We start from the raw sequence: 54448 nt of genomic DNA on the forward strand, positions 1-54448 counted from the left end.
ATGCACAGTGCCGCGAAGGCAAACAATCCGACTTCCACCGCATAGGTGCCGCCGATCGGCAGGCCCAGGCGCCACAATTCGCGCAGGTAATGGGTGTTCAGACGCAGCAGGCCGCTGCTCAGCGGGTAAGCCGCATACGCGCGATTGCTACGGATGTACCACATCAGTGCCAGCGCCATGCCATTGGCGACGATCGCGGTGACCAGACCAATGCCCATCAGGCCCAGTTTCGGCAAGCCGAACAGACCTTCAATCAGCGCGTGGTTTAGCAAGTAGTTAAGCACCGTGCCGCCAAGGCTGATCACCATGACCGGCGTGGCCTTGCCGATGGCGCTGGTGAAACCGCGCAACGCCATGAAGCTCAGGTAGCCGGGCAGGGCGAAGGGCAGGATCGTCAGGAATTGCCCCGCAGAATGCACATTGGTTTCGGTCTGGCCGAACAGCAGCAACACGGGCTTGAGGTTCCACAGCAGCAGGCCGGCTGCCAGGGCCATCAGCCAGGCGAGCCAGAGCCCGGCCTGGGTCAGGCGCGTGGCGCCTTCGATGTCGCCCGCGCCGTGGCGGATGGCTACCAGCGTACCCACGGCGGCGATCACGCCGATGCAGAAGATCGACACGAACGAATAGCTCGCCGCGCCCAGGCCGCCGCCGGCCAAGGCTTCGGGGCTCAGGCGCGCCATCATCAGCGTATCGGTCAGCACCATCAACATGTGGGCCAACTGCGAAGCGATCAGCGGCCCTGACAGCCGCAGGATGGCCCAGAGTTCGGTACGTGCCGGATGCTGCATGATCATCACGCTCGAAAAGTCATGGAATGGGGGGAGGGTTGATTCTCGGCGCTCCCGGCCTATTGCACAAAGGGATAAATGCGATCGTTCACATGATTAAAACTCATGCATCTGTGGATTCTGGTACGGTTCTCTTATTGCGTTGTCGGAGCTTTCCTTATGTCTCGTCGTCTTCCTCCGCTGTATGCCCTGAGGGCATTCGAGGCTGCCTCCCGGCATAACTCATTCACCCGGGCGGCGGATGAGCTGTCGATCACGCAAAGCGCCGTGAGCCGGCATATCCGCACCCTCGAAGAGCATTTTGCCTGTCGCCTGTTCCAGCGCAGCGGGCGCCATCTGCAACTCACCGAAGCCGCACGGCTGTTGCTGCCTGGCGTACGCGAAGGCTTTGCCGCGCTGGAGCGGGCCTGCCACACCCTGAACACCGATGACGACATCCTGCGCATGAAGGCGCCCTCGACCCTGACCATGCGTTGGTTGCTGGCGCGGCTCAGCCGCTTCCGGCATTTGCAGCCGGGCAACGAGGTGCAATTGACGAGCGCATGGATGAGCGTCGATGAAGTGGACTTCAATCAGGAACCGTTCGACTGCGCGGTGCTGCTGAGCAACGGCCATTTTCCGACGGACTGGGAGGCGTGCCACTTGTTTCCCGAGATGCTGATTCCGGTTGGCGCGCCGAACCTGCTGGACGATGGTCCCTGGGATGTGGCGCGCCTGGCCACGGCCGAGCTGCTGCACCCCACGCCCGATCGGCGTGACTGGCGCTATTGGCTGGAGCGCATGGGGCTGTCGTCTCAAGTGTCGCTCAAGGGCGGACAGGTCTTCGACACGTTGGAGTTGGGCATGATTGCCGCGGCGCGTGGGTATGGGGTTTCCATGGGGGACCTGCTTATGGTCGCCGAAGACGTCGCCCAGGGCCGGTTGAGCCTGCCGTGGCCGACCGCCGTGGCCAGTGGAGAAAACTATTACCTGGTTTGGCCAAAGACCCGTCCCGGTGGCGAACGCCTGCGACGCCTGGCGGATTTTCTTCAGAGTGAAGTTCAGGCCATGCTCCTGCCGACGGTGGAACGCCTGGATTGAAGCCCGCAGCGCCTGCTGCGCAACCGTTTGCGTGATACCCCTGCGATCTGCTCAAGTATTTGCTCATCCCGCCGAAGTAGCAGTATTGGAGCCACTGTGCGCCGACGTACCCCACTGGATAATTTGCCGAGCATCGCTAAGAGATCAGGATGATCCTGGCCTCGGCCAGGAGCTGTCATGTCTCAACCTCGCGCTCGGATCGCCTCACAACTGGGTATTGCCCTCGCCTTGATCCTGGCTGTCGCCATCGGCGGCAGCACTGTTTTTGCCTTGCGTTCCCTGGATGCCGCCAACCTTGATACCCGCGAGGAACACTTGGCCAGTGAGGCACGCTTGCTCGCCGATCAGCTCAACACGTTCCACAGCACGTTGCGTGAAAGCACCCAGCGCCTGACCGGGCTGTTCGAGCAGCGTTTCAGTGCCGGTTTGAGCGTGCGCGCGGACCAGCCGATTGCCGTCGCCGGTGTGCAGACCCCGAGCCTGTACCTGGGCAGCGATGTGTTGAACAACAACTTCAACGAAGTGGACGAGTTCAAACAGATGTCCGGCGGCGTCGCTACGGTGTTCGTGCGCAGTGGCGATGACTTTATCCGGGTCAGCACTTCCCTGACCAAGCAGGACGGCAGCCGCGCGATTGGCACCGTGCTGGACCGTCAGGGTCCGGCCTATGCGCGAGTATTCAGCGGACAGCCTTATATTGGTCGGGCAGTACTTTTCGATCGCTCCTACATGACGCAGTACAGCCCGGTGCGGGACGCCGGCGGTAAAGTCATCGCCGTGCTGTTCATCGGCTTCGACTACACGGACGCGCAGAGTGTCCAGTTCGAGAATCTCAAGCGCTTCCGTATCGGCCAGACCGGTTCGCTGGCCTTGCTGGATGAACAGAAACACTGGCTGGTGCCACCGGCCGGCGTACAGACCCCGGAGCAGGCGGTGCCGGTAATGCTGGACTTGGCCAAAACCCCGGGCAAGGGGCGGTTCTGGAGCGATAAGAGCGAAGATTTCTACAGTGTATCGGTGCCCTTCGACGGTGGCCCCTGGGCGGTCGTTGCCAGCATGCCCAAGGCGGAAATTCGTGCGGTTACCTGGGCCGTCGGCCTGCGCCTGGTCATCGGCAGTGTGTTGGCGATGTTGCTGGCGGTGGGCGCTACGGTCTGGTTGCTGCGCAGCAAGCTGGCGCCGCTGGGCGATCTGGTGCGCCAGGCTGAAGCCTTGGGTGCGGGGGACTTGAGTGCACGCCTGAACGTTTCCAGTCACGACGAAATCGGCCAACTGGCGCGCGCCTTCAACCAGATGGGTGAAGCGCTGTCGACCATGGTGTCGCATATCCGCAAGGCCGCAGAAGAAGTTAATGGCCGTGCACAGGCGCTGTCCGGTTTGTCCGGCGGCGCCTATGAAGGCATGGAGCAGCAGTCCGGCGAAATCACCAGCATGGCCGGCGCGGTGGAAGAGTTCAGTGCGACGTCGCTGAACATTGCCGACAACATGGGCAACACCGAACGCCTGGCTCAGGAGAACGCCCAGCAAACCCGCATCGGTCGCAACTCGATGCAGGAGGCCTCATCTTCGCTGGAGCATATCGCCACGGCGTTGAACAGCACCGCCACAGTGATCAACACCCTGGGCCAGCGCTCCCAGGAAATCGGTGGGATCGTCGGCGTGATCACGGCCATCGCCGAACAGACCAACCTGCTGGCGCTCAACGCAGCCATCGAGGCGGCACGTGCTGGTGAACAGGGGCGTGGTTTCGCCGTGGTGGCGGACGAAGTGCGCAACCTGGCTTCGCGTACCCGCGAAGCCACCGACGAAATTTCCGCAATGATTCAAAGCATCCAGAAGGAAACCGGTAACGCCATCAGCACCATGGAGCAGGGCAAGGTGCTGATGCAGGAAGGCCTGTCGCGCAATGCCGATGTGGCCTCGGCCCTGGCGCGAATCGACGAGCAAAGCCGCTCGGCCGGCCAGCAGTTCGCCGCAATTACCACCGCCACCCAGGAGCAGAGCAGCACCGCAACGCTGCTCAGCAGTAATCTGCAGAGCATTGCGCTGGCCAACAGCGAACAACGCGAAGTGGTGTCGAACCTGGCGATCACCGCCAAGGAGCTGGAGACCCTGGCGTCGGGCTTGCGGCATGAGGTGGACCGCTTCCGCTGAAGCGCTGGCGGGTAAAAACGAGGTTCAAGTGACCGCCGCAGGGCGGTATTGCAGTGCCTCCTGCAGATGCTCGCGAGTGATCGCCTCTGCCTGCTCCAGGTCGGCCAAGGTACGGGCGACCTTGAGCAGCCGGTGAGCCGCGCGCAAGGACAGTGTCAGCCGCTCGCAGGCATGTTCCAGCCAGCTTTCATCGGCCTTCGCCAGCCTGCAATGCTCACGCAGCCCTGGCAGATCCAGAAACGCGTTGGCGCAGCCCTGGCGTTTTTCCTGCCGTTCTCGAGCGTCGGCAACCTGTGCGGCCGCCGTCGCGGTGTTATCGCCGGGCGCTTGGGTGGGGTTCAGCGCCGTGGTTTCACGCGCGACCGTCAGGTGCAGATCGATCCGGTCCAGCAGCGGCCCGGACAGTTTGTTGCGATAGCGCTGGATCTGCTCCGGCGTACAGCGACAACGGCCGGTAGGATCGCCCAGATACCCACAGGGGCAGGGATTCATCGCTGCGACCAGTTGAAAGCGCGCCGGGAAGCTCACTCGGTCGCGCGCGCGGGAAATCACGATATGCCCTGACTCCAGCGGCTCACGCAAAACCTCCAGCACCTTGCGATCAAATTCCGGCAGTTCATCCAGAAACAACACGCCGTGATGCGCCAGGGTAATTTCCCCCGGCTGGGGTTTTGAGCCGCCGCCCACCAAGGCCGGCCCGGAGGCTGAGTGGTGCGGTTGGCGAAACGGTCGATGGGGCCAGTGGCTCAACGGCGCCAGGCTGACCACCGACTGGATCGCAGCGACTTCCAAGGCTTCCTGCTCACTCAGGGGCGGCAGCAGGCCGGGCAGGCGGCTGGCGAGCAAGGTCTTGCCGGTGCCCGGCGGGCCGCTCAGCAGCAGGTTGTGTGCGCCGGCCGCGGCGATCAGCAATGCCCGCTTGGCCGTCATCTGGCCCTGCACTTCGCTCAGGTCCGGGTACGGTTTGCTCAGGTACAGCAAACCGTCGGATGTGTAGGGCTCAATCGGCACGTGCCCATTGAGGTGCGCCACGACCTGCAGCAAGTGATCCACTGCAATCACTTTCAAGCCCGATGCCAGGCATGCTTCCTCCGCATTCGCGCGCGGCACTATCACAGTGCGCCCGGCCTTGCGCGCAGCCAGCGCCGCCGGCAACACGCCTTTGACGGCGCGTACCTCGCCGGACAGCGCCAATTCGCCCAGGCATTCCACGTCGTCGAGCATCAACGTCGGCACCTGCACACTCGCGGCCAGGATGCCTAGGGCAATCGCCAGATCAAAACGCCCGCCATCCTTGGGCAGGTCGGCGGGCGCGAGGTTGAGGGTGATGCGACGGGCCGGGTATTGCAGCGCGGAGTTGAGAATGGCGCTGCGCACGCGGTCCTTGCTTTCTTTGACTGCGGTTTCGGGCAAGCCCACCAGCGTCAGGGACGGCAGGCCGTTGGCCATGTGCACTTCGACGGTGACGGCGGGGGCTTCGACACCGATTTGGGCGCGGCTGTGGACGATGGCCAGTGACATGCTCGTTCCTTGAAAAATGAGGGCCGCTTCCTGCGGTTTTTCAAGGGTAGACGAGGCAAGTCAGCGCGGGGTGGGGAGGTTTTACAGAACGTATCTTGGGCGTGGCGACGTGAGCCTGCTCGCGAAGATCTGCGCGAACAAGCTCGCTTGTGCAAAGGAGTGTGGGTTATTTCTGGTCAGGCGTCAGCCGCGCTTCCAGCTCCGCCACCTTCGCCTCCAGGCTCTCCAGCCGTGCCCGCGTGCGGGCGAGCACGACCATCTGGCTGTCGAATTCTTCACGGCTGACCAGGTCGAGCTTGCTGAAACCGCTTTGCAGCAAGGCCTTGAACTGGCTTTCGATTTCATTGCGGGGCAGCGGAGTTTCGCCGCTGAACAGGCGAGAGGCGTGGCCGCTCAGGGCATCGAGGAAATCTTTGGGCGCGAGCATGGGAAATATTCCGGAAAACAGTTGGCGGGCAGTGTATCACGCACCGTCTATAGTCTTTTTCACGGCCTTGGGCGCACGCTTTTCGCGCAGGGCTCCGGCGGGCTGCGCACCGTTTTTGTGCGCATCAGGCTCGCCACATCGCCCCGCAGGTGGGCATAAGTGAGCAAAGGATTGATTTCAGTGAGTTTCACGGAGCTGGCAAGGTTTCTGCTTAGACGATCATGACCCATGCACTGATGCAGTCGCTGTGACGAATGCAGTGCGCCGATGGATCAGGGGTACAGGTTTGTCACCAGTGGTTAGCTGGCGTCGCAACGGCATGCCGAGGCGACGACGCGTTACAAAGCCAGGCACTGCGCTTAGACTTGAGACGGGTTTGTTTTCCTGGGGCAAGTCCACCAATTCGGGAGAGAGTTTTCATGAAGCTAGTCACTGCCATCATCAAGCCGTTCAAGTTGGACGATGTACGCGAGTCGTTGTCCGAGATCGGCGTGCAGGGCATTACCGTTACTGAGGTCAAAGGCTTCGGTCGGCAGAAGGGTCACACCGAGCTGTATCGCGGCGCGGAATATGTAGTGGATTTCCTGCCGAAGGTGAAGATTGATGTCGCCATTGACGACAAGGATCTTGACCGGGTTATCGAGGCGATAACCAAGGCTGCCAACACCGGCAAGATCGGTGACGGCAAGATCTTTGTGGTCAATCTGGAACAGGCTATTCGCATCCGTACCGGCGAAACCGATACCGACGCAATCTAAGCCGCCAAACCCCAACGCCCCAGGAGAAAACAATATGACTCTGCGTAAATTCGCAGGGCTCGGAGCCCTGTTGTCCATCGTAATGCCAAGCCTGGCCATGGCGGCAGACGAAGTGGCTGCTCCAGTCCTCAACTCCGGCGACACGGCGTGGATGCTCACATCCACCGCGCTGGTGCTGTTCATGACCATCCCTGGCCTGGCGCTGTTCTACGGCGGCATGGTTCGCTCCAAAAATATTCTTTCGGTGATGATGCAGTGCTTCGCCATCACTGGCCTGATCAGCATCCTGTGGGTTATCTACGGTTACAGCATCGCGTTCGATACCACCGGTATGGAACAGGGCGTGGTCAACTTCAATTCCTTCGTCGGCGGCATGGGCAAGGCGTTCCTGGCCGGTGTCACCCCAGCCAGCATTACCGGCCCGGCGGCACTGTTCCCTGAGGCGGTGTTCATCACCTTCCAGATGACCTTCGCGATCATCACACCGGCGCTGATCGTCGGCGCGTTTGCTGAGCGTATGAAGTTCTCCGCCATGCTGATCTTCATGGCCATCTGGTTCACTCTGGTCTACGCACCGATCGCACACATGGTGTGGAGCGGCAACGGCGGCCTGCTGTGGGACTGGGGCGTGCTGGACTTCGCCGGTGGCACCGTGGTGCACATCAACGCGGGTGTGGCTGGCCTGGTGGCGTGCATCGTGCTCGGCAAGCGTAAAGGTTACCCAACCACGCCGATGGCGCCGCACAACCTGGGTTACACCCTGATCGGCGCGGCCATGCTGTGGATTGGTTGGTTTGGTTTCAACGCAGGTTCCGCGGCGGCCGCCAACGGTACCGCCGGCATGGCGATGCTGGTCACTCAGATCGCTACCGCTGCCGCAGCACTGGGCTGGATGTTCGCCGAGTGGATCACCCACGGTAAACCGAGCGCACTGGGCATCGCCTCGGGCGTGGTAGCGGGCCTGGTTGCCGTCACCCCGGCCGCAGGCACCGTGGGCCCGATGGGCGCCCTGGTGATCGGCCTGGTGGCCGGTGTGATCTGCTTCTTCTGCGCCACCAGCCTCAAGCGCAAGCTGGGCTATGACGACTCCCTGGACGCGTTCGGGGTGCACGGTATCGGCGGTATCGTCGGCGCGATCCTTACCGGTGTGTTCGCAGCGCCTGCATGGGGCGGCTTCGGTACCGTGACGGACGTAGCGGCACAGGTCTGGATCCAGTGCAAAGGCGTGGGCTTCACCGTGATCTACACGGCGATCGTCACCTACGTCATCCTCAAGGTGCTGGATATGGTCATGGGGCTGCGCGTTACCGAAGAGGAAGAAGCGGTCGGCCTCGATCTGGCGCAACACAACGAGCGCGGCTACAACTTGTAAGTACGCGGAAAAAAAGATGCCCGGCTTGCCGGGCATTTTTTTGCCTGGCGTTTGTCAGTCATACAGGCTCCGGCGGTTTTTGCGTCATGTTTGCGTCGGGACGTATAGAGCATTTTTCAGCATGCGAATGTCTTACAGGCATGTAGGCGTATTCGACACTTTGTTTTTTCCCAGAGCGCGCTAGAATGCGCGCCGATGGGCGGAGAACTGTATGTGGCAACAGACCCTGATTACCCTGCGGGCCAAGCCCCGGGGCTTTCACCTGGTGACCGACGAGTTGCTTGCCGGCTTGCCTGAATTAAAGGCGTGTCGCGTAGGACTGTTGCACCTGTGGTTGCAGCACACTTCGGCCTCGTTGACCGTCAACGAGAACGCCGACCCGGCGGTTCGCCGTGACTTCGAACGGTTTTTCAACTTGCTGGTGCCGCAAGGCCGCGCAGGGTTTGAACACAACGACGAAGGTCCGGACGATCTGCCGGCGCACTTCAAGGCCAGTCTCCTGGGCTGTCAGCTGAGTTTGCCGGTGAAGGCCGGCCGTTTGGCGATCGGGACGTGGCAGGGCGTTTACCTGGGCGAGCACCGTGATCATGGCGGTGCTCGCAAAGTCCTCGCCACCCTGCAGGGTGATGAGGCGTAAGCCACTGGTAATCCAGTGGATGTGATTTTTTTCCGGCGAGCTCGACAGAGGGTGAAGCTGGGCTATAACTAATCTGCTTTTCGCAAGTCATGAGGTAGAACATGAGCGACGATGATCTGGAAAACGACGACCTTGAAGTCGGTGACGAAGACGAGGCTGATGATAGCCTCGAAGCGGCGGCGGTTGACGACGTGCCTGACGAGGCCGATGACAGTGTAGGCGATGACGCTGCTCCCAAGGCCAAAGGCAAAGCCAAGGCCGCAGTGTCGGTCGATGAGTTGCCGAGCGTTGAGGCCAAGAACAAAGAGCGTGATGCCCTGGCCCGTGCGATGGAAGAGTTTCTCGCGAAAGGCGGCAAAGTGGTCGAGGTCGAGCCCAACGTGGTAGCCGATCCACCCAAGAAACCGGATAACAAGTACGGCAGCCGTCCTATCTGAGGCCAGCCACCTGCTTGTAAGAAAGAGCCCGCCGTCGCTGCGGGCTTTTTCATGCCTGATGATTTATTGAGTCTTATGCGATTCAACTGTGGAAGGTGGGCTTGCCCCCGGTAGCGGTGTATCAGTCCCCGGCTCCCAAAGTTAAATCTCCACGGTTATTGCCAGTTACGGAGCAGTTCCGGCAACTCCGTCAGGCTGCGAATCTGCGCATCCGGGCGCGTATCCGCCGCCCAAGTCTTGCCCGTCGGGTTGAACCACACTGCACGCAGCCCCGCCTGTTGCGCGCCGGCAATGTCGTCCCCAGGATGATCGCCCACATGCACCGCCGCACTGGCATCCACTCCGCCCCGTTGCAATGCCTCTTGAAACAACCGCGCATCCGGTTTGGCGATGCCGATGTCTTCAGCGCGCAGCGCGAAGTGAAAGTAGTCCGCCAGGCCTACACGCTGCACGTCGGCGTTGCCGTTGGTGATGACCCCCAGCAGATATTGGCGACGCAGCGCCTGCAGCATAGGCTCGGCTTCTGGGAAGACCGTCAGTTGATGACGTGCATGGATGAACGCTTCAAAGCACACATCAGCCATTTCGGTGGCTTCGGGCTGTGGATAACCGGCCTCTTCGAATGCATGCATCAATACCCGATGGCGCAACAGGCTGATGCGGTGCTTTAGCTCCGGGTGGCGTTGCAGCACCTGTTGGCGCAGGCTGGCGAAGTGCTCCAGGGGCAGGTCGCCCACTTTGGATGCATGGGTCGCCAACCATTCGCGCATCGATGCTTCGGCGCTGATGATGACGGGCACGTTGTCCCAGAGTGTGTCATCCAGGTCGAAAGTGATCAGCTTGATACTCATGAGTCGCTGTCCTTGATGCGTTTGGCTCGTGGATGGGCGCTGTCGTACACCGTTGCCAGGTGTTGGAAATCCAGGTGGGTGTAGATCTGCGTGGTCTTGATGTCGGAGTGGCCGAGCAGTTCCTGCACGGCGCGCAGGTCCTGGGACGACTCCAGCAGGTGGCTGGCGAAGGAGTGTCGCAGCATGTGCGGGTGCAGGTTCTGCCCCAGCTCGCGTTCGCCCGCGGCCTTGACCCGGACCTGAATGGCCCGTGGGCCGAGGCGCAGACCTTTTTGGCTGATAAACACGGCGTCATCTACCGGGTTGGCCAGCGCACGCAGCGCCAGCCATTGCTGCAACGCTTGGCGAGCCTTGCTGCCCACAGGCAAAACGCGGGTCTTGCTGCCCTTGCCAAGCACTTGCACCAGGCCGTCCGCCAGGTCCAGTTGGTCGAGGTTCAGGCTGGTCAGCTCCGACAGGCGCAGGCCCGAGGAATAGAACAGCTCAAGGATGGCCTGGTCACGGTGAGCGAGGAAGTCATCTTCCACGGCGCCTTCCAGCAACTGCAGGGCGCGATCGGTATCCAGGGTTTTGGGCAGTCGTCGTTCACCCTTGGGCGGTGACAGGCCGGTGGCCGGGTCGTGATCGCACAGGCCCTCGCGATTGAGGTAATGGTAAAGCCCGCGCACCGCCGACAGCAGGCGAGCCAGGCTGCGCGAGGACTGCCCCTGCTGGTGCAGCCGCGCGATCAGGCTGCGCAGGTTTTGAATGTCCAAGGCTTTCCAGCTGGCAACCTGATGCTTTTCGCAGTAGGCCAGGACTTTATTCAAATCCCGCCGGTAGGCTTGCAGCGTATGGGGCGACACCTGGCGCTCGTTGCGCAGGTGAGCGCAGTAAGCGTCCAGTTGCCGTTCCATGGCTAGCGCACCGCGCGCAGGGCGGTGGTGAAGCGCGGCAGGACGCGGCCAAGCACTTCGGCGATGTAGGTCAGGAACAGCGTGCCCACCGAGCTTTTGTAATGCGCAGGGTCGCGGCTGCCGATGGCCAGTACGCCATGCAGGCCTTGATGGCTGAGGGCGACCACGGCGGTGGAGCCGATCTGTTTGCGCTGTTCGGCACCGAACAGAAAGTCGAGCTCGTGCTCGCGCAAGGTGCCGCTGATGGTCTTGCCTTCGGACAGCAGGCCGCCGATGGCAGTCTGGGCTTCGCTGCCGCTGACCCAGCGGCCCACCGGCATCGGGTTGTCGCTGAACAGGATCAGGCTGACAAAGGGCACCTGGAAATCCTGGCGCAGGCTGTCTTCCACGGCCATCACTGTTTCTTCCAGGCTGGCGGCGTCCAGGAGTGTGAGGATCAGGCGACGGGTCTTGTCGAACAGGCGGTCGTTATCGCGGGCCACGTCCATCAGGTGCGAGAGCTTGTGGCGCATTTCAATGTTGCGCTCACGCAGGATTTTCATCTGCCGCTCCACCAGCGACACGGTGTCGCCACGCTGGTGCGGGATGCGCAGGGCCGGCAGCAGTTCGTCGTGTTCGACGAAGAAATCCGGATGAGCCTCAAGGTACGCCGCGACGGCAGCGGCCTCCAGAGTTTCGCCCGGGGATGCTTGTGCGGGTACTTGAGGCTTATCGGTCATTGGATTGGCTCTCTCATAGACGGACCTGTCCTTCGTATACGCGCGTGGCCGGCCCGGTCATTATCACCGGGTGGCCCGGGCCTGCCCATTCGATGGACAAACGTCCGCCGGGCAGGTCGATCAGCAGCGGCGAATCCATCCACCCCTGGCTGATCGCGGCGACGGCAGCGGCGCAAGCACCGGTGCCGCACGCCTGGGTTTCGCCGGCGCCTCGTTCCCATACGCGCAGTTGCGCGCGGTTACGCTCGATCACCTGCAAAAAGCCCACATTGACCCGCGCCGGAAAGCGCGGATGGTGTTCTATTTTCGGCCCCAGATCGTGCACGGGCGCGTTGTTGATGTCGTTGACGCGCAGCACGGCGTGGGGATTGCCCATCGACACGGCCGCCAGGTCCAGCACGTTGCCATCGACGTCTACCGCATAGCTGGTCGCCTGCTCGCTGGCCTGGAACGGAATGTCCGCCGGTACCAGACGTGGCGCGCCCATGTTGACGCTGATCTGGCCGTCATTGCGTATGTCCAGTTCGATCACGCCGCTCTTGGTCTCGACGCGAATCTGTCGCTTGGCGGTCAGGCGCTTGTCCAGCACGAAGCGCGCGAAGCAGCGCGCGCCGTTGCCGCACTGTTCCACTTCGGAGCCGTCGGAGTTGAAGATCCGATAACGGAAATCCACCTCCGGATTGGTCGGGGCCTCGACAATCAGCAGTTGGTCGAAACCGATGCCGGTATGACGGTCGCCCCATTGTTTGGCGTGCTTGGGCAGGATGTGCGCGTGCTGGCTGACCAGGTCGAGAACCATGAAATCATTGCCCAGCCCGTGCATCTTGGTAAAACGCAGCAGCATGGCTTACTCCGGCAGCAGGCTTTCGCCAGCATACAACTCGGCTACCGTCTCGCGGCGACGCACTTCAAACGCTTGATCACCGTCCACCAGCACCTCGGCGGTACGGCCGCGGGTGTTGTAGTTGGAACTCATGACAAACCCGTAGGCACCGGCCGAATGCACGGCCAGCAGATCGCCTTCTTCCAGGGCGAGCTGACGATCCTTGGCCAGGAAGTCGCCGGTCTCACAGATCGGGCCGACGATGTCATAGGCGCGCGCAGCGCTGTTGCGAGGCGTTACCGCTGTGACATTCATCCAGGCCTGGTACAGCGCCGGGCGGATCAGGTCGTTCATCGCCGCATCGACGATGGCGAAATCCTTGTGTTCGGTGTGCTTGAGGTACTCGACCTGGGTCAGCAGCACGCCGGCGTTGGCGACAATGTAACGGCCCGGCTCGAACATCAGCGTCAGGTCGCGGCCTTCGATGCGCTCGCGCACGGCCTGGATGTAGTCGGCAATCAGCGGCGGCTCTTCGTCGCGGTAACGCACGCCGACACCACCACCCAGATCGATGTGGCGCAGGTAGATACCGCATTCGCCCAGGCGGTCGATCAGCGCCAGCAGGCGGTCGAGCGCATCGAGGAATGGTGGCAGTGTGGTCAGTTGCGAGCCGATATGGCAGTCGACGCCCAGCACTTCCAGGTTCGGCAACTGGGCGGCGCGGATGTACACATCCTCGGCGTCGGCAATCGCGATGCCGAACTTGTTCTCTTTGAGACCGGTGGAGATGTAGGGGTGGGTGCCGGCGTCGACGTCCGGGTTGACGCGCAGGGAGATCGGCGCGCGAACGCCCATCTCGGCGGCCACCTTTTGCAGGCGTTCCAGCTCTTCGGTGGACTCGACGTTAAAGCAATGCACGCCGACTTCCAGGGCGCGGCGCATGTCTTCACGGCTCTTGCCGACGCCGGAAAACACGATCTTGTCGGCCTGGCCGCCGGCGGCCAGCACCCGTTCCAGCTCGCCACGGGACACGATGTCGAAACCGGCGCCCAGACGCGCCAGGACATTGAGCACACCCAGGTTCGAGTTGGCCTTGACCGCGTAGCACACCAGATGCGGCACGCCATTCAACGGATCGGTAAACGAACGGTACTGCGCTTCGATGTGCGCACGCGAGTACACGTACGTCGGGGTGCCAAAGCGTTCGGCAACCGCGGACAGCGCCACGCCTTCCGCGAACAGCTCGCCGTCCCGGTAGTTAAAAGCGTCCATGGGGTTCCCTTATTCGAAGGTGTCGTGCTTATGCGCTTTGGCTGGCTTTTGCGACGATTGCGCCTGATCGTTAGGGTCTTTGCTGTCATCGGGCAGGTACAACGGGCCCTTCTGACCACAGGCACTAACGAGGCAGGCGACCGCGACGAGCGCAGCAAGGGAAGAGATCAGGCGCTTCATGGCGAAATCCTTGAATATGCATTAATTGCGCCCGAGTATACCGACCACCCGCCACCTTGCCTATGCGCTGGAATACCCGTCCGGCGGGGGTTTGCCGAGATGGTAGGGAAGCGGACTACGCTGGAAGGGGATATTTCATACCGCCATCTGCGATGAAATCGGTATCCTTTGCAATCGGCGAGGCTCGCCCGTATCGTGCGGCGCTTGAGCAAAACCAGACACTTTTGAGGTTGCCACAATGAGTTTGACCGAAGCCCGTTTTCACGACCTGGTGGATGCCACCCAGGAGAAGCTGGAAGATATTTTCGACGACAGCGACCTGGACGTGGATCTGGAACAATCGGCCGGTGTGTTGACTGTCAAGTTCGAGAGTGGCCAGCAATTGATCTTCAGTCGCCAGGAATCGCTGCGTCAGCTTTGGCTGGCGGCGCGCTCCGGTGGCATCCACTTTGACTACGACGAAGAAAGCCGCAAATGGCAGTGCGATAAGAGTGAAGAGTTGTTGGGCGAGATGCTCGCGCGCCTGGTCCAGGACTATACCGGCGAAGAGCTGGACTTCGACGAGATCTGATCGTGAGCCAGCCCGCCCCCGTACGCCCGCCCAAGCCGTTGTTCAGCAACGTCAGCCCGGCGGTGCCGTCACCTTGTATCAGTTTGTGTCGCCTGGATGAGCAAAAAGTCTGCCTCGGGTGCTTTCGCCATGTGGAAGACATCCGCGAATGGCGCTCGGCCGACGACGATCGACGCCGTGTGATCTGCGCCCAGGCCGAGCGACGCAAGGCCCACGCCTGAGGCTGTCTTGTTTATTTGTGACGCTGTGTTAGTGTCCGGTTACGCCTCCACTCATCGAGGCCCGTGAGAACCCCGCCTTTTTCTGGCGGGGTTTTGCTTTTTTGTGCAGAAAAAAGGAGTCTGCCTGAATCATGACCACCGCACCGTCCATCATCCTCACCCGCCTTGACGTGCAGCGTCTGGAGCAACTGATCGACCGTTTGGGCGACGAGTCTCCCGGCGTCGAAGCGTTGCAGGCCGAACTCGACCGCGCCGAAGAGGTGGTTGGCCACGATGAAGTGCCCGCGGGTGTCGTGACCATGAACTCCAGCGTGCATTGCCGCGAGCAAGGCAGCGGCAAGGACTACCACCTGACCCTGGTCTACCCGAAGCATGCGAATGCCGACGAAGGCAAGATTTCGATCATGGCGCCAGTGGGCAGCGCGTTGCTCGGCCTGCAAGTGGGCCAGCACATCGACTGGCCGGCACCCGGCGGCAAGACTCTCAAGCTTGAATTGCTCAGCGTTGAAGGCCAGCCCAAGGATGGGGGCGCCTTCCCGCTCTAAATCTGGCGCAGCGCCTCATTGAGCGACAGCTCCAGCTCGGCCTTATAGCGCAGGTACAGATTACTCGGGCTCTGCACATCGCCGAGCAGGCCCGACAAGTCCAGGTCGGTGATGTAGCAGCGGTAGCGCTCGGTTTCGCGGCGCTGCCCGACGATCTCCCGGGCGACCACGGTGAACAGTTGGTCGCCGAACTCCAGTTCGGAAAACTCGCGCTGATTGCAGTAGAGGGTGATGCCCACCTGACCGGGTGCCGCCTTGCTGATAATGGCCTGCACGTCATAGAACGGTTTGTTCTCCGAGGCCAAGGGCACAGGCCGAGGCTCGATGCCACGGGCGCGTCCGCTGCCGGATGGCAACAGCTGGTAATACAGCGTCTGTACGGCGCTCATCGGCTGTTGCGGGTCCAGCGGCGACAGCGCGTCGCGGCGGTAGATGATCGATTGTAAAAAGCGCTGCAACGGCACCAACAGGCTTTGCTCATCATGGAAAGGCAGGCGCTGTTGCCAGAGTGCGTTGAATTCATCCAGCACATACAGCTCCGCGAACCCTTCGTTGACCCGGTAGAACACCTGCACACAGTCCGCCATACCCATGGGTAACAGTAGCGCCAGGTCGTGGTCTTCCAAAGCCATGGCGTCCAGGTGCAACGGACTGTAGCTGGCCAGTTCCTCGCTGAGGTACGCGATCAACGCCTCTTGAGTGGCCAATGAAACGTGGACGGCCTGGCCCGGCGTCAACTCCATCACGTGGTAATGCTGCTGCACTTGCAACAGGTAGCGATGGTTGGAGCGGCCCAACAGCAGGTTCTGCGCGGTGTCGAAGACTTCTTCCACGCGCTGCGCGATAAATTGTGCACGGTTGTGACAGAAGCAGCGCACCCGCAGGCGCGGCAGGTGATTCGGCGGTAATTGGTTGAGGTAATCGCGCAGGCAGTCGAGCAGCGCGTGCGGCCCGTCGTAGCGGCTGACCATGACCTCGTTCCAGCTGTTGAGGGTCACCTGGTCCAATGTCAGCACCAGGTTGTCGCGCACCCCGGCATAGCTCAGGGAGTCGGTGCGCTCGGTGGTCATCAGGATATTCAGGTCGCGGTGGTGTTTGAGCGGGTCGACGCCGACGTTGATCAGCAACAGCACCTCTTCGGGCACCGCCGAGCGCAGCAGGCGCTCCTCATCAACGCTGGTCAGGGGCAGGGCGATGGTCTGCTGCAGGCTGCCCAGCAGGTTGAACAACTCGAACTCGGTCATGTCACTGACGCCAGGATGCAGGGCCAGGCGTGTACTGCTGTCGATGACCCCGTTGCGATGGCACCAGGTGAGCATTTCCAGCAGGTCGCGGCTGCGCTTGATCGGCGCGAAGTGCTCGCATTCGAGCGCGGTGAGGTTACCGTTATACAAGCCCCAATGGTGCTGGCCAGGCTCTTTGCGGACGGGCGACTGCACCAGCGTGAGGGTGTCTTCGGCCAAGTCCGGGGCGATGCCAGGGTTGATGAACTCGACTTTGCCGGCCTTGCGCTCGAACGCTGCATACAGCCGGCGGCCGAGCACGTTGAGGTCGCGCTTGTTGATCAGGCTGACGGTCTGCTCCGTGCGCGCGAATTGGGCCAGGAAGCGGTAGCTGTGGTTCAGCTCGTTGACCAGGGCACGGCGTTCAGAGGCCACCTGGCGTACTTTCCACTGGCTGCGGCTGTCCAGCAGGGCCAGTTGGCGATGGTCCCAGCCCCACTCATCGGCGAGACGTTCGAGCAGCAGGCGCTGCCAACTGGTCGTGCGCTGGCCGCTGCTGAGCTTGCGATTGACCTTCAGATACAGCGCGCGCCTTACCAGCTCCAGGCGTTCGGGCTCGTTGCGCTGCGTGAGGTATTCCTCGATGCGGCGGTACACCACGATGTAGGGGTCCAGCTCGTCAAGGTCAACCTGATTGGCGAACACGGCTCGCTTGAATCGCAGGCTCAGACAATGCACCTGTGGGTGCTCGCTGGCATAGACTTCGGTCAGCAGCAGTTTGAGCAGCGACTTGTAAGGTGACTCTATGCCTTTGAACAGTTGCCACAGCCCGGCTCCCATGAACTCGCCCGCCGGAATGTGTGCCAAGTGGCCCAGGTCCAGGGTCTCGTCGGCACGGATGAAGCGTTTGGACAGCAGCGTGTGAGTGAACTCGGCGTAGCGAGGTTCTTCATAGACCGGTACCAGCCACCAGATAGGCGTGCGCCCGGCCAGCCAGATGGCGGTGCGGTAGAACTCGTCGAGCAACAGGTAATGTTGGGTGGTGCCGCAATCATCGGAGCTGAGCTGCGTATCGCGCTCACCGAGTACGAAGCGGGTCGGCTCGATCAGGAAAAAGTGCGCCTCGGCACCCATGCTCAGGGCCCAGGTTTCCAGCAACTGGCATTTCCTGCGCAATTCGGCCAGTTCGCTCTCGCCCAGGTCAGCTGCGTGGCACACCCACACGTCCATATCGCTCTGGTCGGCCTGCGCCAGCGTGCCGAGACTGCCCATCAGGTACAGCCCGTGAATCGGCCTTGGCGGGTTGCCATGGCGTGGCTTATAGGAGAACGAGCGGGTCAGGCGCTGAGCTTCGGCCAGGGCCTGGGCGTCGGGCTCGAAATTCGACAGCCCGGCCGGCGTGCTGCCCGATACATAACCGGGCAGCAGCGGATGATTAACATGAAAAAACAGCGGTAGCAGCGTCAGCACGCTCTGCTGGCGTGGCGTCAGCCCCTCGACGGCTCGCGCCATGCGGCCTTCGTTCAGGGTCATGAACCGCGCACGCAACTGGGCCAGCACCTTGCGGTCGATGCCTTCGTCCAGGTCGGGGCGGATTTCGTGGGTGCGGGTCATGTAGAACTCGGCGGCTCGCAGGGCCCGGCATGGGCGGCCGTGTAGGAGTTTACAGCCAGAAACGTAGGAGGTTTAGAGGGAAATGGCTTTCGAGGTTAAAAATCGAGACGCTCCATAATGCGGCCCTCGGAATCCGCAGGAAGCGGACTCCATGGGCGGCGTACGCTCTCAGGCTGCTTCTTTAGTGCTGGCGGTGGTGAGGATGGTCAGCAGGGTTTGGGCCTGCTCTGCAGCGTCTCGGCCAAGGCTGGTCAGGTAGCCTCCATCCGCTTGATCGATCAGCCCTTTCGCGTGGAGGCGCTTGGCCGCGGCGATGGCAGCGGGAGCGGCGGTCTGATGGACTTTCAGGCCTTCCTGGGTGCTGTCCAAGGGGAAGAGTACAAGGATTTCCAGTTCGGCAACCAACTCAGGGGTATACGACATAAGGACTCCAGACTTTCTAAAATTTATTAGAGGCTAGCAGACCATAAGGTGAACGCACTTTGCCGAACTGTCCAGCAGCGTTGCTGCGTGTCGGGATTAATCCTTTTCAGGCGGCAGATCGGGCAGTGCGCGCAGCGCTGTTTCATACCATTGGGTATCGAACGCGCGGTCCTCATCCAACATGGCGTCGATTTCGAACGCCAGCACATGAGCCATCAGATTCAGAATCTCCTCGCGCTCGTAACCCACCAGCGTCAACTTGTTGAACGTGGCCTTGGCGGCAGGCGGGTTGTCGTTTTCGATCTGGTTTTCGATCGCTTCGATCAACGTATTTTCGGTGAATGTTTCTTCGTCGCTATCGATATCGGTGGGCTCGCTCATGGCGGGACTCCTTCAAGGAAAGGGCGCCAGTCTACCCCCATTCAGCCAGGTGATGCTGCTGGTCAGATGGCCCGGCGGCGTCTATAACGCTTGCAGCCAACCCCGCACACGGCCTGGAGGCTTTGCGATGCTCAAGCTTTACGGATTTTCGGTCAGCAACTACTACAACATGGTGAAACTGGCGCTGCTGGAGAAGGGCCTGCCCTTTGAAGAAGTGCCGTTTTATGCCGGGCAGACCCCTGACGTTCTGGCCGTCAGCCCGCGCGGCAAGGTGCCGGTATTGGGTGTGAAGCAGGGGTTTATCAATGAAACCAGCGTGATTCTGGAATATATCGAACAAACCCAGGAAGGGCCGTCGCTGCTCCCGGCCGACCCGTTCCAGCGCGCCCAGGTGCTGGCGTTGTGCAGGGAGATCGAACTGTACATCGAGTTGCCTGCGCGGGCGTGTTTTGGCGAGGCATTTTTTGGCATGCAAGTGCCGGAGGCGATCAAGGAAAAATCCAGGGCGGAATTGCTGCTGGGCATCGCTTCGCTGGGAAGGCACGGCAAGTTTGCGCCGTATGTGGCGGGAGACAGCTTCACGATCGCGGATCTGTACTTTATGTACAGCCTGAACCTGGCCTGCGGGGTGGGGGATAAATTGTTTGGCCTGGACCTGCTGGCGCAGCTGCCGGCTGCCAAGGCATTGCTGGAACGTCTGAATGACATGCCTAACGCCCGGAAGGTAGAGGCTGACAGGCAGGCCGCGATGCCGGGGTTCATGGCGATGGTTGCGGCCAAAAAGTAATCAAGTATGGGAGGGGCAAAACCCCTCCCATATGTCTTAGCGACTGGCGAGCAGTGCCTGGCCGCGCACGACGGCTGCCTTCACCTGTGCCGGCGCCGTGCCGCCCACATGGTTACGGGCGTTGACCGAACCTTCCAGGGTCAGCACGGCAAACACGTCCTGCTCGATCTGGTCGCTGAACTGGCGTAGTTCTTCCAGGCTCATTTCCGCCAGGTCTTTACCAGTGTCCACGCCGTATTTCACGGCGTGGCCGACGATTTCGTGGCAGTCGCGGAACGGCAGGCCACGGCGCACCAGGTAGTCCGCCAGGTCAGTCGCGGTGGAGAACCCGCGCAGGGCGGCTTCGCGCATCATGGCGTGCTTGGGCTTGATCGCAGGGATCATGTCGGCAAACGCGCGCAACGAGTCGCGCAGCGTGTCGGCGGCGTCGAACAGCGGTTCCTTGTCTTCCTGGTTGTCCTTGTTGTAGGCCAATGGCTGGCCTTTCATCAGGGTCAGCAGGCCCATCAGTGCGCCGAATACACGGCCGCTCTTGCCACGCACCAGCTCAGGCACGTCGGGGTTTTTCTTTTGCGGCATGATCGAGCTACCGGTGCAGAAGCGGTCCGGCAGGTCGATGAATTGGAGTTGCGCGCTGGTCCACAGCACCAGCTCTTCGGAGAAGCGCGACAGGTGCATCATCGCGATGCTGGCGGCGGCGCAGAATTCGATGGCGAAGTCGCGGTCCGACACGCCATCCAGAGAGTTGCCGCCCACGGCATCGAAGCCCAGCAATTGCGCGGTGTACTCACGGTCGATCGGGTAAGTCGTACCGGCCAGCGCGGCGCTGCCCAGGGGCATGCGATTGGCGCGCTTGCGGCAGTCCACCAGGCGCTCATAGTCGCGGCTGAGCATTTCGAACCAGGCCAGCAGATGGTGGCCGAATGTCACGGGTTGCGCAGTCTGCAGGTGGGTGAAGCCGGGCATGATGGTGTCCGATTCGCGCTCGGCCTGCTCCAGCAAACCTTTTTGCAGGCGGGTGATCTCGGCCAGGATCAGGTCGATTTCATCGCGCAGCCACAGGCGGATATCGGTGGCCACCTGGTCGTTACGGCTGCGCCCGGTGTGCAACTTCTTGCCGGTCACACCGATGCGGTCGGTGAGGCGCGCCTCGATATTCATGTGCACGTCTTCCAGGTCGACGCGCCAGTCGAAGGTGCCGGCTTCAATCTCACCGCGGATGGTGGTCAGACCGTCGATGATACTGTCGCGCTCGGCGTCGGTCAGCACGCCGACTTTGGCCAGCATCGTGGCGTGGGCGATGGAGCCCATGATGTCGTGGCGGTACAGGCGCTGGTCGAAGGTGACGGAGGCGGTGAAGCGCGCGACGAAGGCGTCGACGGGTTCACTGAAGCGGCCGCCCCAGGACTGGTTGGTCTTGTCGGTGCTCATGGATTCGCTCGTGATTTGCTGTAAGTAAAAGGCATGGACGTGTGACGCCGATCATAACAGGGTTGCTCGCGGAGGCGGTGGCGAGGGTCGTCGGCATTTTTATTTGTACAAAGGATGGCTAAGTGCCTTGCCGCCGATCACGTCCGGGACGAGACTGGAGAAAGACGCTTATTGAAACGATATTTGACGATTGAGCAATGTCGCCTCGGCGAGCGTCTACAGTTGGACTGAGAGTGTATGAATGCACCAAAGTCGGCTATTGCGGTCAGAGCCCAGACTAACCATTAAACAAGGGGGGTATTCGGATTGTGTATCAGCAAACCCTACGACGATGCCCGAAGGCTGCAGGTCTTGGGCACTCTTGAACAGATCCGGGTAAATATGGGTGCCACCGTCGGGGCACTTTTTGCCGCTCGCACTAGTCTTAGCGTGGATCGCTGTGACGCAAGTCACCGCACCTGTCTACGTTATCCATGTGCGAGACTCACGCAGGAATCCAGCGCAATATGAATGTCCTGATCGTTGATGACGAACCCCAAGCCCGCGACCGACTGAGCCGTCTGGTCGGTGAGCTCGAGGGTTATACAGTCCTAGAACCGAGCGCCACCAGCGGTGAGGAAGCGTTGACGCTGATCGACAGCCTCAAGCCGGATGTACTGCTGCTCGATATCCGCATGCCGGGCCTGGATGGTCTGCAGGTTGCCGCCCGCCTGAGTGAACGCGAATCACCGCCGGCCGTGGTGCTGTGTGCGGCCCAGGAAGAGTTTCCCGCGCAGACGCTGGAAGACAGCGGTGTGAGTTTCGTGACTAAACCGGTGACGGCCGAAGCGCTGCTCAAGGCCCTGAAAAAGGCCGAGCGCCCCAGCCGCGCCCAGCTCGCCGCCTTGACCCAGCCTGCCGCCCAAAGTGGCAACGGCCCCCGCAGTCATATCAGTGCGCGTACCCGCAAGGGCATCGAGTTGATTCCCCTGAATCAAGTGGTGTACTTCATTGCCGACCACAAGTACGTGACCTTGCGTCACGAAGCGGGAGAAGTCTTGCTCGACGAGCCGCTCAAGGCCCTGGAAGATGAGTTCGGCGACCGCTTCGTGCGGATCCACCGCAATGCACTGGTGGCCAGAGAGCGTATCGAACGCCTGCAACGCACGCCATTGGGGCACTTCCAGTTGTTCCTCAAAGGGCTCAATGGCGATGCCTTGATCGTCAGCCGACGGCATGTCGCCGGCGTACGCAAGATGATGCAGCAGCTTTAGTTCGAGGGCTGTGGCGCAATTTGCATTCCTTATCCCGGTGCGACGAGGCCAGGGAGGCCCCGCACTTGCTGATTCAAATCAAGGCGTATTTGCCTGAGCTGTTATTATCTGCCGTATCTATTCAGTACGGATTGATTCATGTCCTCTCGCGAAATCCGCATCGCCACCCGTAAAAGCGCCTTGGCCCTATGGCAGGCCGAATACGTCAAAGCACGCCTGGAGCTTGCCCATCCGGGCCTCAAGGTGTCCCTGGTGCCCATGGTCAGTCGTGGCGACAAGCTGCTCGACTCACCGCTGTCGAAGATCGGCGGCAAGGGCTTGTTCGTCAAGGAGCTGGAAACCGCGCTGCTGGAGAACGAAGCCGACATCGCCGTGCATTCGATGAAAGACGTGCCGATGGACTTCCCTGAAGGCTTGGGCCTGTTCTGCATCTGCGAGCGCGAAGACCCGCGCGATGCCTTCGTTTCCAATAACTACGCATCGCTGGATGACCTCCCTTTGGGCAGCATCGTCGGCACGTCGAGCCTGCGACGCCAGGCTCAGCTGCTGACCCGCCGCCCCGACCTGCAGATCCGCTTTCTGCGCGGAAACGTCAACACCCGCCTGGCCAAGCTGGACAGCGGTGAATATGACGCCATCATCCTCGCCGCCGCCGGTTTGATCCGTCTCGGTTTCGAGGACCGCATCACTTCGGCCATCAGTGTCGAAGACAGCCTGCCAGCGGGTGGGCAGGGCGCAGTGGGCATTGAGTGCCGCAGCGCGGACAGCGAAATTCACGCGCTTCTCAAGCCTCTGGATCACTACGACACTGAAGTGCGCGTCACGGCCGAGCGTGCCCTGAACAAGCACCTCAATGGCGGCTGCCAGGTGCCGATTGCCTGCTACGCGGTGCTCGAAGGCGATAACCTGTGGCTGCGTGGCCTGGTGGGCGACCCCGACGGCGGCACGTTGCTGACCGCCGAGGTGCGTGGTCCGCAACGCGATGCGACGGCACTGGGGGTCCAGGTGGCTGAAGAACTGCTGGCCAAGGGCGCCGGCGCCATCCTGCAAAAAGTCTATGGCGAGGCCGGGCCGCAGTGATCGGCTGGCGCTTGCTGCTGACGCGGCCCGCCGAGGAATCGGTGGCGCTGGCGGCGGCGTTATCCGCCGTCGGGATCTACAGCAGCAGCCTGCCTTTGCTGGACATCGAGCCGCTGCCTGTCAGCCCGGAACGGCAGGCGGTACTTCGTGATCTGGGCCGTTACTGCGCGGTAATCGTGGTCAGCAAGCCGGCCGCGCGCCTGGCCTTGCAATACCTGGACAGGCAATGGCCTCAGGTGCAGTGGTTCAGTGTCGGCGCGGCCACCGCGCAGGTGTTGGCCGCGCGTGGCTACAGGGTTGATTACCCGCAAACCGGCGACGACAGCGAGGCTTTGCTGCAACTGCCGGCGTTGCGCGAGGCGATTGCTCGCCCCGATGCGCGAGTGCTGATCGTGCGGGGTGAGGGCGGTCGCGAGTTGCTGGCGCAACAGTTGCGCGCCAGAGGTGTTAGTGTCGATTATCTGGAGTTGTACCGGCGGCTCCTGCCTGAGTACGACGTCGGTGAACTGACGCGGCGCATCCAGTTGGAACGCTTGAACGGCGTGGTGGTCAGCAGTGGGCAGGGTTTTTTGCATCTGCAAGCCCTGGCCGGTGCCGATTGGCCACAGGTGGCACAACTGCCATTGTTCGTACCCAGCCCGCGAGTCCAGCAGATGGCGCAGGCTGCCGGCGCAGAAAAAGTTGTGGATTGTCGCGGCGCGAGCGCTGCGGCGTTGTTAGTGGCGTTACGCGGCATTGTCTTATAAAAAGATCCCGCCCCACTCTCTGATACGCAAAGGACGGATACGTGAGCGAAACAGCCTTGCCTAAAGATGAAGCTCAACCCGCACTTCAAGCGCCGGTCGAGTCAACGGTCACCGCGCCGCGCCGTGGCAATGGCCTGGCAGTCGTCGCCTTGCTGCTCGGCGTTGCCGGGGTGGCAGCCGGCGGTTGGGGCATCTGGCAGGTCCGTGCCCTGCAAGCCAGCGGCCAGCAGCAGACCGGTCAGGTGCAGGCCCTGGACGACCAATCCCAGTCCCTCAAGCAGAACCAGCAGCAACTGGCCGCGCGTCTGGCCCAGTTGCCAGCTGCGGACGAGCTGGAAGAGCGCCGTCGCCTGGTGACGCAGTTGCAGGCCGATCAACAACACTTGAGCCAGCGGCTGGAGACCGTGCTGGGCGCCAGTCGTCAGGACTGGCGCCTGGCCGAGGCCGAGCACTTGATCCGCCTGGCGAGCCTGCGTCTGTCGGCGTTACAGGACATCAACAGCGCCCTGGCGCTGGTGCAGGGCGCCGACGAGATTCTTCGCGAGCAAAGCGACCCAGGTGCGTACGCCGCGCGTGAGCAATTGGCCAAGAGCCTGGTGGCGCTGCGCAGTACCGAACAACCGGATCGCACCGGGCTTTACCTGCAATTGGCCGCCCTGCGCGACCAAGTGGTGCAGCTGGCGGCGATTGCGCCGGAGTATCAGTTGACCGAGCCTTCCAGCGATGGGCGGCCGACCACTGACACACAAAGCCGTTGGAGCGAATGGTGGGAGCAGATTTCCCGCTACTTCCGTATCGATTTCAACCCGGACGACAACATTCGTCCGCTGCTCGCCGGCCAAGGCTTGAACCAGGTTCGCCTGGCCTTGAGTCTGGCTCTTGAGCAAGCACAATGGGCTGCGCTCAATGGCGAGTCGGCGGTGTACAGTCGCTCGCTCGCAGAAGCGCGCAGTGTGCTGCAGGACAACTTCAATCAGGATAATCCCCAGAGCAAAGCGATGCTGGCGCGTATTGCCGAGCTTGAGCCTAAAGCCGTTTCGGTGGTGACGCCCGATCTGGCCGCCAGCTTGGCGGCTGTGCAGGCGTATCTTGATCGTCGTCACTTGTCCGCCGATGAAGCCAAGGCGGCTGCCAAGCCGGCGACCCAGGAGTAGAGCCGATGAAGCGTTTCTATGTGATCCTGGTGCTGGCGATTGCCATCGCCCTTGCGCTGGCCGTGGGCATCTCGAAACATACCGGCTACGTGCTGATTACCTACCCCCATGTGTTGCATTACGAGTCGAGCCTTTGGGCGACCCTGATCGCGGTATGTGGCATCGCCCTGGCAATCTATCTGATCCGCGTGGCGCTGAGCCTGGTCACCACGTCGAGCGGTGTGGTCAACCCCTGGTCGCGGCGTAACCGCAGCCGTCGTGTGCAGATTGCTATCGAGCAGGGCCAGATGGACCTCGCCGAGGGACGTTGGGCCAGCGCTGAACGCCATTTGCATCGGGCTGCCGAAGCTGAGCGCCAACCGCTGCTCTACTATCTCGGCGCCGCGCGTGCGGCCAACGAGCAGGGGCGCTACGAAGAGGCCGACGGTTTGCTCGAGCGGGCCCTTGAGCGCCAGCCCCAGGCTGAGCTGGCGGTCGCCTTGAGCCACGCCCAACTGCAACTGGACCGTGGCGACACGGACGGGGCCCTGGTCACCCTGCAGGCGATGCATGAGCGCCACCCGCATAACGCGCAACTCCTGCGCCAATTGCAGCGCTTGCATCAGCAGCGTGGCGACTGGTCCTCAGTGATCCGGCTGCTGCCGGAACTGCGTAAGGACAAGGTGTTACCCGCCGCTGAACTGGCCGAATTGGAACGTCGCGCATGGGGTGAGAACCTGAGCCTGGCTGCCCAGCGCGAAGAGCAGGGCGAGGCGGGGTTGCAGTCGCTGGAGCGCGCCTGGCAACAACTCACCTCCGCCCAGCGCCAGGAACCGCAGTTGGTGCTGGCCTATGCCGAACAGTTGCGCCAGTTGGGCGCAGACGCCAAGGCCGAGGAGGCCCTGCGCGCAGCGATCAAACGCGACTACAACAGCCACCTGATGCGACTGTATGGCCTCCTGCGTGGCAGTGACCCGGCGCGGCAGTTGAAGTTTGCCGAAGGCCGGCTCAAGGAGCATCCAGGCGACGCCAGCCTGCTGCTGACCTTGGGTCGCTTGTGTCTGCAGAACAGCTTGTGGGGCAAGGCGCGCGACTACCTCGAACGCAGCCTGCAGGTGCAGCGCAACCCCGAGGCCTGCGCCGAACTGGCACGCTTGTTGGCGCAACTGGGGGATACCGAGCGCAGCAACCAACTGTTCCAGGAAGGCCTGGGCTTGCTGGATAGCCGTCTGCTGGCGTCCCCCTTGCCAGTTCCCGCGCGAGTTTGATGTAGGAACAGAGCCGAGGGCTGCCTCAGACGCGTCTGAGCGTCAGCCCTTTCTAGGAGGTCAAAACTCGGCCAGGCGTTGCTGGCGGCAGCCTCCTACACACAGTGGCTTAAAGTCTTCCAGGTTCTGGCGGGATCTCCTTAAGCGCTCACGGAATCGGCTGATCTGTCGCGTATTGAAAGGAGTCAGGCCTTTCCTCTACCGTAGCCACCTGTCTTTCGCGATGCGGATAAAGCATGTCTTTGGCCCCTTCACGTTCCTTGTTTTTTCTGGCGTTCATGGCGGGTACGCTGACGTTGGGCGCTTCCTATTACCTCGAATTCGGAGCCTCGCTGCGCCCGTGTTTTCTGTGCCAAATGCAGCGCGTATTTCTAGCGGCGTTCACGTTGGTCAATCTGGTGGCCGCGCTCCATAACCCCAGGCGTCCCATCATCTACGTGTACGGCGTGGCGAGCATGGGCTGTGCATTACTGGGGGCGGCCACCGCCGTGCGCCAGGTCTTGCTGCAAAATTCCGCACCTGGGCAGGCCGCCAATTGTTGGCCGAACGCCAGCCACATGCTCGAAGATATTTCGTGGTGGCAGGCGCTGCAGCTGGCGGTCAAAGGTACCGTTGACTGCATGGAAATCAGCTGGACGCTGTTTGATTTGAGCCTCCCTGAGTGGAGCCTGCTGTTTTTCGTGGGAATGCTGATCCTGGGCATCATGCAGTTTTCACGGCTGCTGCTCAGGCGAGGCCTGCACCCTGCGAGGCATTAAAACCCGGCGGTGGTTTGTAGGAGGGGATTAAACACTTGTATGAACTTTCTGTCCTGCGTACCTTGAAGCCACAGTCGTGCGGGCATAATCTGGCCCGCACGCGTTATTCAAACCGGTTGTCAGCCTTGTTCCGCCCCCGCTTATCCTTGAAGAGCGCGGGCATCAGGCGGCAGCGCCCCCTATTAGGGAAGAGAGATCATCATGTTGGAACGTTGCAAGAATGCTCGGGAACGCTGGGGTGGGGTGCACAAGCTGATCGACAGCTGGTTGAAGGCACGCCATGAACTGATTCGGGCTTTCGATGCGCTGGGTGCCGAGCCCGAGGCGTTGGCCGAGAAGCGCGAACCGTTGCAGGACTTCTGCGTTGTACTGGTGGATTACGTATCGGCTGGGCATTTGAGCATTTACACCCAACTCACCAAAGAGGCCGAAGCGTTCGATGACCGGCGTGGCCTGGATTTCGCAAAGACCCTTTACCCGCGTATCGATGTGATTACCGAGATGTTGCTGACGTTTACCGAACTCTGTGATCAAGGCAAATGCGTCGCTGAAAAATTCAAAGAATTGGGTGCGCTGCTTCACGAGCGCTTCGAGCTGGAAGACTGCCTGATCGAAGTGCTGCACAACGCGCACAAGGAACAAACCGTCGCCCAGGCCTGACCTGGGGGATGCGATAAAAACGGTGCGCGGGTCGCACCGTTTTTTTTTGGATTCAGGAACGCGTACCCAGCAGTTCGATCTCGAAAACCAGTGGCGTATAAGGCGGGATCAACTCGCCGGCACCGTCGGCGCCGTACGCCTGGGCCGATGGAATCACCAGGCGCCATTTCGCGCCCACCGGCATTTGTTGCAACGCGCTGCTCCAGCCGTTGATCACACTGTCCAGGCGAAACCACTGTGGTTGGTTGCTCTTGTCGAAGACTGTTCCATCGGGCAGTTGGCCGACGTATTTCACTTGAACCTGACTATTGGCCGACGGCGTGTTGCCCGTGCCGGGCGTGAGTTCGGTGAGCAGGATTCCATCCGCTAATTCACGAACGCCTTTTGAGGCTTTTTCCTTGGCGAGGAATTGTTGCTCGGCGGCCAATGCCTTTTCGCTTTGGGGGATCTGGGCAGCGGCTTCGATCTGCGCCTCGTGCTGCGCCAGGATCTGCTCGATGCGTGCAGCGTCCAGCGCCAGTGGCTTGCCTTGATAGGCCTGCTGGAGGCCGTCGATCAGGGCTTGTATCTGCAGGTCGGGAACCTCCTGACGCAGGCGTTCGCCGAGGCTGGCACCCACGCTGTAGGCGAGGTCGTGCCGATCCTGGTCGTTGGTCTTGGACGGCGATGATTCGCTCGCACCGGCCACTGGAATCGCCAGGCCAAGCACAAGAAAAAGGTAGCGCAACATGGGCATCCTCCAGCCGAAAGTGCGACGGATTATGCCAGTGTGGAAAGGTAAAAAGTGCTGGGTATTTTCGTCATCCCAATAAGAATTTTCGTACGGTGCAACGCAAGGCTATCGATACTGTCAACATGCGCTAGCGGCGGTAAGAGCAGAGGGCTAGTATGAGCCGCACCCACGTCAGCCAGGAGGTAAACCATGTCGGCCAAACAGAAGCCTGTTAATACCCCGTTGCACTTACTCCAACAACTCTCGGGCAGCTTGCTCGAACATCTGGAAAGCGCATGTTCCCAAGCGTTGGCTGATGCAGAAAAACTGCTCGCCAAGCTGGAGAAACAACGCGGTAAGGCGCAAGAAAAGCTGCACAAATCCCGTACCAAATTGCAAGATGCCGCCACTGCCGGCAAAGCCAAGGCACAAGCCAAGGCCAAAGACGCCGTCAAAGAACTTGAGGACCTGCTGGACGCCCTCAAGGATCGCCAGGCCGAAACCCGTGCCTACATTTCCCAACTGAAAAAAGATGCTCAGGAAAGCTTGAAGCTGGCGCAGGGCGTTGGTCGTGTGAAAGAAGCAGTGGCTAAGGCGTTGGGTGCTCGTACCCCCGTGAAAGCTGTTGCAGCAAGCACCGCTAAAAAGCCATCGGCCAAACCAACCGCCAAGCCTGCAGCCAAAACCGCTGCCGCTAAACCAGCAGCCAAGCCAGCAGCTAAAACCGCTGCCGCTAAACCAGCAGTCAAGCCTGCAGCTAAAACCGCTGCCGCTAAACCAGCAGCCAAGCCTGCAGCCAAAACCGTTGCCGCTAAACCAGCAGCCAAGCCTGCAGCCAAAACCGTTGCCGCTAAACCAGCAGCCAAGCCTGCAGCTAAAACCGCTGTCGCTAAACCAGCAGCCAAGCCAGCAGCCAAAACCGTTGCCGCTAAACCAGCAGCCAAGCCTGCAGCCAAAACCGCTGCCGCTAAACCAGCAGCCAAGCCTGCAGCCAAAACCGTTGCCGCTAAACCAGCAGCCAGGCCAGCAGCCAAAACCGCTGCCGCTAAACCAGCAGCCAAGCCAGCAGCTAAAACCGCTGCCGCTAAACCGGCTGCCAAGCCTGCGGCTAAAACGACTGCCGTCAAGCCAGCAGCCAAGCCAACGGCTAAACCCGCTGCCGCCAAACCGGCCGCTGCAAAGCCTTCGCCGGCCAAGCCCGCTACTCCAGCAGCGACCCCGGCAGCATCCACCGCTGCAACCGCACCGGCCAGCAGCACCCCTGCATCGGCGACGCCAACCGCTGCCCCAACCAGCGCCTCTTAAGTGCCGGTGGCCGCGACGCGCAGCTGCTGCAGCGCGTCGTGGTCAAGGTTGGCGGCATCCTCAGCCGCCAGTCTTTCCAGCCAGTGCTGTTGATCTGCCCGCTCGCCAGATGACCATGTTTCGATCAACTCTTCGAGACGCATCAACAAGTGCCGTTCGGCCTCCAACTCCATCGACTTGATCCGTTCCCGTAAGGCAGCCAACGGCTTGTCCTGCTGCGCGTTCGTTCGCCATTGCACACGCAACTGGCGTAACGGCTCGATCACCTGCGTCTGCCAAGGGCCGGCAATTTGCCTGAGCGCCTGTAATCGCTCGGCGGTCGGGATAACGCCGCGTTGTTCCAGCCATGCGCCGCAGAGCATCAGGCACACGTCCGCCCCTTGCGCCTGAAGGCGCAGGCAGGCGGCTTCTATGCCCGGGCGGGCATACATCGAAAGAGCAAAGCTCCACAGGTCAGCGCACATAGTCACACCCAAGCCAGCGGCGAACGAAGCTGGTAGACTCCGCCGCCATTATGATCCGACTTCAAAGCCTAACATTACAGCGTGGCCCGCAACGTCTTCTCGAAGACGCCGAGCTGACCCTGCACGCCGGTCACAAAGCCGGCCTGATCGGTGCCAATGGCGCCGGCAAATCCACGTTGTTCGCGCTGTTGCTGGGCGAGCTGACCCCGGACTCCGGCGACTGCCTGCTGCCGGCCGACTGGCGCATCGCTCATATGCGCCAGGAGATCGACACCCTGGACCGCATCGCGATCGACTATGTGCTCGATGGCGACCTGCGCCTGCGCCAGGTGCAGCACGACCTGGCCGAAGCCGAAAAAGCTCAGGACGGCGCCGCCCAGGCGCGCCTGCACTCGGAGCTGGACAGCGCCGATGGCTACACTGCCGACGCTCGTGCCCGCAAGATGCTCGCCGGTCTGGGGTTTACCAACGAACAGATGGACCGCCCTGTCGCCGACTTCTCCGGCGGCTGGCGCATGCGCCTGAACCTGGCCCAGGCGCTGATGTGCCCCTCGGACCTGTTGCTGCTCGACGAGCCGACCAACCACCTGGACCTCGATGCGATCCTGTGGCTGGAAGATTTCCTCAAGAGCTACCAGGGCACCTTGCTGCTGATTTCCCACGACCGGGACTTCCTTGACGCGGTGGTCGATAACATCGCCCATGTCGAACAGAAGAAAATCACCCTGTACCGCGGCGGCTACACTGCGTTCGAACGTGCACGTGCCGAACGCCTGGCCCAGCAGCAACAGGCCTACGAGAAACAGCAGGCGCAACGCGCGCACATGGAAAGCTACATCGCTCGGTTCAAGGCCCAGGCCACCAAGGCCCGTCAGGCCCAGAGCCGGATCAAGGCGTTGGAGCGCATGGAAGAGCTGTCGGCGGCCCACGTCGATTCGCCGTTCGACTTCGTGTTCCGCGAGTCGGTGAAAATCTCCAGTCCATTGCTGGATCTTTCTGACGCGCGCCTGGGCTATGGCGATAAAACCATCCTGGAGAAGGTCAAGCTGCAACTCACGCCGGGTGCGCGGATCGGTTTGCTCGGCCCTAACGGCGCGGGCAAGTCGACATTGATCAAGAACCTGTCAGGTGAACTGGAGCCTTTGGCCGGCCGCCTGACCCGTGGCGAAAACACCGTGGTGGGTTACTTCGCCCAGCATCAGTTGGACTCCCTCGACGCCAAGGCCAGCCCGTTGCTGCACCTGCAGCGCCTGGCACCGACCGAGCGCGAGCAGACCCTGCGCGACTTCCTGGGTGGCTTCGACTTCCGTGGCGCGCGCATCGATGAGCCGGTGCTGAATTTCTCCGGCGGCGAAAAAGCCCGTCTGGCCCTGGCCCTGATCGCCTGGGATCGCCCGAACCTGCTGCTGCTCGACGAGCCGACCAACCACCTGGACCTGGAAATGCGCCTGGCGCTGACCATGGCTTTGCAGGAGTTCAGCGGTGCGGTGTTGGTGGTCTCCCACGACCGCCATTTGCTCAAGAGCACCACGGATAATTTCCTGCTGGTGGCCGATGGCAAAGTCGAAGAGTTCGATGGCGACCTCGACGACTACGCCCGCTGGCTCACCGATTACCGCCTGCGCAATGCGCCGGCCAGCAACACGCCGGTCAACCCGGACAAGACCGACAAAAAGGCCCAGCGCCAGGCCGCCGCTGCGTTGCGCCAGCAATTGGCGCCGCACAAGCGCGAAGCCGATAAGTTGGAGGCCGAGCTGGGCAAGGTGCAGGAGCGGTTGGCCAAAATCGAAGCCAGCCTCGGTGACAGTGCCGTGTACGAAGCCGCACGCAAAGACGAACTGCGCGACCTGCTGGCCGAACAGGCCAAGCTCAAGGTGCGCGAAGGGCAATTGGAGGAAGCCTGGATGGAAGCCCTCGAACTGCTTGAAACCCTGCAGGCGGAGCTGGAGGCGCTGTCCTGATGGAGGCATTGCAACTGCCGGCAGAGTGGGTCGAGCCTGTGTGGATTGGCGCGCAGATCCTGTTGATCCTGCTGGCCGGTTACCTGGCGCAGCGCTTTGTGGGCAAGGGCCTCACGCGCCTAGGCGAGCGCTACCCATTCCCGCCGCAACTGCTGATGCCGCTGCGGGGCGGCCTGCGCTGGCTGATCATGGGCAGCGCGCTGATCTTCGTGCTCGGCCGCCTCGGTGTGTCCGCCACGGTGTTGTGGACCGCGTTGTCGGGGTTTGTGGCGGTCGCCGCCGTGGCGTTTTTTGCCATGTGGTCGGTGTTGTCCAACCTGCTCTGCGCGATTCTGATCTTTACGGTCGGACCGTTTCGTCTGGGTGACATTGTGGAATTGGTGGATACCGTCGACAAACCGGGCGTCAAGGGGCGGGTAGTGGCAATCAATCTGCTCTATACCACGCTGGTCGAAGTGGAGGCCGCAGGCACCGACAGCGCGATCGTGCAGGTGCCTAACAGTCTATTCTTCCAGCGCTCGGTGCGACGTTGGCCGGGCACCCATGTGTTCCCGGGCGACCGCTAGCGTTCATATCGAGTAAAAATTGATAGCCAGCCGTTGGTCGCTGGCGTTAGCTTTAGGCACAACCGCTAACTCTCTGCGAGGTGTGTCATGGCACTCGATACGTGGCTGGCCTTTTTCCTGGCCAGTTGGATCATCTCCCTTTCTCCCGGCGCCGGCGCCATCGCCTCGATGTCCAGTGGCCTGCAATACGGCTTTCTGCGCGGCTACTGGAATGCCATCGGCCTGCAACTGGGCCTGGCGATGCAGATTGCCGTGGTCGCGGGCGGGTTGGGTGCCATTCTCGCCGCATCGTCCACCGCGTTCTATGCGATCAAATGGTTCGGTGTGGCCTACCTTGTGTACCTGGCCATCAAGCAATGGCGTGCCTTGCCTCTGGACATGGCCAACGATGCGGCCGTGCGCCCCGTCGGCAAGCCGATGGCGATGATGTTCCGTGGTTTTCTGGTCAATGCCAGCAACCCCAAGGCCTTGGTGTTCATGCTCGCGGTGTTGCCGCAGTTCGTGAACCCGCAGGCGCCGTTGCTGGTTCAATATTTGATCATCGGCGCGACGATGATCAGCGTCGATATGATCGTGATGGCGGGCTACACCGGGCTGGCGTCGAAAGTGTTGCGCCTGTTGCGCACGCCCACGCAGCAAAAACGCGTGAATCGTACGTTTGCCGGGTTGTTCGTGGGAGCGGCGGGGTTTCTGGCCAGCCTGCATCGCGCAACGGCGTAACTGGCCAAACCGAGTCAAGAATGTGGGAGGAGGCTGGCCACTTCCCACATTGTGTTGCCTGGAGGATTAACGGTCAGCGCAGAATCTTCGGCGCTTCGTCCCTTGGCAGATTGCTACGCGGTGTCGGCTGGCCAGGTTCCTGATAGCCACCGCCCAATTGCTCTGCCAACTGCCTGGCCACATCCTCACCCAACGCTTTGGACACTTCCTTCACCACCCGTGGCCGGTTCAAGCTCACGCGGATGTCACGGCTGTTCACCAGTTTAGTGTCCTGGCCTTCGCCCATGGCGGTGAACGCCGACGTGATCTCGTAGGTGCGGGTGTTGATCAGGCTGAAATCCGCCACCAGCGTCAGGCCCAGCACAGCCGAATAACTGTTGGTGTGGTCCAGGGCGTTGATGTCCTGGGTGAAGTCGATATCCGACAAAGTGCCGAACAGCACGTAATCGGCCCCCTTGAAGTGGCCGGCCTTGATGCGCTTGATGACGTCGTAGACGTCACCCTTGGCATCGGCGGTATAGGGCGTGCCCTGCACCAGCTGAAACTGCCGCGACTTGAGGATCTCCCCCTTGATATCACCGCTGAATTTACGCAGCTCGGTCTGCTCGATATAGCTGGTACGGCTTTCGTACTCGCTGTAATTCGAGGCGCCACTGGCGTGGTAGGCGCTGGCCTGAAAGGTGTCGCTGGCCGAGACCTGGTGGATGTACTCCTCGACCCGCGCCTCGTAGGTCAGGTCGGTCACTGCGATCTTCGGCGCGGCCGAGGCGCCAAAGGCGCACAGCAGGCCGATCATGCCGATCCATGCACGCATTGTTCAGCGCTCCGTGGTTTTGCGGATTTCTTTTTCGTCCATCCATTCGGCCACGCCGCTCTCGACGTCGATCAACTGCAGGCTGAATTTGTAGAACACGTCCTTGTAGTCCGAGCTGCGCTTGACGATGGAACTGATGGAGCCTTCCAGACGGTACTGGGCAGCGACCATGTTGCCGGTCTTGCTGACCGTGGACTTCTTGTACAGGCCGCTCTGGTTCTGCAGCTTGAGCTGGTCGACCTGGCTCTGCATGTCGGTATTGTCGCTGGCGAAGCGCGCGGTGCCCGTCTTCATCAGTTGGGTCTTGATCGACGTGGTGATCTCGCGGGTATCGATGTACTCGCTGGTCTTGTTCTTCACGTCGTACACCTGCACCACCGGGCGACCTCGCAGCACGCCGGACTGCGCCAGGGAGCGGGTCATGCTTTCGGCGATCATCTGCAGGTCGGTGGAGCCGAACTCGTTGGTCACGGTTTCCACGGCCTTGGTGTCGCCGTAGTTGATGTGCTTGCTGCCGAGTACCGGCGAGGTATTGGCGCAACCGCTGGCCAGGACGGCGACCACGGCGAGCATCGAGAAGCGTGCAAACATGGGGAAATCTCTCAGAAAGGGTGAGCGGCTCAAGGGGTTTTCACTTCAAGACGAAAGTCCGCCGCCTGGGGCAGGTTGGCGATGGCCGGCAGGAAGGTGGCCTGGTTGGCGTACAGGTTGAGCACTTTCCAGGTCTCTTCGTCGCCTACCGGGAAGCCATCGGCGCCCAGCCAGGCGAAGCGGTAATACATCGTCTGGTTGCTGCTGGTGATGTTGCTCAGTTGCACTTTGGCAGTCAGGAAGCCGTTCTCGCGCGCGACGCGGATAGCGCCGACGGCGATGCCCTTGAACTTGCCCATCACTACGATTTTGCTGGCGGCGCTGCCGGGCGCCGGTGGCGGCGGGGTGGCGCAGCCGACGAGCAGGACCAGCGCCAAAGCGCCGAGGATGAAATGACGCATAGCGTGCTCCTTACGGTTGTTTAAGGGTGGCGATTGCCTGAGGCGTGCTGCTCGGCACGACATGGGCCGCGAGGCCACCGGCAAACACTTGGTTGCCGACCACGCGCAGAGTGATCACCTGATAGCGCTGATCGGCCTTGACCGTCACCAGCGTGCCGCCCAGCGCGTTGGGCAGGCTGACCTGGTGCTCGCCGTGCTTGAGGCGCAGGCGCGTCACTTGGGTCATGTCCGGTAAGGTGCGCCAGGTGCGGGTGTCGGCGCCCTCGGTCACGGCCGAAGCGATGCCCAGTACCAGGCCCGCCATGGGGTTGGTCTTGTTCAGGTTGTTCTGCGCCACGCCACGGCTGACTGCGCGTACGGTGGTGCGCAGGATGATCCCCGGCATGTCGTCACGCAGGGCGCGGCGGGACATGGCGGTGGTGCTGTTGAGCGCGGTGAGGTTCTGTTGCTGGCCGTCGACACCGATCTGAGCGAAGGTGACGGTGGAGGTGTCGGCCTTAATCACGGGGAACGACAGCGGGGTGATCACCAGGTTGCCGTTGATGGGGATCGGCAACGGCAGGCGGATCGAGTCGCGGGCCGGCGCCAGACCGCTCTGGACCACAATCAGCACGTCGGTTTCATTCGCGCCCACCTTGGATTTGTCCAGGTCTCGCAAGGCCTGCTCCAGCAGCGGGGTATTGGGGCGCAGCTCGGCCGCCTTGCGATAACCGGGCGCGGCCAGGTCTTTTTCGCCCAGGGCTTCGTAGACGAAGCCTGCCAGGTAGTGGCTGAACGCACTCTGGTAGCTGTTTTTCAGGCCGACCACTTCCGGCGCGTTCAGGGCCGCCACCGGGTAGCCATTGAGGTCTTTGAGCTGGGTGGTCACGCCCTGGCGCTCGGCCTCGTCTTCGCGCTTGAGGTATTCCTTGTCGCGCAGATCGGCGATCACGGCTTCGCGCTCGTGGGTTTTCTTGATCTCGGTGCGGGCGCCGTCGAAGTCGTTCACCGCCAGCAGGTTCAAAGCCATCTGGGTGGTCAGCATGACTTTTTCGTAGTCGTAGCCTTCGTAGCGGCGCACTTTGTCGTTGGCCAGGAAGCTACCGAACTGGGCGAGGTACCTGGCGCTGTCGAACTTGACCGACTCTTCCCATTTGTAGACTTGCAGGTCGGCGCTGCGCCAGGCGGTCTGGCTGCCGGTCAGGTCGCCCTTGGCGCGCAGCAGCTCACCTTTTTCGAAGAAATACAGCAGGTCTTTGTCTTCGCCGGTGTTGTTCTTCTCCAGCAGAGTCAATGCTGCATCGACGTTGCCGGTGGCCAGTTGCTGGTTAGTGGCTTGCAGCTCGGTGTCGTAGCTGCGCAACATCGAACAGCCGGACAGCAAGGTCACCGCCGCGAGCGCAAGCGGAGTTAAGGCGCGAAATGCCATGCAGATTTCTTCCCTGAAAGTAGTCAGCCAATGTGGTCATTGCGCATAAAAAACGGCAATGACATTCCCTTTCGCACTAACAGGGCGCGGCATTATAGGCGCCATAACTGGCAAAACAATGGCTTTTTGCTGCGATGTGCTCCACAGAATGCCACTACTGAACGCGTAAACCGATGCGCTCAGGTGTTCCAGGTCACGAACGGCTTGAGTCAAATCCCTTATCGTTAAACAATGTGTTACTTCGTATTTCCCTTTGAGATTCATTCATGACTGCCCCCCACCGTTTTCTCGCCTGGCTGGTGTTGCCGGCGTTGATGTCGTGCAGCTTCAACCTGTTGGCCGCGACGGCCGAGGGCGCGCCCCAAGCCCTGCATTTGCTGGACTACATCGGTGCTGATTACTCGCCGACCGTGGACGCGGGCAAGGTGGTGGACACCTCGGAATACCGCGAGCAGGTTGAGTTTCTTGGGGTGTTGCAAGGTTTGGTGGCGGACTTGCCGGCCAAGCCGGAACGCGCCGAGCTGGTAACGGGCGTCGAAGAACTGCGCGCGGCGGTGACCGCTCGTCAGGACGGTGCCACCGTTGCCCGTCAGGCCCGGCAGTTGGGCGCCAAGCTGGCGGTGGCCTATGAAGTGAGCCAGGCCCCGGCCATTACGCCTGACCCGACGCGTGGCGCACCGCTCTACGCCCAGCATTGCTCGGTATGCCACGGCACCGCCGGCGCCGGCGATGGCCCGGCGGGCGTGGGCCTTACACCGCCGCCGGCGAATCTACGGGATGCCGCGCGGCTGGATCGCCTGAGCCTCTACGCGATCTACAACACCTTGGGCCTGGGCGTCGAAGGTACCGACATGCCGGCGTTCGCCGATCAGTTGGACGACCGTCAGCGTTGGGACCTGGCCACCTACATCGCCGGGTTTACCGCCGACCCGGCGGCCGCCAAAAGCGAGCAGCCATTCAACCTCGCTGACCTGGCCCGGCGTACACCCAATGAAGTGCTGGCCGCCGACGGCGCCGTTGCTGCCGCGACCTTCCGCGCTCAGCGCGCGCAGCCGCCACAGGTCAAGCGCGGCCCGGCGCAGTTGCTCGACTACACCGCGACGACCTTGGACAAAAGCCTCGCCGCGTACCGCAATGGCGATCACGAACAAGCCTACGACCTGTCGGTAGCCGCCTACCTGGAAGGTTTCGAGCTGGTGGAAAGCTCTCTGGACAACGTCGACGCCAACGTGCGCAAGGACACCGAGAAGGCGTTGATGGCTTATCGACAGTCGTTGCAGGACGGGCTACCGATCGAGCAAGTGCAACAGCGCCTGGACGTCGCCAAGGCGAAGCTCACCGCGTCGGCCGATTTGCTCGGTGGCGATGGCCTGAGCTGGTCGTTGAGCTACATCTCCGGTTTGCTGATCCTGCTGCGGGAAGGCCTGGAGGCGATCCTAGTATTGGCGGCGATCCTGGCCTTCCTGCGTAATACCGGCCAGCAGTCGGCGGTGCGCAGCGTCAACGCGGGCTGGGGTTTGGCGCTGTTGGCCGGTCTGGCTACCTGGGCACTGGCCGCGTATGTGATCGACGTCAGCGGCGCCCAGCGTGAATTGCTGGAAGGGTGCACGGCGTTGTTCGCCAGCGTGATGGTGCTGTGGCTGGGGGTCTGGATGCACGACCGACGCCACGCAGCGGCCTGGCAGGACTACATCAAAAGCAGCCTGGTAGGCGGCGGTGGGCGTTTTGGTTTTGCGGTGCTGGCGTTTTTCTCGGTATACCGCGAGCTGTTCGAAGTGATCCTGTTCTACGAAACCCTATGGCTGCAAGCCGGTCCGGCCGGACATAACGCGGTGCTGGCGGGGGGCGCCACGGCGCTGGTGCTGCTGGTGGGCCTGGCCTGGGTGATCCTGCGCGGCTCGGCGAAGCTACCGCTGGCGCTGTTCTTCGGTATCAACGCGGCGCTGCTGTGCGCGCTGTCGGTGGTATTCGCCGGGCATGGCGTCAAGGCATTGCAGGAGGCCGGTGTCTTCGGCACGCGGCCGGTGGCGTTCTTTGACTTCGACTGGCTGGGCATCCACGCCGACGCCTACTCGCTGAGTGCGCAGGTGGTGGCGATCCTGGCGATTGTGGTGCTGTACGGCCGAAGCCGCCTGGCCGAAAGACGTCGAGTGGCGGTCTAGACGTGCGCGTGTGGATCGATGCCGACGCGTGCCCACGCGCGGCCAAGGACCTGGTGGTGAAGTTCGCCCTCAAGCGCCAGTTCGAAGTGGTGCTGGTAGCCGGGCAGAGCCAGATCAAGCCTGGCTTTTCCTGCGTGAAATTGATCGTGGTGCCGAGCGGCCCGGACGCCGCCGATGACTACCTGGTGGAACATGCGGTGCCCGGCGAACTGGTGATTTGCAGCGACGTACCGCTGGCTGATCGTTTGGTGAAAAAGGGCGTCACGGCGCTGGACCCGCGAGGCAAGGAGTTCAGCCCGGCAAACATGAGCGAACGGTTGGCGGTGCGCAACCTGTTCACCGACCTGCGTGAACAGGGCCAGATGGGCGGCGGACCACCGCCCCATGGAGAGAAGGACAAGCAGGCGTTTGCCAACGCGCTGGATCGTATCCTCACGCAGCTGATGCGTCAGGAGTGAGCAGGCCTGTACCGATCAGGCGCTCACTCATCGTTCTCGTGGGTCAACTCCAGCACGCGATCCACCAGTTTGTTGATGCCTGACGCCACCTCGCTGATGTTCTTGCCCAGCATATAGGCGGGCGTGCTCACCAGTTTGCGCGCTTTATCCTCGACGATGTCTTCTACCGAGCACTCCTGATGGGTAGCGCCCATTTTATTGAGGGCGGCCGATGTATCGGGATCGTTACCGATGGTGCATGTCACGCCCGGCCCATAGATCTTCGCGGCCAGGGCCGGCGAGATGCAGATCAGCCCGACGGGCTTGCTCGCCTCGGCAAAGGCCTCCGCCAACGCCAGTACCTGCGGGTTGACGCTGCAGGCGGTGCCTTCGCTGGCAAAATTCGACAGGTTCTTCGCCGCGCCAAACCCGCCGGGCACGATCAGTGCGTCGAAGTCGTCGACATTGGCCTGGCTGATGTCCTTCACCTCGCCACGGGCGATGCGCGCCGACTCCACCAGTACATTGCGTGATTCGGGCATTTCTTCGCCGGTCAGGTGATTGATCACATGGTGTTGGGCGATATCGGGTGCAAAGCATTGGACCTGAGCGCCGCGCTGATCCAGGCGCAGCAGGGTGATCACGCTTTCTTGGATCTCTGCGCCGTCATACACGCCGCAGCCGGAAAGGATCACTGCAATCTTTTTGCTCATGGGCGTTTCTCCTGAGTTCTTGGCGTTAAATGTCTACTAATTTGTAACCTGTTGCCAATGGGATCTCACAGCACTGCACCTAATCTTGATGTAACAAAAATAGACCGGACTTGCCCATGGACTTCGTGCCTTACGCGGTACCGTTTTTCATTGCCTTGATCGTGGTGGAATTGCTCGCCGACCGTTGGCGCGGCCAGCGCAATTACCGGGTGGCGGATGCCATCAACAGTCTGAGCACCGGTGTGCTGTCCACCACCACGGGCCTGTTGACCAAGGGTGTGGGCGTGTTGACCTATGCCTTTGCCCTTGAGCATCTGGCGCTGCTGGAGTTGCCGGCGCGGAGCCCATGGACGTGGCTGTTCGCGTTCGTGTTCTATGACTTCTGCTACTACTGGCTGCATCGGCTGGGGCATGAGCGCAACATCCTGTGGGCGGCACACTCGGTGCATCACCAGAGCGAGGACTACAACCTCACCACTGCCCTGCGCCAGACCAGCACGGGCTTTTTGCTGAGCTGGATCTTCTACCTGCCCCTGGCTGTGTTCGGTGTGCCGTTGGTGGTGTTTATCAGCGTGGCGTCGCTCAATCTGCTGTATCAATTCTGGGTGCATACGCGGCATGTGCCCAAGCTGGGTTGGTACGAGTGGTTCTTCGTCACGCCGTCCAATCATCGGGCCCATCATGCGCAGAATGCTCTCTACATGGATCGCAACTACGGCGGGGTGTTCATTATTTGGGACCGTCTGTTCGGCAGCTTCCAGGAAGAGGACGAAAACGAACCGGTGATCTTCGGCGTGACCACGCCGCTGGCCAGTTGGAACCCGCTGTGGGCCAACCTGCAGTTCTATGCCCAACTGTGCAGCGATGCGCGGCGCACGCACAGCCTATGGGACAAGCTACGCATCTGGTTCATGCGTACCGGCTGGCGCCCGGAGGACGTGAAGGCCAAGTACCCGTTGGCCAAGCCGGACCTGAGCCAGTTCAGCAAGTTCGAGGTGCCGCTGGATGTACGTCAGCAGGTGTACGTGGCCCTGCAATTTGTGGCCTACGCAGGCTTTGGCAGTTACTTGATGAACGTCGGCCAAGGCCTGCCCACGGCAGCGCTGATCCTGGGCTGGGGCGCGATGGCGCTGGGCTTGTTTGCCTTGGGCGTGGCCCTGGAGAATCGCCCCTGGGCATTGACGGCCGAGCTGGTGCGCCTGGCGCTGAACGTGCCGCTGGTATGGCTGGCGCCGTTGGTCGGGCTGTGGCCGGCAAGCCCGTTGGCCTGGCTGGGACTGGCCAGTTACAGCCTGCTCAGCGTGATCGGCCTTTACTGCTGCAGAAGCCGGCTTACTCGACTGGTGTCTTAGGTTGCTCGCTCGGCACCGGTTCGGCAGCGCGCTGGGCTTGCGCGTCGGCGCAGGCCTGACGGGCGATACGCGCATTTTTGAAGCGACGGCGCAGCCACAGACCGAAACCCAGCACCAGCAGCGCGCCCAGCACCCACAGCTCGTACTTCTTGACGCTGCCCAGCATGCCTTCGAGCACCGCGCCAAAATGGTACGCCGCTGCGCCCAGCGCGGCCGCCCAGATCGCGGCGCCGATGCCGTTGAGGATCAGGTAGCGCAGCGGCGGATAGCCGGACAGCCCGATCGCTACCGGCATCACGGTGCGCAGCCCGTAGACGAAGCGGAAGCTCAGCACCCAGATGTCCGGGTGCTTACGGATATGTTCGAGTGCCTTGTCACCCATCAATTGCCAGCGCGGTTTGCGCGCCAGCAGCTTGCGGCCATGCTTGCGCCCCATGTAGTACCAGAGCTGGTCGCCGGCGTAGCTGCCGAAGAAGGCAACGACCACCACCAGATTGATATCCATGTAACCACGGAACGCCAGAAAGCCTGCGAGCACCAGAATGGTTTCGCCTTCGAAGAAGGTGCCGAGGAAGAGGGCAAAGTAGCCGAAGTCATGCAGAAATTGTTGAAGCATGGTCTGGGTGCTGGCGAAATGAACGCGCAGCCTACGCCTTCGCGAACATTCATGAAAGTATCGAGATGTGTCACGAAGTGAACAATTCCTACGGAAACGACGAATGCGACTACAGGTCGCATCGATAAGCACAACTGTCATTCCTTCGTCATAATGGCCGCTTATAACTGCAACGCTCGCCCGTGAACCCGGGCTCAGGAGTCTGTCGTGAGCTTTACCCCTGCCCATCGCCTGTTCCCCGCCACCCGTCTGCGTCGCAATCGCCGTGATGACTTTTCTCGCCGCCTGGTTCGTGAAAACGTGCTGACGACCGGTGATCTAATTCTGCCGGTGTTTGTGCTGGACGGTGAGAACCGCCGCGAAGCGGTGGCGTCAATGCCTGGCGTAGAGCGACTGACCATCGACCTGCTGCTTGAAGAGGCGGCCGGTTGGGTTGAGCTGGGGATTCCGGCCCTGGCGTTGTTTCCCGTGACTCCCGCTGAACTCAAGTCCCTGGATGCTGCCGAAGCCTGGAACCCGGACGGGATAGCCCAGCGCGCCACCCGTGCACTGCGTGAACGCTTCCCGGAGCTGGGAGTGATCACCGACGTGGCGCTGGACCCGTTCACCACCCACGGCCAGGATGGCATCCTGGACGCTGACGGCTATGTCGAGAACGACATCACCGTCGATGCACTGGTCAAGCAGGCGTTGTCACATGCCGCGGCCGGCGCGCAGGTGGTGGCGCCGTCGGACATGATGGATGGCCGCATCCAGGCGATTCGAGAGGCCCTGGAGCTGGCCGGCCACGTCAACGTGCGGATCATGGCCTATTCGGCCAAGTACGCCAGCGCCTACTACGGCCCGTTCCGCGATGCGGTGGGCTCGGCGTTGAACCTGGGCAAGGCTGATAAAGCCTCGTACCAGATGGACCCGGCCAACAGCCACGAGGCCTTGCACGAAGTGGCCGCCGATCTGGCCGAAGGGGCCGATATGGTGATGGTCAAGCCTGGGATGCCGTACTTGGACATCCTTTACCGGGTCAAAGAGGAATTCAAGGTGCCGACCTTCGTGTATCAGGTCAGCGGCGAATACGCCATGCACATGGCTGCAATACAGAATGGATGGTTGAGTGAAGGGGTGATCCTTGAATCCCTGACTGCCTTTAAACGTGCCGGGGCTGATGGCATTCTGACCTACTTTGCCGCCCGCGCCGCCCAATTGCTTAGAGAGCAACAATAGCCCTCACAGGAACACTCGATGAATACCGAAGGACTCTCCGAAGTTGCCGTAAAAGACGCCCACCCGGTGGTGGAGCAAGTCACCGAGACGCCGCCGGAACATGAGCCGCTCGCCCCCGTCGTCGCCGCTGAAGTGCCGGTGCCGGCCCCGGTGGCGCCGGTGGTCAACCTGGATGACAGCAGCCTGTACATCCACCGCGAGCTGTCGCAACTGCAATTCAACATCCGCGTGCTGGAGCAGGCGCTGGATGAGTCCTACCCCTTGCTGGAGCGGCTGAAATTCCTGCTGATCTTCTCCAGCAACTTGGATGAGTTCTTCGAGATCCGCGTCGCCGGCCTCAAGAAACAAATCACCTTCGCCCGTGAACAGGCGGGTGCCGACGGTTTGCAGCCGCACCAGGCCCTGGCGCGCATCAGTGAGCTGGTCCACGGCCATGTGGATCGCCAATACGCGATCCTCAACGATATTCTGCTGCCGGAACTGGAAAAACATCAGGTCCGCTTTATCCGTCGCCGGCACTGGACCACCAAGATCAAGACCTGGGTGCGTCGCTACTTCCGCGACGAAATCGCGCCGATCATCACCCCCATCGGCCTCGACCCCACGCACCCGTTCCCGTTGCTGGTCAACAAGAGCTTGAACTTCATCGTCGAACTGGAAGGCATCGACGCCTTCGGTCGCGACTCCGGCCTGGCGATCATCCCGGCGCCGCGCTTGCTGCCACGGATCATTAAGGTACCGGAAGAGGTGGGGGGCGCTGGCGACAACTATGTATTCCTGTCGTCGATGATCCACGCCCACGCCGATGACCTGTTCCAGGGCATGAAGGTCAAGGGCTGCTACCAGTTCCGCCTGACCCGTAACGCCGACCTGGCGCTGGATTCCGAAGATGTCGAAGACTTGGCGCGCGCGTTGCGCGGCGAGCTGTTTTCGCGGCGTTACGGCGATGCGGTGCGTCTGGAAGTGGCCGATACCTGCCCCAAGCACCTGTCGGACTACCTGCTCAAGCAGTTCAACCTGGGCGAGAGCGAGCTGTACCAGGTCAATGGCCCGGTCAACCTCACGCGCCTGTTCAGCATCACCGGCCTGGACAGCCACCCGGAGCTGCAATACACGCCATTCACTCCGCAGATCCCCAAGCTGTTGCAAAACAGCGAGAACATTTTCAGCGTGGTGAGCAAGCAGGACATTCTGCTGCTGCACCCCTTCGAGTCGTTTACGCCGGTGGTCGACCTGCTGCGTCAGGCCGCCAAAGACCCCCATGTATTGGCGGTGCGTCAGACCCTGTACCGCTCCGGCGCCAATTCGGAAATCGTCGATGCGCTGGTAGACGCCGCGCGTAACGGCAAGGAAGTCACCGCTGTTATCGAACTGCGTGCGCGGTTCGACGAAGAGTCCAACCTGCAACTGGCCAGCCGCCTGCAGGCCGCAGGCGCGGTGGTGATCTACGGTGTGGTGGGCTTCAAGACCCACGCCAAGATGATGCTGATTCTGCGTCGCGAGGCCGGTGAAATCGTGCGCTATGCCCACTTGGGTACGGGTAACTACCACGCCGGCAACGCCAAGCTCTACACCGACTACAGCCTGCTGACCTCCGACGACGCCTTGTGCGAAGACGTCGGCAAGTTGTTCAGCCAGCTGATCGGCATGGGCAAGACCTTGCGCATGAAAAAGCTGCTGCATGCGCCGTTTACGCTGAAAAAGGGCATGCTCGACATGATTGCCCGCGAAACCCAGTTCGCCCTCGACGGCAAGCCGGCGCACATCATTGCCAAGTTCAACTCGCTGACCGACCCGAAAATCATTCGTGCGCTGTACAAGGCCAGTCAATCCGGCGTGCGCATCGACCTGGTGGTGCGTGGCATGTGCTGCCTGCGTCCGGGGATCGTTGGGGTTTCGCACAACATCCATGTGCGGTCGATCATTGGCCGCTTCCTGGAACACACCCGCGTGTTCTACTTCCTCAACGGCGGCGAAGAGCAGATGTTCCTCTCCAGCGCCGACTGGATGGAGCGCAACCTCGATAAGCGCGTCGAGACCTGTTTCCCGGTGGAAGGCAAGAAGCTGATCATGCGGGTCAAGAAGGAGCTGGAAAGTTATCTGACCGATAACACTCACAGCTGGAGCCTACAGTCCGACGGGCGCTATGTGCGCAACACCCCGACCGGCAACCAGAACCCGCGCAGCGCGCAGGCGACGTTGTTGGAGAAGTTGGGTAGCCCGATTCTGGCGGTGAACTAGCAGACAATACGGTCTGAAAATGAGGGAGGGGGCAAGCCCCCTCTCACATTTATTTTCGGTGTTCTCTAGCGCAGGTTCAGACTGAACCCCACCCGCGTCAGCCACTCCGCTTCCTGGGCAAAATCGGCCTGGGTCAACTGGTTTTCATCCAGCCAGCCTTTGGGGAACATGACTTCCAGGCTGTCGCCATCGGCCCGCAGTTTTACCTGGGGCATTTCCTGGGTACCGCGGATGTGGTGGAACAGGATCGCAAAGCGCAGCAGCACGCACAGTCGAATCAGTTTGATGCCATCGTCACCGAACTCCGCGAATTTGTCCTTGGGGATATTACGGCGATGGCCGCGCACCAGCAGCGCGAGCATCTGCTGGTCTTCCCGGGAGAAGCCGGCCAGGTCCGAGTGCTCGATCAGGTAAGCGCCGTGCTTGTGGTAATGGTAGTGAGCGATATCCAGGCCCACCTCATGCACCTTCGCCGCCCAACCCAGCAGTTCGCGCCAGACGCCGTCCTGCAGGTCCCAGTCCTCGGCCACCTGGTCGAAGGCATGCAGCGCCTTGCGTTCAACACGGGCCGCTTGCTCCAGGTCGACGTGATAACGCTCCATCAATGAGCTGAGGGTGCGTTCGCGCACGTCTTCATGGTGGTGGCGCCCCAGCAGGTCATACAGCACGCCTTCGCGCAGGGCGCCGTCGCAATGATCCATGCGTTGCAGTTCGAGGGCGTCGAAAATCGCCTCCAGAATCGCCAGGCCGGCCGGGAAAATCGTGCGGCGGTCGGGTTTGATGCCATCGAAGTCGATCTTCTCGGCATCCCCCAGCTTGAACAGCTTGCGCTTGAGCCACGCCAGGCCTTCGGCGTTGACCTCGCCGGTGCCATGCCCACCCGCCTTGAGGGCCAGGCCGATGGCGCGGATGGTGCCGGACGAGCCGATCGCCTCATCCCAGGTCAAGCGGTGCAGCGCGTGCTCGATGCTCATGATCTCCAGGCGCGCCGCCGTGTAGGCCTGGGCGTAGCGCGCCGGGGTGATCTTGCCGTCCTTGAAATAACGTTGGGTGTAGCTGACGCAGCCCATCTGCAGGCTTTCGCGCAGCAGCGGTTCGAAACGCTGGCCGATGATGAACTCGGTGCTGCCGCCACCGATGTCCGCCACCAGGCGTTTGCCGGGAGTGTCGGCGAGGGTGTGCGACACGCCGAGGTAGATCAGGCGTGCTTCCTCACGACCGGAGATGACTTCCACCGGGTGGCCGAGAATCTCTTCGGCGCGGCGGATGAACTCGACACGGTTGCGCGCTTCGCGCAGGGCATTGGTACCGACGATTCGAACGGCGCCCAGCGGCATGCCGTTGATCAATTGAGCAAAGCGCTTGAGACAATCGAGGCCGCGCTGCATGGACTCTTCATTGAGCTGGCGGGCATCGTCGATCCCGGCAGCCAGTTGCACTTTCTCGCCGAGCCGTTCGAGGATGCGGATCTCACCGTTCTGGGCCTTGGCCACGACCATGTGAAAGCTGTTGGAGCCCAGGTCGATGGCGGCGATCAGGGACAGATTCTTGGCTTGGGATTGCGGCATGGTTTGGGGGTCTCGGTCGATAACCTGACCATCGTGCCACGATCGACCGCTGACGCCAACGCGTAGCGCTGCGGGAATGTCACAGAGGCGGTCTGTAAGAACTTGCCGTAGGACCTATAGGTCTTCCTTTCGTAACTCTGTTACGTCTTCGTTCGGTGTCGTAGGAATCTTTTACTTTGACGGGTGATAGTGCTGTTTATGATTTCACCTACAGCTGGAAGGACAGTGTTCCGTTTGTTGTTTTGTTTAAGCCTACTGCCGTGGGGCTTTAAGCCGACAATTTATTTTTATCACTCCCACAGTTATTGAAGTCTCGTCTTATTTTTCGCCCCGTTGCTAAAGGAACAGACTGTCACTCGGCAATTTTGCCGTGGCGTTATTTATTTGTTGTTTTTCCTGATTACAACAATAAATGCGCCTGACAACTTTAAGTGACAGGTCAACTATGAAAAGAATTGTTGGATTGACTTTCGGGATCGCATGCCTGGCTGCGGCCCTCAATGCTCACGCAACCACCGGCGCCGAACTGATCGTCAGGGGTACGATCAAACCGGCCGCATGTAATCTTAGCCTGAGCGCAGGTGGCATTATTGACTACGGCAATATCCCTTCCGGCTCATTGCTGCCAACGGCATTCAACCCACTGTCGCCAAAAACCGCGCCCCTGAGTGTCAGTTGCGGCACCACTCCAGCCAAGTTCGGCTTGAGATTCGTCGATCTGCAGGCCAGCAGCAAGGTGACGGGCATCCTGGGGGATCTGGGTACGGGCTATACCGAGGCGCACAACTATGGCCTGGGCACCGTAGCTGGTCGCAAGACCGGCGGTTTCGCGATTAACCTCAAGGACCTGCGTACGTCCAGCACCACCCTTTACCCCATCATGCGTGTCGGTACAACGGGTACCTGGCAAAACTCGGACGGCAAGGTTGCCCAGTCGCCCAGCCAGTACTCGTGGCGCAATGGCGCGACCGTGACTCCGGCGTCGATCACCCAATTGACCGGAACCCTGGAAGTGAGGGCCGTCATCAATAAGGGGCAGGACTTGGATCTAGGTCGCGATACCGTCATTGATGGGCGTGCGACGCTTGAGCTGAGTTACATCTAAAAAGCGATTTAAAAACAGTCGATCAGACACCTTCGGTATTTCTGTTCGACTGTTTTTGTGTGGGCGCTCGACGGCCAATAGTTAACTTGAACGACGCGGGGAACACTGAGTGCTTAGTCTTTCGATAATAAATAGTGCGCGCGTGTTATGTGCCGGTTTGTGCCTGTGGGTTACCGGCGCTGCGGTAGCTGACGGTATGTTGCCGGAAACTACAATAGTTGTGCTTCATGAAGAGCAGGGCGAGGCCACAATCAACATTAAAAATACCGATGCGGCGCCAGCGCTGCTACACGCCGTCATTGAAAACGTGCCCGAAGACAGGGAAGCGCTGCTGGTGGTGACGCCGCCCATTTCGCGGGTGGAGGCAGGTGAAACCCAGTTGGTGCGCTTCATCAGCACCGCCACGGCGCCTCTGAAAACCCAGCGGTTGAAGCGCGTGTCTTTCGAAGGTATCCCCCAGGCCCGTGCAGCGGGCGGTGCGACCATCGGTATCACCCTGCGCCAGAATTTACCGCTGATCCTGCACCCGCGCGGGCTTGCGGTGCACCACTCTCCCTGGGAACTGCTGAAGTGGAAGCGCTCGGCGGAGCAGCTCGTGGTGTCCAATGACAGTGCCTACGTCGTGCGCCTGGCGCCGGAGGTGCTGCTGCTGCCACACAAGGCCCTGGCGACATTGCCCCGCACTTATATCCTGCCGGGCGAAGTGCTGACGGCAACGGTAGAGGGGCGCCTGGAAGGCGTGTCGGCTGTCGAGATCCAGCCGGCCACGGTCTACGGCTTTTCGGCGGACAGTTACCAGGCGTCGGTCAGCGCCGACGAGGGTTGATCAAGCCATGAGCAACCTGTCGAATAACCGGCGCGCGGCACCTTCCTGGGCGTGTCGACCGAGCCTGCTTGTGGGCGTCGCGACGTTATGGAGCTTGCCTGGCGCTGTGCCTGCACTGGAACTGGGCGAGGGATTCGACCTGGCGGCGCTGACCACCCACGGTATTGACCCGAAAGTCTCCGATTACTTCCGCACGGCGGCGCGTTTTCGCGAAGGTGTCCAGGTGGTCGGCCTGCGGGTCAATGGCAACCCGCTTGGGCTGGTAGATGCTCGTTTCGACGCCCAGGGGCAGTTGTGCTTTACCGCGGATTTGCTGGATAAGGCCGGGCTGGTCAAGCCCCGCGCCCTCGTTCGAGAAGGGGCCAAGGCGGAGCAGGGCTGTCATGATTTTCTCGCCGATTTCCCCACCACCATGGTGCGGCTGCGGCCCGGCAGCGATGAAGTCGCATTGGTGGTGCCCACGCAGTCGTTGCGCGAACCGCAATGGGAGAGCGGGCAGTTCGCCACGGGCGGTGCCGCGGGGTTGTTCAATTATGACGTACAAGGCTTCGATAGCCACTCGCGCAGCGGCACCAGCCAATTCGTGTCGGCGTATACGGAAGCGGGTTTCAACGTCGGTGACTGGATCGTTCGCAGTCGCCAGTATTACGTTTCCGATAACGGCAAGGCCCGCACCGAGCACCAGAGTGCCTTTGTGCAGCGGGATATCGCGGCGCTGCAGTCGACTTTTCAAGCCGGTCAGATATCCAGCAATAACCCTCTGTTCGGCGGCCTCCAGCTGTCCGGCGTGCAGTTCTCGCCGGATGGTCAATCGCGCGTGCCGGCGGGCAGCAACAATGCGGTCGTGGAGGGGCTGGCCCAAAGTCAGTCGCGGATTGAAGTGCGCCAGTCCGGCGCGTTGATCCACAGCACGCTGGTGCCCCAGGGGCCTTTCCGGCTCACGGGGCTGCCGTTGCTCAACGGCACCAGCGACCTGGAAGTCAGCGTGATTGATGTGCGCGGTGGCAAGCGCAGTTTCGTGGTGCCGGCAGCGTCGTTTGCCGGGGCTGCGCCTGCGGCGCCGGGCTATTACTTTTCGTTGGGTAAGGTGCGTGAGCAGGCCGCTGACGCAGCGCCGCCGCCGGTTGTTGCCATGGGCGGCGGCACCTGGGGCCTGGGGCGCGATTCATCGGCGGGCTTTGGTTTGTTGAGCACCGAGGACTACTGGTCGGCCGGTGGCACCCTGAGCAGCGTGTTTTTCCAGCGGGTTTCGGTGGGCGCGCGTCATAACCAGTCCCGAGACAGCCTCAATGCCATTTCCGGGTCTCGCAGCAGCGTGAGCGTGAGCAGCCCGGTGCATGCCAACATAGACCTCAACCTCAGCGCCACCACCCAGACCCAGGGGTATCGCGAGGTGCTGGAGGCGGGTCGTCCGGTCAAATCCGGCGACTTGGATTCGCGCTTCAAGAATCAGTACACGGCAGGCGTGAGTTGGCTCGATCCCACGCTGGGTGCCTTTTCACTTGGCTACACCCGTGGCGCTCAATTTGACGGGCAAGCGGCAGAGCACCTGTTCGCTTCCTGGAACAAGTCGTTCAGATACGCCGACGTTGGCTTGATCGCCGATTCGCAGGTCGGCGGCACCCGAGCGCGTCGTGACGTCGACACCGGCGACAACCGGCGCGACTCGACGCTCGACGATGACCTGTTCGTGCGACTGCAGGTCAGCGTGCCGCTGGGTGGGGATCGTCGTGTCAGCAGCTACGTCAGCCGCCGTGGGCAGCAGTCCCGGGCGGGTTCGGCGCTCACCGAGCGGGTCAACGATTACGTGAACTACGACATAGGCGTGGAGCGTGACCTCAGTGCGCGCGAGCAAACATTGCATGGCCAGTTGAACCTGATGCCACGGTTTACCCGGATGGGGCTTGGGGTCAGCCACGATTCGCAAGGCAGTACTTATTCCGGGCAGTTGCAAGGCGGTGTCGTCGCTCACGGCGGCGGGGTGACCTTCTCGCCCTACACCGTGCAGGACACCTTTGGCATTGTCTCGGTCGGCGACATTGGCGCTGCCAGAATCAGCACTCCGCACGGGCCGGTATGGACCGACTTCAGCGGGCAGGCGGTGATCCCGGGCTTGCCGGCCTATACCGATAGCCGAATCGAAGTGCAGACCCAGTCCCTGCCAAAAAAGGTGGATTTGAAGAACGGCACCAAAGTACTCGCCGCCAGCCGCGGCTCGGTCAATAACGTGGCATTCGATGTGGTGAAAGTGCGTCGCATGTTGGTCACCGGTCGCGATGAGCAAGGCCGACCGCTGCCTCAGGGGGCTTCGGTGTTCGACAAGAACAACCGCTTCCTGACCAGCGTGGTGGGCGAGGGCATGATTTTCCTGAATGACGCGAACGACTCACAGGAACTGCGGGTTTCAGTGTCGCAGGCTGCCACGTGCCTGCTCAAGCTCACGCCCGGCACCCAGCCGGACCATGACAAGTTCTACGAAACGACATCGGCGGTGTGCCATGGTGGTTAAGCTTAAAACGTTGGGCGGCGCCCTGTTCTTTGCGGCGTTGATGACTCCGGTGGCGCAGGCGCAGGACTGTCGGCTGTCATTGAACCAATCGACGCTCGACTACGGTGTGATTCGCCATGAAGCCGTACTGGGCACACGCCTGCTGCACTTGAGTGTCCTGTGTACGCAGCCTTCCGCCATTGCCCTGCGTTTCAGCGGCGCGGGCGATGCGGAAGGTTTCCGCTTTGGGCAGCAGGGGCGGTTCCGATTGACGCTTAAACATGCCCAAGTGGACGGGCGCGCCATCGATTGGTCGGGCGCCCATCTACCCGGTGACTCCAGCGTTGCGCCGTTGCCGCCGGGCCAGGTGCTGGTGGCGCGAGCAGTTGGGAAGCGCTTGATCGCCCAGGTCGAAATAGAGGTCGACTTGCCCGCCGACGCCTTGCAGGTACGCAACCATGTAGTGCTGGAGGGGCGTGGCAGCTTCGAACTGGTCAGCCCGACTGTTCCACTGAGCCGATGAAGTTGGCGAACTCGGGGGTTCGGGGGTGGGCGAATAGCTGCTTTGGGTCGCCTGCTTCATGCACCTTGCCCTGGTGCATGAATACCAGCTTGTCGCCGACTTCCCGAGCAAAGCGCATTTCGTGGGTCACCATGATTAATGTCATGCCGTCCTTGGCCAGTTGGCGCACCACGCTGAGCACTTCATTGACCAATTCCGGGTCCAGGGCCGAGGTGATTTCATCGCACAGCAGCACCTTGGGTGACATGGCCAGGGCGCGCGCGATAGCCACGCGCTGTTGCTGGCCACCGGACAGCCGATCAGGGAAAGCGTCGAACTTCTCGCCCAGGCCCACGCGCTCCAACATCTGCCTTGCCAGCTGTGCCGCCTTGGCCTTGGGCACTTTCTGTACCACCTGCGGCGCCAGCATGACGTTCTCCCCCACGGTCAGGTGCGGGAAAAGATTGAATTGCTGGAATACCATGCCGACCTTCTGCCGCAGGCTGCGCAGGTCGGCGCGGGCGGCGTCGAGGTATTCACCGTCGACTTCGATCACCCCATCGTTGATCGACTCCAGGCCATTGAGGGTGCGCAGCAAGGTGGATTTGCCCGAGCCACTGCGGCCGATGATCGCCACCACCTGGCCTTCTTCTACCGTCAGGTCGATGCCCTTGAGGACGTGATGATCGCCGTAATACTTATGCAGGGCGGAAATTCTAAGCAGAGGCATGCAGTCTCCTTTCCAGGTAGCGCGCGCTGAGGGACAGGGGGTAGCAGAGCAGGAAATAACCAAGGGCCACCAGGCCATACACCATGAAGGGTTCGAACGTGGCGTTGGCGAGCATGCCGCCGGTCTTGGTCAGTTCGGTGAAGCCGATAATCGAGGTGACCGCCGTGCCTTTGACCACTTGCACGGAGAATCCCACCGTCGGCGCTACGGCAATGCGCAGGGCCTGGGGCAGGATCACGTAGCGCAGTTGCTCAAGCGGGTTGAGGGCCAGGCTGGCCGATGCTTCCCATTGCCCATGGGCGATGGAGTCGACGCACCCGCGCCAGATCTCGGCGAGGTAGGCGCTGGTAAACAGCGTCAGGGCAATCGCGGCCGCCAGCCAGGGCGATATATCCACACCGAGCAGGGCTATGCCGAAAAACACCAGGAACAACTGCATCAGCAGCGGCGTGCCCTGGAACAGTTCTATATAGAGGCGCGCGATATTGCGCGTAAACGCCGTGCGGCTGATGCGCAGGATCATCACCAGCATACCGATCACGCCACCCCCTACGAATGCCACCAGCGACAGCAACAGCGTCCATTGCAGGCCGGTCAGCAGGTTGCGCACGATGTCCCAGAAGGAAAAATCACTCATCGGCTGTTCCTCATCACAAAACGGCGGCCGATCCAATTGAGCAACTGGCGAATCATCAATGCCATGCACAAATACACCAGCGTGGTGAGGGCGTAGGTTTCAAACGCACGGAAATTGCGCGACTGGATAAAGTTGGCGGCAAAGCTCAGTTCTTCGGTGGCGATCTGCGAACACACCGCCGAGCCCAGCATGACGATGATGATCTGGCTGCTCAGGGCCGGCCACACCTTGCCCAGCGCGGGCAGCAGCACGACGTAGCGGAAGGCTTCGAAGCGGGTCATCGCCAGCGCGGCGGCGGCTTCCAGTTGACCGCGAGGGGTGGCCTGGATGCCGGCACGGATGATCTCCGTGCAATAGGCTCCCAGGTTAATCACCATCGCCAGCACGGCGGCTTGCCATTCGGTGATGTTCAGGCCCAGTGAAGGCAGGCCGAAAAAGATGAAGAACAGCTGTACCAGAAACGGTGTGTTACGGATCAACTCGACGTAGACGCCAAAGACCCAGGCAAAGGGCTGGATTTTCCAGGCGCGCACCACGGCGCCGACGGTGCCCAGTGCCACCCCCAGGATTGCGCCGATGGCCGTGAGCTCCAGGGTAAAGAGCGCGCCGCGCAACAGCAGGTCGGTATTGGCCAGTACCGGCACAAAGTCAAATTGGTACGCCATCAGTCAGCTCCGTCGCTTCAGAGATCGGCGGGCAGCGGCTCTTTCAGCCATTGCATCGCATTCTTCTCCAGGCTGCCGTCAGCCTTCGCCGCGACCAGGATCTGATTGACCTTCTCCAGCAACGCGGGCTCGTTTTTGTTCACGCCCACGTATACCGGCGAGTCCTTGAGCTTCACTTTCAGCGCCGGTACGCGTTTGGGGTTGCGCTCGCTGATCGCCACCATCACCACGTTG

Annotated in this window: 56 protein-coding genes and 2 pseudogenes (2 of these 58 cut by a window edge); 32 read left to right on the plus strand and 26 right to left on the minus strand. The window is 61.5% G+C overall.

From position 1 onward, the window contains the following. A protein-coding gene (locus tag OSC50_RS25485; protein ID WP_266247550.1) for a NorM family multidrug efflux MATE transporter crosses the window boundary here: on the minus strand, nucleotides 1-794 show its 5' portion. The gene continues 610 nt to the left of window position 1, outside the view; the window shows 794 of its 1404 coding nt (coding positions 1-794); it begins with the start codon at nucleotides 792-794; the stop codon falls past the left edge of the window. A gap of 153 nt (nucleotides 795-947) precedes the next feature. Between OSC50_RS25485 and OSC50_RS25490 the strand changes: the two genes are divergently transcribed. The 3 genes and pseudogenes from OSC50_RS25490 to OSC50_RS26335 all read left to right on the plus strand — a co-directional run bounded on the left by OSC50_RS25490 (nucleotide 948) and on the right by OSC50_RS26335 (nucleotide 4022). Next, entirely contained in the window at nucleotides 948-1868 is a 921-nt protein-coding gene (locus tag OSC50_RS25490) for a LysR substrate-binding domain-containing protein (RefSeq protein WP_266247436.1), read from the plus strand. A gap of 177 nt (nucleotides 1869-2045) precedes the next feature. Continuing rightward, a pseudogene (locus OSC50_RS26330) lies at nucleotides 2046-3119 on the plus strand (Cache 3/Cache 2 fusion domain-containing protein); the annotation flags it as partial. A 180-nt stretch (nucleotides 3120-3299) separates the two neighbouring features. Next, nucleotides 3300-4022 (plus strand): methyl-accepting chemotaxis protein, encoded by a 723-nt coding sequence (locus OSC50_RS26335; protein ID WP_375139320.1) that lies wholly within the window; start codon nucleotides 3300-3302, stop codon nucleotides 4020-4022. A gap of 24 nt (nucleotides 4023-4046) precedes the next feature. On the opposite strand, the gene OSC50_RS25500 is transcribed toward OSC50_RS26335, so the two are convergent. Beyond that, nucleotides 4047-5543, minus strand: coding sequence for a YifB family Mg chelatase-like AAA ATPase (locus OSC50_RS25500; RefSeq protein ID WP_266247432.1), 1497 nt, complete (start codon nucleotides 5541-5543; stop codon nucleotides 4047-4049). Nucleotides 5544-5709: 166 nt separating this feature from the next. Then, nucleotides 5710-5970, minus strand: a complete 261-nt coding sequence (locus OSC50_RS25505) for an accessory factor UbiK family protein (RefSeq protein WP_034101453.1) — start codon at nucleotides 5968-5970, stop codon at nucleotides 5710-5712. A 419-nt stretch (nucleotides 5971-6389) separates the two neighbouring features. Here OSC50_RS25505 and glnK point away from each other — a divergent pair, with 419 nt between their 5' ends. From glnK to sutA, 4 genes are all read left to right on the plus strand, one after another. Then, nucleotides 6390-6728, plus strand: a complete 339-nt coding sequence (gene glnK, locus OSC50_RS25510) for a P-II family nitrogen regulator (RefSeq protein ID WP_002555808.1) — start codon at nucleotides 6390-6392, stop codon at nucleotides 6726-6728. Nucleotides 6729-6762: 34 nt separating this feature from the next. Next, nucleotides 6763-8100 carry an ammonium transporter gene (locus tag OSC50_RS25515; RefSeq protein WP_181076311.1) on the plus strand — a complete coding sequence of 446 codons (1338 nt, stop codon included), beginning with the start codon at nucleotides 6763-6765 and terminating at the stop codon, nucleotides 8098-8100. 211 nt (nucleotides 8101-8311) lie between these two features. Continuing rightward, nucleotides 8312-8737 carry a secondary thiamine-phosphate synthase enzyme YjbQ gene (locus OSC50_RS25520; RefSeq protein WP_181076312.1) on the plus strand — a complete coding sequence of 142 codons (426 nt, stop codon included), beginning with the start codon at nucleotides 8312-8314 and terminating at the stop codon, nucleotides 8735-8737. Between the two features lie 101 nt (nucleotides 8738-8838). Further along, the gene (sutA, locus tag OSC50_RS25525; protein ID WP_181076313.1) at nucleotides 8839-9174 is read left to right on the plus strand and encodes a dormancy-specific transcriptional regulator SutA; all 336 of its coding nucleotides are present in this window, start codon (nucleotides 8839-8841) and stop codon (nucleotides 9172-9174) included. A gap of 155 nt (nucleotides 9175-9329) precedes the next feature. On the opposite strand, the gene OSC50_RS25530 is transcribed toward sutA, so the two are convergent. The 6 genes from OSC50_RS25530 to lptM are packed head-to-tail and all read right to left on the minus strand — an operon-like array spanning nucleotide 9330 to nucleotide 13915. Further along, nucleotides 9330-10025: an HAD family hydrolase gene (locus OSC50_RS25530; protein WP_266247431.1), complete on the minus strand. Its 696-nt coding sequence runs from the start codon at nucleotides 10023-10025 to the stop codon at nucleotides 9330-9332. Continuing rightward, entirely contained in the window at nucleotides 10022-10921 is a 900-nt protein-coding gene (gene xerC, locus OSC50_RS25535) for a tyrosine recombinase XerC (RefSeq protein ID WP_266247430.1), read from the minus strand. Before xerC ends, OSC50_RS25530 begins: the two co-directional genes overlap by 4 nt. 2 nt (nucleotides 10922-10923) lie before the next feature. After that, nucleotides 10924-11640, minus strand: coding sequence for a DUF484 family protein (locus OSC50_RS25540; protein WP_181076316.1), 717 nt, complete (start codon nucleotides 11638-11640; stop codon nucleotides 10924-10926). Nucleotides 11641-11653: 13 nt separating this feature from the next. Beyond that, nucleotides 11654-12484 (minus strand): diaminopimelate epimerase, encoded by an 831-nt coding sequence (dapF, locus tag OSC50_RS25545; RefSeq protein WP_181076317.1) that lies wholly within the window; start codon nucleotides 12482-12484, stop codon nucleotides 11654-11656. A gap of 3 nt (nucleotides 12485-12487) precedes the next feature. Next, complete coding sequence (gene lysA, locus OSC50_RS25550) at nucleotides 12488-13735, minus strand: diaminopimelate decarboxylase (RefSeq protein WP_181076318.1); 1248 nt, start codon at nucleotides 13733-13735, stop codon at nucleotides 12488-12490. Nucleotides 13736-13744: 9 nt separating this feature from the next. Continuing rightward, on the minus strand, nucleotides 13745-13915 hold the full coding sequence (gene lptM, locus OSC50_RS25555) for an LPS translocon maturation chaperone LptM (RefSeq protein WP_253509776.1): 171 nt from the start codon (nucleotides 13913-13915) through the stop codon (nucleotides 13745-13747). Nucleotides 13916-14153: 238 nt separating this feature from the next. Here lptM and cyaY point away from each other — a divergent pair, with 238 nt between their 5' ends. The 3 genes from cyaY to rnk all read left to right on the plus strand — a co-directional run bounded on the left by cyaY (nucleotide 14154) and on the right by rnk (nucleotide 15252). After that, nucleotides 14154-14486, plus strand: a complete 333-nt coding sequence (gene cyaY, locus OSC50_RS25560) for an iron donor protein CyaY (protein WP_266247428.1) — start codon at nucleotides 14154-14156, stop codon at nucleotides 14484-14486. Between the two features lie 2 nt (nucleotides 14487-14488). Beyond that, nucleotides 14489-14707 carry a DUF1289 domain-containing protein gene (locus OSC50_RS25565; RefSeq protein WP_181076322.1) on the plus strand — a complete coding sequence of 73 codons (219 nt, stop codon included), beginning with the start codon at nucleotides 14489-14491 and terminating at the stop codon, nucleotides 14705-14707. Nucleotides 14708-14838: 131 nt separating this feature from the next. Continuing rightward, entirely contained in the window at nucleotides 14839-15252 is a 414-nt protein-coding gene (gene rnk / locus OSC50_RS25570; RefSeq protein WP_181076324.1) for a nucleoside diphosphate kinase regulator, read from the plus strand. Here rnk and OSC50_RS25575 read toward each other — a convergent pair. The 3 genes from OSC50_RS25575 to OSC50_RS25585 all read right to left on the minus strand — a co-directional run bounded on the left by OSC50_RS25575 (nucleotide 15249) and on the right by OSC50_RS25585 (nucleotide 18893). Beyond that, nucleotides 15249-18089, minus strand: a complete 2841-nt coding sequence (locus tag OSC50_RS25575; RefSeq protein WP_266247427.1) for a class I adenylate cyclase — start codon at nucleotides 18087-18089, stop codon at nucleotides 15249-15251. The two genes, rnk and OSC50_RS25575, sit on opposite strands and share 4 nt — an antisense overlap. Before the next feature lie 168 nt (nucleotides 18090-18257). After that, entirely contained in the window at nucleotides 18258-18512 is a 255-nt protein-coding gene (locus OSC50_RS25580; RefSeq protein WP_181076327.1) for a TIGR02647 family protein, read from the minus strand. 96 nt (nucleotides 18513-18608) lie between these two features. Further along, nucleotides 18609-18893, minus strand: coding sequence for a hypothetical protein (locus OSC50_RS25585; protein ID WP_253509773.1), 285 nt, complete (start codon nucleotides 18891-18893; stop codon nucleotides 18609-18611). Between the two features lie 127 nt (nucleotides 18894-19020). On the opposite strand from OSC50_RS25585, the gene OSC50_RS25590 reads away from it, so the two are divergent. After that, the gene (locus tag OSC50_RS25590; protein ID WP_266247426.1) at nucleotides 19021-19680 is read left to right on the plus strand and encodes a glutathione S-transferase family protein; all 660 of its coding nucleotides are present in this window, start codon (nucleotides 19021-19023) and stop codon (nucleotides 19678-19680) included. 36 nt (nucleotides 19681-19716) lie between these two features. Here OSC50_RS25590 and argH read toward each other — a convergent pair whose 3' ends face one another. Beyond that, complete coding sequence (gene argH, locus OSC50_RS25595) at nucleotides 19717-21111, minus strand: argininosuccinate lyase (protein ID WP_266247425.1); 1395 nt, start codon at nucleotides 21109-21111, stop codon at nucleotides 19717-19719. A 393-nt stretch (nucleotides 21112-21504) separates the two neighbouring features. Between argH and OSC50_RS26340 the strand changes: the two are divergent. From OSC50_RS26340 to rsd, 8 genes and pseudogenes are all read left to right on the plus strand, one after another. After that, nucleotides 21505-21621: pseudogene (locus OSC50_RS26340) on the plus strand (sensor histidine kinase); the annotation flags it as partial. Continuing rightward, nucleotides 21618-22364 (plus strand): LytR/AlgR family response regulator transcription factor, encoded by a 747-nt coding sequence (locus OSC50_RS25600; RefSeq protein ID WP_181076332.1) that lies wholly within the window; start codon nucleotides 21618-21620, stop codon nucleotides 22362-22364. The pseudogene OSC50_RS26340 and the gene OSC50_RS25600, both read left to right, overlap by 4 nt. Before the next feature lie 138 nt (nucleotides 22365-22502). Next, nucleotides 22503-23444, plus strand: coding sequence for a hydroxymethylbilane synthase (gene hemC / locus OSC50_RS25605; RefSeq protein WP_181076334.1), 942 nt, complete (start codon nucleotides 22503-22505; stop codon nucleotides 23442-23444). Beyond that, a complete protein-coding gene (locus OSC50_RS25610; protein ID WP_266247424.1) occupies nucleotides 23441-24190 on the plus strand; it encodes a uroporphyrinogen-III synthase in 750 nt (249 codons plus the stop codon). The genes hemC and OSC50_RS25610 overlap by 4 nt, the downstream gene beginning before the upstream one ends. A 41-nt stretch (nucleotides 24191-24231) precedes the next feature. Beyond that, nucleotides 24232-25344, plus strand: a complete 1113-nt coding sequence (locus tag OSC50_RS25615; RefSeq protein WP_181076337.1) for a uroporphyrinogen-III C-methyltransferase — start codon at nucleotides 24232-24234, stop codon at nucleotides 25342-25344. A gap of 5 nt (nucleotides 25345-25349) precedes the next feature. Then, nucleotides 25350-26591: a heme biosynthesis protein HemY gene (locus OSC50_RS25620; protein ID WP_266247423.1), complete on the plus strand. Its 1242-nt coding sequence runs from the start codon at nucleotides 25350-25352 to the stop codon at nucleotides 26589-26591. 236 nt (nucleotides 26592-26827) lie between these two features. Next, nucleotides 26828-27349, plus strand: coding sequence for a disulfide bond formation protein B (locus OSC50_RS25625; RefSeq protein WP_181076340.1), 522 nt, complete (start codon nucleotides 26828-26830; stop codon nucleotides 27347-27349). A gap of 201 nt (nucleotides 27350-27550) precedes the next feature. After that, the gene (gene rsd / locus OSC50_RS25630; protein WP_181076342.1) at nucleotides 27551-28009 is read left to right on the plus strand and encodes a sigma D regulator; all 459 of its coding nucleotides are present in this window, start codon (nucleotides 27551-27553) and stop codon (nucleotides 28007-28009) included. 52 nt (nucleotides 28010-28061) lie between these two features. Here the strand turns inward: rsd and OSC50_RS25635 are convergent, their stop codons facing one another. Then, the gene (locus OSC50_RS25635) at nucleotides 28062-28739 is read right to left on the minus strand and encodes an FKBP-type peptidyl-prolyl cis-trans isomerase (protein WP_266247421.1); all 678 of its coding nucleotides are present in this window, start codon (nucleotides 28737-28739) and stop codon (nucleotides 28062-28064) included. A gap of 192 nt (nucleotides 28740-28931) precedes the next feature. Here OSC50_RS25635 and OSC50_RS25640 point away from each other — a divergent pair, with 192 nt between their 5' ends. Next, the gene (locus tag OSC50_RS25640) at nucleotides 28932-30026 is read left to right on the plus strand and encodes an AlgP family protein (protein ID WP_266247420.1); all 1095 of its coding nucleotides are present in this window, start codon (nucleotides 28932-28934) and stop codon (nucleotides 30024-30026) included. Here the strand turns inward: OSC50_RS25640 and OSC50_RS25645 are convergent. After that, nucleotides 30023-30490 (minus strand): TIGR02444 family protein, encoded by a 468-nt coding sequence (locus OSC50_RS25645; RefSeq protein ID WP_266247419.1) that lies wholly within the window; start codon nucleotides 30488-30490, stop codon nucleotides 30023-30025. The genes OSC50_RS25640 and OSC50_RS25645 overlap by 4 nt on opposite strands. 50 nt (nucleotides 30491-30540) lie before the next feature. On the opposite strand from OSC50_RS25645, the gene OSC50_RS25650 reads away from it, so the two are divergent. The 3 genes from OSC50_RS25650 (at nucleotide 30541) to OSC50_RS25660 (ending at nucleotide 33737) form a co-directional block, all read left to right on the plus strand. Continuing rightward, nucleotides 30541-32451: an ATP-binding cassette domain-containing protein gene (locus OSC50_RS25650; RefSeq protein WP_266247418.1), complete on the plus strand. Its 1911-nt coding sequence runs from the start codon at nucleotides 30541-30543 to the stop codon at nucleotides 32449-32451. Next, nucleotides 32451-33017, plus strand: coding sequence for a mechanosensitive ion channel family protein (locus tag OSC50_RS25655; protein WP_181076349.1), 567 nt, complete (start codon nucleotides 32451-32453; stop codon nucleotides 33015-33017). Before OSC50_RS25650 ends, OSC50_RS25655 begins: the two co-directional genes overlap by 1 nt. 87 nt (nucleotides 33018-33104) lie before the next feature. Then, nucleotides 33105-33737, plus strand: a complete 633-nt coding sequence (locus OSC50_RS25660; protein ID WP_181076351.1) for a LysE family transporter — start codon at nucleotides 33105-33107, stop codon at nucleotides 33735-33737. A 73-nt stretch (nucleotides 33738-33810) separates the two neighbouring features. On the opposite strand, the gene OSC50_RS25665 is transcribed toward OSC50_RS25660, so the two are convergent. Genes OSC50_RS25665 through OSC50_RS25680 form a run of 4 tightly spaced genes read right to left on the minus strand, consistent with a single transcriptional unit; the run spans nucleotide 33811 to nucleotide 36951 of the window. Next, nucleotides 33811-34551, minus strand: a complete 741-nt coding sequence (locus tag OSC50_RS25665) for a penicillin-binding protein activator LpoB (RefSeq protein WP_266247417.1) — start codon at nucleotides 34549-34551, stop codon at nucleotides 33811-33813. A 3-nt stretch (nucleotides 34552-34554) separates the two neighbouring features. After that, the gene (gene lpoB / locus OSC50_RS25670; RefSeq protein WP_181076353.1) at nucleotides 34555-35142 is read right to left on the minus strand and encodes a penicillin-binding protein activator LpoB; all 588 of its coding nucleotides are present in this window, start codon (nucleotides 35140-35142) and stop codon (nucleotides 34555-34557) included. A 29-nt stretch (nucleotides 35143-35171) separates the two neighbouring features. Then, entirely contained in the window at nucleotides 35172-35543 is a 372-nt protein-coding gene (locus tag OSC50_RS25675) for a YcfL family putative periplasmic lipoprotein (RefSeq protein WP_181076354.1), read from the minus strand. A gap of 10 nt (nucleotides 35544-35553) precedes the next feature. Beyond that, a complete protein-coding gene (locus OSC50_RS25680; RefSeq protein WP_266247416.1) occupies nucleotides 35554-36951 on the minus strand; it encodes a COG3014 family protein in 1398 nt (465 codons plus the stop codon). 266 nt (nucleotides 36952-37217) lie between these two features. Between OSC50_RS25680 and OSC50_RS25685 the strand changes: the two genes are divergently transcribed. Continuing rightward, nucleotides 37218-39113, plus strand: coding sequence for an FTR1 family protein (locus tag OSC50_RS25685; RefSeq protein ID WP_266247414.1), 1896 nt, complete (start codon nucleotides 37218-37220; stop codon nucleotides 39111-39113). A gap of 2 nt (nucleotides 39114-39115) precedes the next feature. After that, on the plus strand, nucleotides 39116-39571 hold the full coding sequence (locus OSC50_RS25690; protein ID WP_181076357.1) for a YaiI/YqxD family protein: 456 nt from the start codon (nucleotides 39116-39118) through the stop codon (nucleotides 39569-39571). A 23-nt stretch (nucleotides 39572-39594) separates the two neighbouring features. Here the strand turns inward: OSC50_RS25690 and elbB are convergent, their stop codons facing one another. After that, nucleotides 39595-40263: an isoprenoid biosynthesis glyoxalase ElbB gene (gene elbB / locus OSC50_RS25695; RefSeq protein ID WP_181076358.1), complete on the minus strand. Its 669-nt coding sequence runs from the start codon at nucleotides 40261-40263 to the stop codon at nucleotides 39595-39597. Nucleotides 40264-40379: 116 nt separating this feature from the next. Between elbB and OSC50_RS25700 the strand changes: the two genes are divergently transcribed. Beyond that, on the plus strand, nucleotides 40380-41615 hold the full coding sequence (locus OSC50_RS25700; protein ID WP_266247413.1) for a sterol desaturase family protein: 1236 nt from the start codon (nucleotides 40380-40382) through the stop codon (nucleotides 41613-41615). Here the strand turns inward: OSC50_RS25700 and OSC50_RS25705 are convergent. Continuing rightward, nucleotides 41596-42231 carry a DedA family protein gene (locus OSC50_RS25705; RefSeq protein ID WP_181076361.1) on the minus strand — a complete coding sequence of 212 codons (636 nt, stop codon included), beginning with the start codon at nucleotides 42229-42231 and terminating at the stop codon, nucleotides 41596-41598. The genes OSC50_RS25700 and OSC50_RS25705 overlap by 20 nt on opposite strands. A 207-nt stretch (nucleotides 42232-42438) precedes the next feature. On the opposite strand from OSC50_RS25705, the gene hemB reads away from it, so the two are divergent. Both hemB and ppk1 read left to right on the plus strand, forming a co-directional pair. Then, nucleotides 42439-43452, plus strand: a complete 1014-nt coding sequence (hemB, locus tag OSC50_RS25710; RefSeq protein ID WP_181076362.1) for a porphobilinogen synthase — start codon at nucleotides 42439-42441, stop codon at nucleotides 43450-43452. Between the two features lie 18 nt (nucleotides 43453-43470). Next, nucleotides 43471-45693, plus strand: a complete 2223-nt coding sequence (ppk1, locus tag OSC50_RS25715; protein ID WP_253509761.1) for a polyphosphate kinase 1 — start codon at nucleotides 43471-43473, stop codon at nucleotides 45691-45693. A 65-nt stretch (nucleotides 45694-45758) separates the two neighbouring features. On the opposite strand, the gene ppx is transcribed toward ppk1, so the two are convergent. Continuing rightward, nucleotides 45759-47261, minus strand: a complete 1503-nt coding sequence (gene ppx / locus OSC50_RS25720; protein WP_181076365.1) for an exopolyphosphatase — start codon at nucleotides 47259-47261, stop codon at nucleotides 45759-45761. Nucleotides 47262-47706: 445 nt separating this feature from the next. Here ppx and OSC50_RS25725 point away from each other — a divergent pair, with 445 nt between their 5' ends. The 4 genes from OSC50_RS25725 (at nucleotide 47707) to OSC50_RS25740 (ending at nucleotide 52203) form a co-directional block, all read left to right on the plus strand. Next, entirely contained in the window at nucleotides 47707-48366 is a 660-nt protein-coding gene (locus OSC50_RS25725; RefSeq protein WP_253509760.1) for a DUF1120 domain-containing protein, read from the plus strand. Nucleotides 48367-48508: 142 nt separating this feature from the next. After that, nucleotides 48509-49192 (plus strand): fimbria/pilus chaperone family protein, encoded by a 684-nt coding sequence (locus OSC50_RS25730; protein ID WP_266247548.1) that lies wholly within the window; start codon nucleotides 48509-48511, stop codon nucleotides 49190-49192. Between the two features lie 7 nt (nucleotides 49193-49199). After that, nucleotides 49200-51701, plus strand: coding sequence for a fimbria/pilus outer membrane usher protein (locus tag OSC50_RS25735; protein WP_266247411.1), 2502 nt, complete (start codon nucleotides 49200-49202; stop codon nucleotides 51699-51701). Further along, a complete protein-coding gene (locus OSC50_RS25740; protein ID WP_266247410.1) occupies nucleotides 51691-52203 on the plus strand; it encodes a DUF1120 domain-containing protein in 513 nt (170 codons plus the stop codon). The genes OSC50_RS25735 and OSC50_RS25740 overlap by 11 nt, the downstream gene beginning before the upstream one ends. Here OSC50_RS25740 and OSC50_RS25745 read toward each other — a convergent pair. The 4 genes in view from OSC50_RS25745 to OSC50_RS25760 are tightly spaced (at most 17 nt apart) and all read right to left on the minus strand, a layout consistent with a single transcriptional unit that may run on beyond the window. Further along, nucleotides 52175-52912, minus strand: a complete 738-nt coding sequence (locus OSC50_RS25745; protein ID WP_181076373.1) for an amino acid ABC transporter ATP-binding protein — start codon at nucleotides 52910-52912, stop codon at nucleotides 52175-52177. The genes OSC50_RS25740 and OSC50_RS25745 overlap by 29 nt on opposite strands. After that, entirely contained in the window at nucleotides 52899-53549 is a 651-nt protein-coding gene (locus tag OSC50_RS25750; protein ID WP_181076375.1) for an amino acid ABC transporter permease, read from the minus strand. The genes OSC50_RS25745 and OSC50_RS25750 overlap by 14 nt, the downstream gene beginning before the upstream one ends. Then, nucleotides 53546-54214 carry an amino acid ABC transporter permease gene (locus OSC50_RS25755; RefSeq protein ID WP_266247409.1) on the minus strand — a complete coding sequence of 223 codons (669 nt, stop codon included), beginning with the start codon at nucleotides 54212-54214 and terminating at the stop codon, nucleotides 53546-53548. The genes OSC50_RS25750 and OSC50_RS25755 overlap by 4 nt, the downstream gene beginning before the upstream one ends. A 17-nt stretch (nucleotides 54215-54231) precedes the next feature. After that, nucleotides 54232-54448 carry the 3' portion of a transporter substrate-binding domain-containing protein gene (locus OSC50_RS25760; protein ID WP_181076378.1) on the minus strand. 569 nt of this gene lie beyond the right edge of the window, so the window shows 217 of its 786 coding nt (coding positions 570-786); its start codon lies beyond the right edge, outside the window; its stop codon occupies nucleotides 54232-54234.

The sequence above is a fragment of the Pseudomonas quebecensis genome, assembly GCF_026410085.1.
Classification (GTDB): Bacteria; Pseudomonadota; Gammaproteobacteria; order Pseudomonadales; family Pseudomonadaceae; genus Aquipseudomonas; species Aquipseudomonas quebecensis.

What these genes read in the sequence shown, in the direction of transcription:
- OSC50_RS25490 (WP_266247436.1), top strand. Translation starts at nt 948, where the DNA reads ATGTCTCGTCGTCTTCCTCCGCTGTATGCCCTGAGGGCATTCGAGGCT.
- OSC50_RS26335 (WP_375139320.1), top strand. Translation starts at nt 3,300, where the DNA reads ATGGCCGGCGCGGTGGAAGAGTTCAGTGCGACGTCGCTGAACATTGCC.
- OSC50_RS25500 (WP_266247432.1), bottom strand. Translation starts at nt 5,543, where the DNA reads ATGTCACTGGCCATCGTCCACAGCCGCGCCCAAATCGGTGTCGAAGCC.
- OSC50_RS25505 (WP_034101453.1), bottom strand. Translation starts at nt 5,970, where the DNA reads ATGCTCGCGCCCAAAGATTTCCTCGATGCCCTGAGCGGCCACGCCTCT.
- glnK (WP_002555808.1), top strand. Translation starts at nt 6,390, where the DNA reads ATGAAGCTAGTCACTGCCATCATCAAGCCGTTCAAGTTGGACGATGTA.
- OSC50_RS25515 (WP_181076311.1), top strand. Translation starts at nt 6,763, where the DNA reads ATGACTCTGCGTAAATTCGCAGGGCTCGGAGCCCTGTTGTCCATCGTA.
- OSC50_RS25520 (WP_181076312.1), top strand. Translation starts at nt 8,312, where the DNA reads ATGTGGCAACAGACCCTGATTACCCTGCGGGCCAAGCCCCGGGGCTTT.
- sutA (WP_181076313.1), top strand. Translation starts at nt 8,839, where the DNA reads ATGAGCGACGATGATCTGGAAAACGACGACCTTGAAGTCGGTGACGAA.
- OSC50_RS25530 (WP_266247431.1), bottom strand. Translation starts at nt 10,025, where the DNA reads ATGAGTATCAAGCTGATCACTTTCGACCTGGATGACACACTCTGGGAC.
- xerC (WP_266247430.1), bottom strand. Translation starts at nt 10,921, where the DNA reads ATGGAACGGCAACTGGACGCTTACTGCGCTCACCTGCGCAACGAGCGC.
- OSC50_RS25540 (WP_181076316.1), bottom strand. Translation starts at nt 11,640, where the DNA reads ATGACCGATAAGCCTCAAGTACCCGCACAAGCATCCCCGGGCGAAACT.
- dapF (WP_181076317.1), bottom strand. Translation starts at nt 12,484, where the DNA reads ATGCTGCTGCGTTTTACCAAGATGCACGGGCTGGGCAATGATTTCATG.
- lysA (WP_181076318.1), bottom strand. Translation starts at nt 13,735, where the DNA reads ATGGACGCTTTTAACTACCGGGACGGCGAGCTGTTCGCGGAAGGCGTG.
- lptM (WP_253509776.1), bottom strand. Translation starts at nt 13,915, where the DNA reads ATGAAGCGCCTGATCTCTTCCCTTGCTGCGCTCGTCGCGGTCGCCTGC.
- cyaY (WP_266247428.1), top strand. Translation starts at nt 14,154, where the DNA reads ATGAGTTTGACCGAAGCCCGTTTTCACGACCTGGTGGATGCCACCCAG.
- rnk (WP_181076324.1), top strand. Translation starts at nt 14,839, where the DNA reads ATGACCACCGCACCGTCCATCATCCTCACCCGCCTTGACGTGCAGCGT.
- OSC50_RS25575 (WP_266247427.1), bottom strand. Translation starts at nt 18,089, where the DNA reads ATGACCCGCACCCACGAAATCCGCCCCGACCTGGACGAAGGCATCGAC.
- OSC50_RS25580 (WP_181076327.1), bottom strand. Translation starts at nt 18,512, where the DNA reads ATGTCGTATACCCCTGAGTTGGTTGCCGAACTGGAAATCCTTGTACTC.
- OSC50_RS25585 (WP_253509773.1), bottom strand. Translation starts at nt 18,893, where the DNA reads ATGAGCGAGCCCACCGATATCGATAGCGACGAAGAAACATTCACCGAA.
- OSC50_RS25590 (WP_266247426.1), top strand. Translation starts at nt 19,021, where the DNA reads ATGCTCAAGCTTTACGGATTTTCGGTCAGCAACTACTACAACATGGTG.
- argH (WP_266247425.1), bottom strand. Translation starts at nt 21,111, where the DNA reads ATGAGCACCGACAAGACCAACCAGTCCTGGGGCGGCCGCTTCAGTGAA.
- OSC50_RS25600 (WP_181076332.1), top strand. Translation starts at nt 21,618, where the DNA reads ATGAATGTCCTGATCGTTGATGACGAACCCCAAGCCCGCGACCGACTG.
- hemC (WP_181076334.1), top strand. Translation starts at nt 22,503, where the DNA reads ATGTCCTCTCGCGAAATCCGCATCGCCACCCGTAAAAGCGCCTTGGCC.
- OSC50_RS25620 (WP_266247423.1), top strand. Translation starts at nt 25,350, where the DNA reads ATGAAGCGTTTCTATGTGATCCTGGTGCTGGCGATTGCCATCGCCCTT.
- OSC50_RS25625 (WP_181076340.1), top strand. Translation starts at nt 26,828, where the DNA reads ATGTCTTTGGCCCCTTCACGTTCCTTGTTTTTTCTGGCGTTCATGGCG.
- rsd (WP_181076342.1), top strand. Translation starts at nt 27,551, where the DNA reads ATGTTGGAACGTTGCAAGAATGCTCGGGAACGCTGGGGTGGGGTGCAC.
- OSC50_RS25635 (WP_266247421.1), bottom strand. Translation starts at nt 28,739, where the DNA reads ATGTTGCGCTACCTTTTTCTTGTGCTTGGCCTGGCGATTCCAGTGGCC.
- OSC50_RS25640 (WP_266247420.1), top strand. Translation starts at nt 28,932, where the DNA reads ATGTCGGCCAAACAGAAGCCTGTTAATACCCCGTTGCACTTACTCCAA.
- OSC50_RS25645 (WP_266247419.1), bottom strand. Translation starts at nt 30,490, where the DNA reads ATGTGCGCTGACCTGTGGAGCTTTGCTCTTTCGATGTATGCCCGCCCG.
- OSC50_RS25650 (WP_266247418.1), top strand. Translation starts at nt 30,541, where the DNA reads ATGATCCGACTTCAAAGCCTAACATTACAGCGTGGCCCGCAACGTCTT.
- OSC50_RS25655 (WP_181076349.1), top strand. Translation starts at nt 32,451, where the DNA reads ATGGAGGCATTGCAACTGCCGGCAGAGTGGGTCGAGCCTGTGTGGATT.
- OSC50_RS25660 (WP_181076351.1), top strand. Translation starts at nt 33,105, where the DNA reads ATGGCACTCGATACGTGGCTGGCCTTTTTCCTGGCCAGTTGGATCATC.
- OSC50_RS25665 (WP_266247417.1), bottom strand. Translation starts at nt 34,551, where the DNA reads ATGCGTGCATGGATCGGCATGATCGGCCTGCTGTGCGCCTTTGGCGCC.
- lpoB (WP_181076353.1), bottom strand. Translation starts at nt 35,142, where the DNA reads ATGTTTGCACGCTTCTCGATGCTCGCCGTGGTCGCCGTCCTGGCCAGC.
- OSC50_RS25675 (WP_181076354.1), bottom strand. Translation starts at nt 35,543, where the DNA reads ATGCGTCATTTCATCCTCGGCGCTTTGGCGCTGGTCCTGCTCGTCGGC.
- OSC50_RS25680 (WP_266247416.1), bottom strand. Translation starts at nt 36,951, where the DNA reads ATGGCATTTCGCGCCTTAACTCCGCTTGCGCTCGCGGCGGTGACCTTG.
- OSC50_RS25685 (WP_266247414.1), top strand. Translation starts at nt 37,218, where the DNA reads ATGACTGCCCCCCACCGTTTTCTCGCCTGGCTGGTGTTGCCGGCGTTG.
- elbB (WP_181076358.1), bottom strand. Translation starts at nt 40,263, where the DNA reads ATGAGCAAAAAGATTGCAGTGATCCTTTCCGGCTGCGGCGTGTATGAC.
- OSC50_RS25700 (WP_266247413.1), top strand. Translation starts at nt 40,380, where the DNA reads ATGGACTTCGTGCCTTACGCGGTACCGTTTTTCATTGCCTTGATCGTG.
- OSC50_RS25705 (WP_181076361.1), bottom strand. Translation starts at nt 42,231, where the DNA reads ATGCTTCAACAATTTCTGCATGACTTCGGCTACTTTGCCCTCTTCCTC.
- ppk1 (WP_253509761.1), top strand. Translation starts at nt 43,471, where the DNA reads ATGAATACCGAAGGACTCTCCGAAGTTGCCGTAAAAGACGCCCACCCG.
- ppx (WP_181076365.1), bottom strand. Translation starts at nt 47,261, where the DNA reads ATGCCGCAATCCCAAGCCAAGAATCTGTCCCTGATCGCCGCCATCGAC.
- OSC50_RS25725 (WP_253509760.1), top strand. Translation starts at nt 47,707, where the DNA reads ATGAAAAGAATTGTTGGATTGACTTTCGGGATCGCATGCCTGGCTGCG.
- OSC50_RS25735 (WP_266247411.1), top strand. Translation starts at nt 49,200, where the DNA reads ATGAGCAACCTGTCGAATAACCGGCGCGCGGCACCTTCCTGGGCGTGT.
- OSC50_RS25740 (WP_266247410.1), top strand. Translation starts at nt 51,691, where the DNA reads ATGGTGGTTAAGCTTAAAACGTTGGGCGGCGCCCTGTTCTTTGCGGCG.
- OSC50_RS25745 (WP_181076373.1), bottom strand. Translation starts at nt 52,912, where the DNA reads ATGCCTCTGCTTAGAATTTCCGCCCTGCATAAGTATTACGGCGATCAT.
- OSC50_RS25750 (WP_181076375.1), bottom strand. Translation starts at nt 53,549, where the DNA reads ATGAGTGATTTTTCCTTCTGGGACATCGTGCGCAACCTGCTGACCGGC.
- OSC50_RS25755 (WP_266247409.1), bottom strand. Translation starts at nt 54,214, where the DNA reads ATGGCGTACCAATTTGACTTTGTGCCGGTACTGGCCAATACCGACCTG.